Below are 56,855 nucleotides of genomic sequence, written 5' to 3' on the forward strand. Positions count from 1 at the left end.
TTTCAAAAGTTGCCTGTCCTATTGAAAGTTTTACATTGCCAACTTTTTTATCAGGTGTTAGAATACCAGCTTGTACAATAGATGAAAATATCAAAATATTTACAAAGCTAGAAATATATTTATTCAATATTACCAACCTCTATTGCGTTGGTTTGCTTGTTGTTGTAAATACGCTTGTTGACGTTTAATAGTATCTGTACAACCTTGCATCCAATAAGGCTTTAAAGCTGTACCTATCTTTTTTTCTACGGCTATGAATTGTGTTTTACACTCACTCTCGGGATTGTCTGAACGGGTAATTTGGTGTATCCAGTATTGAGCACTTTGAATGCCATAAGAATATGCCATCTCTTGAGAACTTGAAGCGAATATGTTTGTAGATAGTAATGTGAATATTGCTAGAAATAGTGTTTTTTTCATTTATGAATCCTAAAATCATTAATAGTCCTATAGAGCCTAGCTCTATAAACGATTGTGAAAGAATTCTACTAAAGCTAATCTTACATAAACATAAAAGAACTTTGTTCTATAGGGCTAGAAATGAAAAAATTAGATATGGATAAGATACATAAAAAGATTGGCGAAAATGTGGCTCATTATCGTAAAGAAGCAGGAATGAGTCAGTTAGATTTATCATTAAAACTTGGGCATAAAAGTGTATCTATAGTAGCAAGTGCAGAAAGATTTTATCAAGGGAAACACTTTAATATAAATCATCTTTTCCAAATTGCAGATATTCTAAATATAGAGGTAGAAAAGCTAATAAATCAAGTTTAACTTTTTATATCAATATTAATTGTTATAAGATTCAATTAAATCATCCAACCTTTGATAACTCAATCTATATCTATCCATTGCAAGTAAATAAATTATAATAACTGTTATGATTATACATGCTTGAATAAATGGGCTAAAAATCAATAGTAAGATACTACAAAAAAACAAAGCATATAGTGTTATTTTCCACAACTTATCTGAAATTTTATGTATAGTTTTTTGATTTTTTCGGAAATAAGATAGTTTTCCATCTTTATATATTGTAATCTCTGGAAATTTTTTCATATATTGAATAACACGAAAACATCGATTATCTTTAGATAATTTAATAATCTCATCTGCGTCTAATATTATTTTATAAACTTTATAAAACTCCTCTTGGATAACACAGATGTTAGGTGTTTCTTTGTTTATTTCACTACGCAAATTTTCTAATTGTGCAGTTTTTGTATCACTAAAGTAACGAAATACTCCAGTAAATATAAATTTCATTATTTCTAAAACAATTTCAAGTGATTTAGTGAAGTTATCTGACATATTCGGCTCTTCTAAAGTTAGTTTGCAAGGCTATGAACAATTTTAATTAGTTTTTACATAAAAAGTAATAAAATATCTAAATCTTAACTATGATACCTCAAGGAAAAATTATGATACTAAATTCCGAAGCCAAAAATATCGAAGCCCTAATTTACGGTGTTTTAAAGGATTTTTTCTCGAATCCAGTATCCGGAGCCACTTTTTAACCCCTAAAAGCTTTGCACTTTTGTCAACACTTTAAATTGAATTGGCAAGTAAATTTCATTCAAGTGGAAACTTAACTATACCACGACTTAATAATTCATCATGTAGCTTATTGTAAGCATAAATATAGTCATCATATTTCATGTTTTTACTATCTATAGACTGCATATCATTAGATAATTTTTCCTCATATTTAATTAGATTATAATCTGAAAACGACTCTAAGTCATTTAATTTGATTATATCTAATAACTGTGTGTTTAAATTTAACATAGGTTAATCCTTTTGAATCAACCAAGCTTGGCTCTATATTTCTAATTAGAAAAATATTATATTCCAATCATACATGAAAATCATTGATCTAGATCAAGTATACAAAAGGTTTTTCCTCGTTACTATCGTCCTCGATGGAGATACATATATCTATCTTGTATTTTTTCTCATAAAATAATTCTTCAGTTTATCTTCATCGTAATCATTTATACTTTTGGCAAATCTAAATCCAAAAGGATTCATATGCGTAAAATAGCACTTTTATTTTTCTCACTCTCAACATTACTTCTTGCATCAACACTTGAGCTCTCTACACCACTAAGCTCTTTACAAGGGTTTGAGTATGAAACACAACATGAAAAAGAGATCACTATACCAGATGATGTAAAAACTATCATTATCTCTTATGAAAAAGATAGCTCTGCAATGATAAATAAATTTTTAGATTCTAAGGAAAAAGATTTTTTAGAAAAAAACCATGCAGTTTTTATAGCAGATATTTCAAAAATGCCTAGTCTTATTACAAGCTTATTTGCTCTGCCAAAAATGCAAAAATACAAACATACTATCTATTTGCATTATTCAGATGAGTTTGCAAAGTTTATACCAGCTGTGGAAGAAAAAGTGACAATTCTCAAGATACAAAACTCTAAAGTTTCAAACATCTCTTATATCACTACAGTTAAAGAACTACAAGAGGCTCTTCAAGAATGAGCTTCTACTTTTAATAAAAAGTAACTACATTCAACTTATTTTCAGTGCTTTTTCCCTATATTACAGAGTAACTTTATTCAAAAAAGGGAAATAATGAAAAAAACTCTGTTATTATGTTTACTTGCCATAGGAAGCACTAATACCATGGCTGATGTATATATTGGTGTAGATTATGGGGCAACTTCTAATACAACAGAAATTATAGGTGGTACAAACGATGTTGATGAAACAAATAAATATAAAGATATCTCAGTAAAACTAGGGATCGGAGAAGATGGGGACTGGAAAGGACAGATTAGAGTTTCTAGTCTATCTTATGATAAAACAATTTTTGATAGTTCCCATAAAAAATTAATAGAAGTGAGCTTTGATGGTATCAAAGAGTTTGAAATTCAAAGCGTACAAAATTTATATCCATTTATAAAATTTGGTTTTGGTATTGGTTCTATGTCTATAGATGGATATTCAGAATCATCTATAACAAGTGCTTCTTTCAATCTAGGTGTTGGTATTTCATACAACGTTATAGATCATATAAATCTTATCGGTGGTGTAGACTATATCGGAAGATCATGGCAAGATGTACAAATCAGTACCTATACACTCTCTACATTTGATAGTGGTGCGAAACCTTACATCGGTGTAAATTACACATTTTAATTTATAAAATCAAAATATGAAAACTCTAAATACTTTTATATTTATATTCAGCACAATCTATCTTTTAGGGTGTAACGGAGGTGATACACAATCATCTCAATCCCAAGAAGAAACACTCAACCCACAAAATCTTCAAGAGGCAACTCTTCACTATGCTGTTGCAGAAGATTTTAAACAAGCATCAGATATCGATAACATCTGGCAAAATGATACTGTCATGACATATGAGTTTTTACCTTCTAGCGGGGTATTTGGGGATGGGGTTTTTAAAGCGACACCTACATCTCAAACTGACCAAGCAAATACAGGTTGGAATATCCCCAATATCTCACAAGCAGATAATTCACGTGATGTACTTTTTGTATCGGCTATGTACTACTTTTCTTCTAGTTGGATACCTGCCATTGGAGCTGGAGTAAAAAATATTGATTTTTCACTCTATGATACTAACCATGTCAACGATGCTCATAACCCTACAAGAATTGTATCTCTGATATCAGCAGGAGGGGATTGGCCCCGCTTTGACAATAAACAAGGGGTACGTGTTACACTTAATCGTGGTGGAGCTGGATGGAATTTTTGTGGTAGTTCAGCAGATACAAATGCAACAGACACTAAAACAGATGCAGGACTTTTCTTAGAAGATGTTGCTGATATGTGGTTTTGGATGGCTTATTATATTGATTTTGAAAATAATAGCGTTGCAGTCTATGTAAAAACTGCTTCAAATGGACCATATCCTGAAGTTACTAGAGTTTTGTATCGAAGGAACAATAGCGTACTTGTTGGTGCTGATCTACAAGATCATGCTTGGGTCAAAGGAGAAATCATCACAGGTCAAACCTCTGGTGCTACTGCTAGAGTTGAGGATTATGGTTATGATGGACTTATAGTCACCCCTATTTCAGGTGATTTTGTTGATCAGTATGATGTTGATTATAATGGAGCTCTACAAGAGCACATTGTAGGTTCACAAAGTGGTGCTTGGAATGGGCTTGTTAGCGCATCAAATTGGAATTGGGATCGCACAGAGGGTGGTTTAAATGAAGGGGCTGCACGCAATATATTAGGTTACTGGAAAGTTGATGCTTCGACTGCAAAAAATGCCCAAATGTATCATATGCTTGACCAAGTTCAAGTTGGAAATGGTTGGATTGATCCACCTGAGTGGTAATAGTTTTAATGCTCGTGCTGCATACTCAGTATCTCTTGTACACCTCCATCGTTTAGATGTTCTAGCTCTAAAACCTCACCAGACACTCTGAGTGGGATTCCTGCTAGTTCATGATTTGCATTTAAAATTGCGTATCCATCCTCTATACTCTCAACAACAAAAACGACCTCTTCATCATCACCTTCTAATTCCATCCCAACAACTAAGTCATCTGGCAAATCTTCAAGTGATTCTCTTACTTCTAGTGTAGCATCATACTTACCAAAAGCCTCTGATGCAGTGAGTAAAAGGTCAAAACTATCTCCAACTTTTTTTCCATCCAGTTCAGCTTCTAATTTCTTAAATATCTGTTCATACCCACCATGAAGGTACATCACCTCATCACTTTCATCTAAGATATTTCCACTTTGATCTTCCAGCTTTAAAGAGATAGATACGAGTGTATTTTTTGTAATATTTTGCATAGTTTCTTCTTTGGTTTAAATCTATAGCGTATAGTATCATCTATGTGCTGATAATTTCAAATGGAACACAGATTGTATAAGCATAAAAAATATAATCAAGGAAATAATTATGGAATTACATCATGTAATCGTAGAAAAACTTTGCAGTTGTGCAAAACAAGAAGGTATGGAGAAAATAGTTTCTTTTGAATCAAAAGAGGAAGCACAGAGTGCTGCTAATGAAAAACTAGCACATATGCAAAATAACTTTTGTGGCAAACATGAGTTTGACGTAACAGAAGTCAATGACCACTATGTCATCGGTATGCTTGGAGGGTGTGACTGCGGTTCACATGAAAAACATTAATCCTATAAATATGCCTAAAATCCTTTATGGAACAGCATGGAAAAAAGAAAAAACGACAGAGTTAGTAGCAAAAGCCCTGCGTACTGGTTTTAGAGGGATAGATACTGCTTGTCAACCTCGCCATTATAATGAAGCAGGTGTTGGAGAGGCATTAAAAATTTTAGCAGCTGAGGGCTTACAAAGAGAAGAGTTGTTTATACAAACAAAGTTTACTCCCATTGCTGGACAAGACCCAGAAAACATCCCTTACAATCCAAACGCTCCACTTGATGAACAGGTCTTTCAATCTTTTGAGCGTTCACAGTTAAACCTTCATACTAGTTATGTGAATTCGTATGTTTTACACTCTCCCCTTTTTCCTTTTTCACATCTTTTACAAGTGTGGCGTGCGATGGAGGCTATCGCTTTAACAGGAAATGCACAGAGGTTAGGGATAAGTAACTGCTACGATCTAAGTACTTTAAAACGCCTTTTTGAAGAAGCAGAAGTAAAGCCGAACGTTTTACAAAACCGCTTTTATAGTGATACTGGTTATGATGTAGAACTTCGCAAATTTTGTGATGAGAATAACATCCAGTACCAAAGTTTTTGGTCTCTCACTGCCAACCCTCACATCTTAAACTCAAAAGCAGTTATAGATGCAGCTTTTAGCCATAAAGTCGATACTCCACAAATATTTTACGCTTATCTTTTAGCAAAAAATATCGTCCCGCTCGATGGCACAACTTCACAAATACATATGCAAGATGATCTCAAAGTCCTGCAACTCTCCTTAAGCAAACAAGAAATTTTTTCCATCGATCAACTATTTCATACATCTATCTAAATCAGCCATCTTTTGAACTTTTTTAACACACGGGATAGTTTGATTGAGATAAACATCCATATCACTTAGTATGTTCTGTTTTGTTTGTTCATCCCACCCTTGTGAGAGATCATCCATCTCTTCATCATCATCTGAATCAGGCATTTTATCCATACAACGCTGTGCTGCTTGTGCATTTTGCGCCTTTGATAAACAGTTCCTCGCATCTCTTATAACACTCTCTTGTGAGAGCATTTGTTGTTTCAGTGTCCCTAGCATATCGCCATTTTGAAAACCTTGCAGTGCTTTTTGTGCATCTTGCATATCTTTTTTGCTTTGCGAATCCATTTTGGAACGTTGGTTTTTATTGATAACATTGCCCATCTCATCAGTTACAGGAAAATTAGGAAGTTCAAACTCGCTTGCAGATACACGAGTATTGAACTTAACAGATGTAGCGACTTCCGAATGCAAAACACCCATCATGTTTGACTCAGTTTTTAGAGGTACACCTTTATAAAAATAGAGTTTACTTCCCATCGCTTCCCAAATTTCACAGGTGTATCCAAGTACTTTGCCTGTTCCAATTTGTTCTCCACCCATCTGTTTTAACATGGCTTTTCCTTGAGCAACCATATCGCCACCCATCATACCAGCCATACTCTCCATACGATTGGTAGTTTTCTTATTATAATTCACACTATAAACAATACCATCTTTCATATAAACTGCAGTGTTTGTATTACTCGTTTGTGTAGTGCCGTTATGTGTGGTTTTTTGCGTGGTTTTTTCCTTTGTAACGCTTTGCATACCATAATTGTCAAAAGTTATACTCTTTTCTCCGCTAGTTTGTGTTTGTACTCCCATCATAGAGCTAGAACCTGTGATTTTATAAGTAACGTTTGCACTTTTTACATCATAGAGCTTTGTGCCTTGCGCATTTAAAGTAGTGTAACCTAAAACGCCGATTATCACCGATATCAATATTTTTTTCATCATAATTCCTTTTTTAGATTTTTATAAACTCTACACGACGATTGTTTGCTTTACCCTCTGGTGTAGCGTTATTATCTATCGGGCTTGTTTCACCTTTTCCTTTTGCCTCCAAGCGATCACTGCTAATGCCCATAGAGATAAGTCTTTGCATTACCGCTTCTGAGCGTTTTTGAGAAAGTGTCAGGTTATTTGCTTCATCTCCATCACTATCAGTATGCCCTTCGATACGGAATTTTACTTCAGGGTGCTTTTGCATGAGAGAAAAAATCTCATTAATCGGACCGCTACTCTCAGGTTTGAGTGTTGCTTTATTCACATCAAAACGGATACCGTTGACGATGATTTTTCCATCTTGAAGTACACGGTCATAGTACTTCACTCCACCCTTTGCTAAACGGATATTTTTAATGAATTTTTGATATTTATCATAACGCTCTGCACGGATAGTAATACCTGTTGGGTTTGCTGAATAATGGGGAATATTTATCAAACGAGTGTCGTTCATATAAGCTTTTAGTTTTCCTTTCGTAAAAGCAACAGAGATATGTCGCCAACCACCTACACTATCCCAATTGCTTTTTTTTCCTGGGTACTCGTTAGAAAAATCTCCAATACTAAGTGAGTTAACATATATCTCCAACTCTTTATTTTCCCCATATCTTTGATTTTTCCTATCATAGAAGCTTACCCAATAACGTCCAGAGTAACATTTTGGAGAAAAATAAGCATCAAATTCTAAGGTAAAAACATCTGGTAGGTAATCTTTTTTTGCATTTTTTATATACGGGACTATATCTGAATGTGTAAGGAACATAATAACATTTTCTCCATCTACAGTCGCAATTTCAACGTTTCCTTCTTTAAGATCCCAACGAGACGGAAACTCACCATTTTCCTCATCTGCACTTGGAGCATCTTCAAAGATTATGGTATCTCCAGGAACAAAGTCAAATTTTGACCATGATACTTTTGGGTTTGATGCGATAGATTTAGAATCATCTGATGTAGGCTTTGCACTTTTTTCTTGAGTAGTTTTTTGCGTATTTTTCCCCTCCATAGTATCATCAAAACCTTGTTCCACCTTATCAAGTGAATCTTCAACAGCTTTATTTGTACGTTTTTCTACTCTTTTATCAACACTTCGTTCAACCTTATCCATAACTGTATCAAAAAAACCTGCCGATACAGTTTGTGGGATAAAAATATATACACCAACTAAAGATGCAAACACAGTTCTATTTAATCTTTTATTACAACTCATAATTATCCCCTTTTAATTTAATGAAAATCTGTATACTGTTCCATGTATACCAATTGCAACACCTGAGTATTCATTTGAGAACTGAACTCTTACTATTTTTTCATCTGTTGTTATCTCTTCAGCTACACTCCATGTTAAACCACCATCTAAAGTTTTAAAAACTTTTGGACCTGTAGTTTCTGCCTCTATATAATTTACTGAAGCATATCCTTCTTTATCGTTTAAGAATGTAACTGTTTGAAAACCACTTGTAGCTACATCTATTCTTTGCCAATTTGCTCCACCATCTGTTGTTCTTAAGACAAATGCACTCTCTGGATCAAGTTTCACAGAAGAGTATGGGTTATCATAATCTGTGTTGTCAACATAATGTGTCCCTACTAATACAATCTCATCTTCACTTACAAAATAAGCATCCGATATAGCATCGTAAAAACCTATAGTGACACCATTATAAGTTCCTAACTCCCAACTATCTCCACCATCATGACTCAACATATAGTTAAATGTCATACTACTTGTAGTTTCATTTATAAATCTAATGCCATATACAATGGCATCCTCACTTACCTTACTAAAGTTTATTCGTGTTGCACTTGTAACTGCTGTTGAGCCTTGACCATCGGAGATATCTGCGACTTTCGCCATCTCAATAGTCGAAGTAAGTTTTCCAATATATGGGTTAGAATCAGCATCTGTACTAACTGTTCTAATCTCACCATTATTATTGAGTCCAAAATCCCATAGTATTGTACTATTGGCATCGAAACTATCAAAAAGCGTAGTTTTTCCATCCTGATCTATTTGATAAAGGTTTCTTGCACCAAATTCTACAGCAAGTAAACCAGCATCTGGAGCGATAAATCCTTTTCGATCCCATATACTTCCATGTAAAATTCCCTCTTGAAAATATGTGCTCCATGTCTGACCATTATCGGTACTTTCAGATATTATATACATTTGTGATGCTTCATCATATCCCCAAACATAACCATGATTATATAAGAAAACACCGTCCGTAACATTACTTATACCACTAACAGCTCCCTCTCTCCACTTTGCTTCTCGCAACTCAATATCTACACTATCTTCAGAGATCACTTCTTCATTACTATCATACGAAACACTTTTTACAGTATGTGCACCAACTGTAGATTTGTTTGTATCCCAATCTATTGTAAAAGGTTCTGTTATATCACTCCCAACACTAATATCATCTACAAAAAATTCTACCTTTGATGGTAAAACTCCACTATATACAGCACTCAAATTTTTTGTAGAGCCATATAAAATAAACTCTCCTACCATCGGTTCTGTCAAATAAATTTCATCTGGCAAAGCTTCATTATTGAGCGTGATTAAGTTGATTCTAAAGAGATCATCTTCTACAAGTTTATAGTTTTCATCAACCCATAAAATATCTACATATACCCCAAGTTCATACTCAACGCCTACATCTAAAGTAAGATTTACATTTGATGCAGATGCTGCAGACATATCCAATTCCCCAAATCCACTCAAATAAGCATATGGTCCAACAACACCATAAATCATAAGACTAAACTGTGGTCCTGCATTTGCTTTCATATCCGCACTAACACTCTCAAGATTTGGAAGTGCATAGTCTGTTTGTGGTTCAAATGTATGGATTGGTTTCCATCTAGGTGAACGATCATTTTTATACTCTACACCTATTTCACCATGAAAAGATTCTGAAGCTGAGAGCGCGAAGTTTGCTTCTATAGTTCCATCTGCTTTTAAGACAAGATCAATACGAGGGACAATAACTATTGCTGAGAGTGAAATAGGTGCAAGTTGGATTGAACCTATGGAGATGCTATCTTGAAAATCTATACCATTACTTGATTTTATAGAGAGTTTTGTACCTTGATCGATGACAAGACTTGTCTTAAAATATTCAGGAACTACAAGATATTCTGTCTCTAATTTAAAAATAATCCCAAAATCAAAAGTTGTTCTTCCTGAAACAGTTACATCTCCTCCATTATAATGAAATGTGTGATCAATACTTATATCAAATAAAGAACTTCCCTGTGAAGTTGCAACAGCAAGAACCTGCCCTTTATCATCGAGCTTCATATTTTCAAGCACAACTCCTTGAGCCAACTCAATACTACTAATTTGATCTGCTGAAATATTCTGACTCTCATAATCTATTTTTAGGTTATTTGTTGCTTCTAAAAGATTTGCTTGAACTGTAGATATTACTAATTCGCTTCCATTTACATCTATAGCTGTTATCTTTCTTAAAAAACCATACGGTGCTTTAGCAGAAGCCCCAGACATCAGTGTATCTCCAACTTTATAGTTTGCAAATCCACCACTATTTGGCATTCTAAAGACGAGTGTATTTTTATAATTACTTGCATTAATATCAGGAACTACACTCATCTCATCTACTGAAGAACTATTAACGACAACTGTTCCATCTTCTAAATCATAAGAAACTTCTGCTTTTACATCAGAACTTCCACCACCTGAACTTGAGGAACTACCCCCACCTCCACCACAACCACTAAATAACACAAATGTTATGGTTACAACTAAAGATAATATTCTACTCTTTAACATACAACTTCCTTTTTTTTAATTCAACCAAAAAAATTGTATTTTAAAAACGTTGTAAAAACATTGCAAAATATTTTTGTATTTGTAAGTCACATGTGTGAGGAAGAAGTTTTAAAAGTTTATTTTATACCCTATAGAGTGTATAGTTTGAATAAATTTATAGTTCAATTTGGAGCGTAAACGTGAGACCAATGCACGTCGTGTATTTTCATTAGATTCTTTTGTTGGCCATATTTCATTTTCAACATCGTATATAGATACAATTTGATTCTTACAGTTTAACAAAAGATGTAAAAGTTGACGTTCTTGTTTTGTCAAATGTACTACTTCTCCTATAAACAAGAGTTCATCAGCTTGACTATCGTATGAAAATTCTTGATCAAAAGTGATGTCTCCTTTTCTATAACTACCAAATTCTTTTTGAACCTGTTTTAATGCTATTTTAATAGCAACTTCTAACTCTTTTTCATGAAATGGTTTGATTAAATATGTCGAAGGATTTGTCTCGATAGCTCTTTGCAGAGTTATATCATCACTAAAAGCACTAATATAAATAATTGGAATATTTTTTATTTGATTAATTTGTTGTGCTACTGATATACCATCTATATCTCCCTTGATATAAACATCCATTAAAATGAGATCAACAACATTAGAGCGTATGATCTCCATAGCTTTTTTACCATTTGAAACTGTAGCAATTGGATTAAAACCTAATGTTTTAACAAAGTTTGATATCTCTAAAGCAACTATACTCTCATCTTCAACTATCAAAATATTTATCATATTTTAAACCTTATAGTATATGAAATTCCATGATCTTCCTGAAGTGTATACTCACCTTCTAATTGTTCTAAAATAATAGTATTTATAATCGCACTCCCTGATGATCTATTTTCATTGATATCTTTGATTTTACCATCACCATTATCTTTTATACTCAAAATATATCCCTGAGTATTTTTTTGCATACTTATCGTAAGAATAATCTCTTCTTTGTTAACATATTTTATAGCATTTATAACTATCTCATTAATAAGCAAACCTATATAGCTTGCTTCTTTAAGTGGTATATATATTTTGTTTACATCTATTTGTAATGTAAAATTATTTAAGTTAAAACTTAATTCAATTTTTTCACAAAGTTCAAGTATATACTGTTGCATATCAATTTTTTGTAGATTCTTTTGCACATACAACATCTCATGTGTTTTTGCTATAGCAATGATTCTGTTTTCTAAATTTTTAAAATGTTTTTTCAAGGACTCTTCTACACCTTGTGCTTGTATTCTTACTATGGAAAGCATAAGTTGTAAGTTGTTTTTTGTTCTATGATGTAACTCTTTGAGAAGAGTTTTTTGATTTTCTAAAGAGTTTGAGAGCTCTTTAGTACGTTTTTCAATCTCTGCTTCAATGATAACTTGCCTATTTTCTAAAGCTTTTACCAAAAGTTGATCCGCTTTCTCCTTCTCCTCTTGCAAAAGACTGTAACGGTCTGTAAAAGCCAATGAAAGTAAAAGAGCCTCAACTACAGTTGCATACAAAATAACATTTGGCATATCTAACATTATAGAGATTATCCCTAAACCATCAAGTATCATAAATGTAAAACCGACAACTAAGACACTCCACCCTGCTATAAATAAACGTGCTTGTTTATGCCCCTGACTATAAATATATATAGCAGCAAAAATATTAAAAAGAACAAAAAACAATCCTGTAACAATGCCAACCTCAGGATAATAAAAAGACGGAGTTCCAAATATTGGTATCTCTAAAATAGCAAATATAATGATTAAGTTATATACCTTATCAATTTTTTTATAATTTTTAGTCTCTAAAAACTCTTTTGCAAAAATAGCTGCAGTTATATACATAATGTTTACTTTAAATAAAACACTCAAATTGTCTATATATACAAACTCTTTTGGAAAATAAAGTGGTGTTATCCCAAGATAAGTAATTTGCTGGAAAATCAATGTACTCAAATATAAACTATAATATAAATATGCAATTTTTTTACTATAGAGATAGATTAAAAAATTGTAAAATAAAAGGGCTAGAATAACCCCTAAGGCCATCATAACAATGCCAAATTGCATGTTATCTGCATATTGAAAATCTTTTAAATCATTTAAAAAAAGTGCAAAACGTAGAGATGTTGTATGATTAGAAACTTTGAGATAGTATGTTTTTTTTGTTTTTGCTTGAAGTGTTATACCAAAAGCATGATTAAGTGTCACTTGTTTTGGAGTCATATGAAGCATTCCAGCTTTTATGATTTCTCCTGTTTCATCGTATAAAACTATTTCCTCAAGCAGAGGATTTCGAACTTCTAAAACCTTTGTAACAACAGTATCAGAATCATTAAAAAGAGAAATTTTTATCCAAATAATAGTATCTCTTTTAAAGCCAAGATTAATATCTCTAAGAGTATTTTTTTGAAATTGACTTGTCGTTTTAATAGATTCAAAATTTGTAGAATTTGAGCTCAATGAGATTTCAACTTGGTCTAAAATATTGCCGTTGTTGTGTAAAATATTTATAGGTTCTGCTTTTAAACAAACCCCTAAGAACAAAAACAATACTATAAATAATTTATCTATTTGAAAAAATCTCACCACACTCATCCATTTTATCTTTTTTATTATAGTAAAAAATCATTGTATTGCAACTAAAGGGCACCTCTAAAGAATAACTGATAGATAATTAAATTATTATTGTCTCTAAAGTATGTGCCTTTTGTGGTAAGAGTTCCCTTTTATCATCGTACGCATTTGCACTCTCAATACAAACAAACTCTTTATATGCATCTGATTGCATTGCACTCATACGAGCACATTTCTCAATCCACGGATTCCAAACCACTACACTTTTTGAGCCACTATTATTGATAAAGATTTTACGTTTTGCATCTTGTAAAATGATTTCACTTGCAACACCTTGATAAACTCTATCAACCTCTTGATTGAAAGTTATATCATCTTTTTGAAGCTCAGTTTTTAGTGTAAGTGCATCGAGATATTCTTTATCCTCTAAACCTCTAATAATTACATCATCTATCGACGAGACACTAAAATACGTATGAAATGCTTGAGAGAGCGTAAAAGGTTTTGTATCTAAATTTGTGGTTATCAACTCCAATTGCAAAGTTTTTCCAACTGTTATAACCAACTTCACATGAAATTTATAATCCCATAAAAAGTGTGATTCTTCGGAATCTTGTAAAGAAAAACTAATTTGTGTCGTATACTCATCGATCTCAATTAGGCTATCAAATTGCCACATCATAACTCTAGCAAAACCATGCTGTGGTAGGTCTGGATTGTTATCTCCAAAGGAAGGCCAACAAATTGGCACTCCACCGCGAATAGCTTTTCCTCTCTCAAATTCGCTCACTTCACTCAACCATAAAAGTGGTTCCTCTCCTACCCTTTGATAGTGAAATAGATGTGCACCTTGCAAGGCTATCTTAGCAGTTGCTGCTTTGTTTGTTATCTCAATGTAGTCTAAATCATTGATCGATTTTAACTGCAATATCTTCCCTTTTTGGGTATGCAAAATCTACAACTTTGCAACTATTCTCATCAATCTCTTCCTCTTCAGACTCTAAGATAACATATGCAGATGTTGGGATATTATCTATCTCTTGATCGCTTAGCATATTACAAAGATCAGTAAGCTCTGGATTGTGTGAGACTATCGCTATTACATCATGCTCCCCAAGTTGTTCATTGATAAGTTCTAAAATCTCCTCTTCAAAAGGATCATAAAGCTCATCATAATACTCCACTTCTACATCGAGAATCTCAGAAAAAATCTTTGCTGTTTTTTTTGCTCTTTTTGCGGGGCTTGAAAATATTTTCTCGATTGCAATATTGTGTGATTTTAAATGTTCAGCCATAATCGGTGCTTCACGTTTTCCACGTTTGTTTAAAGGTCTATCAAAATCATCTACATCTATATCTTTCCAACTTGATTTCGCATGTCTTATAAGTATAACTGTTTTCATCTATAACCCTTTTGACTTTCTGAGTCTCTCTTTATATGCACTTGGTGAGACATATTTACCACTTCGATCATTTGGTCCTGAATCTTTCTCATCTACTGCTTTTACTTTGGGTTGGTACTGTGTACGTTTTGTTTTTGTTACAGTTCCATCTAATTCAATTTTACTGATTAGTTCTGTTTTTAAACTATTTAATATTGTCATCACTAGTTCAACATTTTGTTCATCAACACTCAGTTTAATCTCTTTCATTTGTATCCCTCTTAGAGAATAATTTCATCTAATTTTATCATTTCCAACTTAATAGTTCGTCTCTCATGCGGTATAATACTTGCATCCTAAAAACAAAAAAAGAGTCTGCTAATGAATGATAACTTAGAGCTAAATATACCTCTCATAGATGAAAAACATGATGAGTTTTTAGAGATACTTGCCAAAATAAAATCTTCAAATAAACCTGAATTTTTACCTCTGTTTAAAGAGATGATAGAACACACACGTGAGCACTTTGCATTTGAAGAGGAGCTTATGGATAAGTATGATTTTTATGCCAAAGGTGAACATTTAGAGGAACATAAAAATCTACTACACGAGATGGAATATTTCTATGAAAAAGCACAAAAAATGCCAATATTTGGGCACTCCTACATTAATGACTATGCCTATGATAAATTTAAACGACATATCATCAATATCGACTCGCAATTTGCTATGTTTTTAAAAGATAAAGACCTTATCTAATTCTTATATTTATTTTAAATTTTCATATTATTTAACATATTTAATAAATCTTCATTAAATCTTCATTTTCCTATTTTATACTGCGTTAGATTCTATATCAATTAAGAAGGATACTTCATGAAAACAAGACTATCGATTAGCATGGCAGCGGTGGTTTTATTACTTTTTGGAGGATGTGGTAGCAGTTCATCTTCTGATACAAGTAGTGCAACTCAACAAACAGGTTATTTTGTAGATTCCAAAGTGCAGGGATTGGACTATAAAGGTTCAAATGGGTCTCATGGTACAACAGATAGTGATGGAGGATTTACATTCAAAAATGGAGAACGCATCACATTTTCTTTAGGAGATCATACTTTAGGAACTGTAACTTTAGACCAACAAGATAAAAATGCAGAGATTACTCCTATTGATTTGATACATGGGTATAAAACATCTCAATACTCCGCTACAATGTCTGATAGTGTGTCACAAGCAAATTTAGATACTACATTAAGAACATTACAAACTGCGGATGAAGATAGTGACACATCTAATGGTATACAAATTAGCGAAAATACAAAAGATTTTATAAGTAGAAACTTTTCATCTGAGGCTACAGACTCTGATGTAGAGAATTTGGCAAGTCACCTTGGAAAAGATTCTATTGATACAACAAGTGCAAGAGAACATTTTCAACGAACTTTAGATGATGTTAAATCTCATGATGAAGAACGTCACCATTCAGATGATGAGCATGATGAAGGAGATCACCATTCAGATGATGAACATGATGATTCTGATCATAACACAACAACTGATGAAGGTTCTGACAACAACACAACGACTGGCGGTAGTTCTGACAACAACACAACGACTGGTGGTGGTTCTGACAACAACACAACGACTGGTGGTGGTTCTGACAATAACACAACGACTGGTGGTGGTTCTGATAACAACTCAACAACTGGCGGTGGTTCAACAGGTGGTGGAACACAAGGTACTCCTCCAGACAATATAAAAGCAGGTAATGGTGTAAACTCTACAAGTGGATATACATTATTAGCATGGAATGATCTTGGTATGCATTGTATGGATGGGAATGATTACTCAGTCTTTTCTATTTTACCGCCATACAACACTTTAAATGCACAACTTATTCTTAAAAATGGAACATCGAACAAACATGTAACTTCAGGCGTAACAATTAAATACACATCAGAGGTTTCATTAGATGGAAAATACAATACAACTTCAATGTATACAAACTCTAATGAGTTAAAAACAAACTTTTGGGATTATGCGTCTGTGCTTTATCATGCAGTACTTGACCCAGATATTGGACTCACAGGCAATAGTGTTTCAAACTTTACTCCACATGAACTTACATATAATGCAGATCACAATTGGTGGGAAGCAGTTGGAATTCCTATGACTCCATATAATGATGATGGTTCAAAAAATTACTACCCTTTAGTGACTGTAAGTGCGTTTGATCAAAGTGGTGCGGTACTCGCTTCAACTACAGTGGTATTACCTGTAAGTGATGAGATGGACTGTAAAACTTGTCACAGTTCTACAAGTGGTTATAGCGACGCACAACCAAATGCTGGGTGGGAAAATGATATAGATGCTGAGAAAGATTTCAAATACAATATCTTAAGACTCCATGATGAATTGTATCCAACAGCAGTATCAGATCATCAAACTGAGCTTCAAGCTGCAGGATACACAACGTATGATGACAATGGTCTTTATACCAGTGCAAAAAATAACAATCCTGTTTTATGTGCTACATGTCACTCTACTAATGCACTTGGGACTTCAGGGGTAAGTAACACAAAACCTCTAACAGAAGCGATGCACTCAAAACATGCAAATGTTACTGACCCAACAAACTCTATGACACTAGGTAGCTCAGATAATAGAAGTGCATGTTACCGTTGTCATCCAGGTGCTACTACAAAATGTTTACGCGGAGCTATGGGTAAACAGTCAAACATTCAATGTCAAAGCTGTCATGGAAATATGAGTGCAGTTGGTACTCATGCTCGTAACGGTTGGTTAGAAGAGCCAAATTGTCAATCATGTCACCAAGATGGTAACCGTTATACTGAAGCTGTTACAAATGCAAATACTGGGACACTTAGAGCTGCAGTTGATACAAGATTTGCAACAAATGCAAATACACCTGCGAGTGGAGTGAGTCTGTATAGATTTAGTACAGGACATGGTGATATGCAATGTTCAGCTTGTCATGGTTCAACTCATGCTATTTATCCAAGTGAACACGCAGAAGATAATCTTCAAAGTATAGAGGTACAAGGGTTTGAAGGTACTATCGCTGAATGTACAGCATGTCATGATACTGCACCTTCAACTACAACAGGAGGACCTCACGGTATGCACACAGCTGGAAATGATTGGGTAAAAAACCATGATGATGTAGCTGAGAAAAATCATACGCAATGTGCAAGTTGTCACGGTGCTGATTATAGAGGAACTGAACTCTCTAAAATGTTCACAACGAGAGTTATGAGAAATAAAACTTTCGCTAAAGGACAAAAAGTTGGTTGTTACGACTGTCACAATGGTCCAAACGGCGACTAATCTTCTCTAACTAAAAGTGGGGATTTTTCTCCCACTTTACCCCCTCCAAAAAAATAAAATCTTCCCCAAATACATAATTGATAATAAATATCAATTTCATTTAAGCTTTCTTTTGATACTATTTTGATAGAAGTTATCAATAAAGGAGGTAAAATGTTTGTATTTAACAACAAAAAAAACATTCTTAAATTTCGCGGTAAACCATGCTAAGTACTTTTTAAAAAAAATAAATGAACTTAAAACGGGAGGTGTAAAAAAGATAGAAAAATTTATTTATACAAATACAAAAATTAATAATAAGATGGACATTCATGAAGATATTATGTCCAGATACCTATTTTAATGAAGGTTGTTTTACTCTAAAACATCAAATAGGTTTCAAAATATAAATGTGGCTATTTCTCCTTAATAAATAAAGCCAACTAAGACAATGTATTTTAGAGATGGGAGTTAACTTGATTTCTCCCATGCTCTTTTGAAAAATATAAATTATCATCAACACGTTTATACAAACTCTCTAAAGTATCATTTTCTTGAATTTCAACAACTCCTATACTTATAGTTACTACTTCGCTATCATTAACATATAAGTTTTCCTCGATAGTTTTACGTAGTTTTTCTGCAAATACTACAGCATCTTTTTTTCTAGTATTGCTTAAAAGTATCATAAACTCTTCGCCACCTATTCTAAAACAATAATCAGTTTTTCTCAAGTTTGATCGAACAATTTGAGCAAGTTTTATAAGAACTTCATCTCCTACAAGATGTCCATAAGTATCATTGATATGTTTAAATAAATCTATGTCAAAAAGCAACATCGAAAAAGTTGTGTTATAGCGTTTATAGTGTGCATATAACTCATCTAGTTTTTCATTATATGCCTTTCTATTTTGAAGCTGCGTGAGTTCATCTGTATAGGTTTGCTGTTTGAGTTGTTGATTTAAAGTTTGTACTTTATCAAGATTTAAAAGTGTTTTTCCAAAGAATTTAATCAGTAAATAAGTAAGCAATAATGGAAGGACAATAACAAATATAATAATCCAAATATATTGTTCTCTTGTTTTTTGTGCTTGATTTTCAAGATATTGTTTATTGAGTTGCAATAATATATGTAAACCACCTGCAATACTAACTTCCATTTTTTTCATTACAAAACTATTTGTATGCAAGAAATCTTTTTCTAAAAGTTGTCTATCATGTTTAGGATACTCTTGCATTATAGTGTACTTTTCTTCTTTAAATAAAGACCAATCTTTTTGATCATCGTGGTGGTAAATTATATAACCGTTATCATCGTATAAAACGATATCGTAAAGTGGTGCTGAAACAAGTTTTTTTAAAAACTCCTCCATAAAATAGTTAATAATGATAATCCCACCAAATTTCCCATCTTCTTTGATAGGTAAAATCGCTCTCATAGTTGGCTTATATGGAATCTCAACCTCTCCATGTTCAATATTAAGGTCAAGTGCAGAGAAATTTACTTTTTCTAACTCGTTTGCCATAGAGTGATAAAAATAGTATCTATGGGCTTTATTTTGTAGCTCTTTTTCTGGCACTACAGAAATTTTTCCACCGTATAGCTCTCTTTCAACTCTTATCTTCTCATTACCATCTTTGTCTATATAACGAAGTTGCATAAAGTCTACGCTAGATTGTGCACATGTTTTAAAAAGATCTTGTATATCTTTTGTATTGTTTCCTTTTGCAAGATATGTTTTAAAAAAATTTGAATCTCTAAGAGATAGAAGAATATTATTTGATTGTTCTAAAAAGACTTGGATTGTGTACTCACGTTCTTTTACCTTTTTGACAGCACTGTCTAAAGCTACTTTTTGAGCATTATCATGAAAATATATTTTTTCCAATAATATAATGGAAGTTGACATTACCAAGGAAGATATAATGAAAATAAAATATAGATATTTAATATTTTTATTGAGCATACAAACAACCCCTATGTCGTTATGTTAATATATCAAATCTATAAATAAGCTGAATTTATAAGTTTTATAAATGAGTTAAAAAAGGGAGTAAACTAAACCCAGAAAATGGGTCTAGTTGAAATTATGCAGCTAATGCAGCTTTTGAAGCTTCTACTACTTTTGAGAAAGCAGCAGCATCATTCATAGCCATATCAGCAAGAATTTTACGATCAAGCTCGATGCCAGCTTTGTGAAGTCCATTCATGAAAGTAGAATAGTTCATGTCATTTAAACGACATGCAGCATTGATACGGATGATCCATAATTTACGGAACTCACGTTTTTTCTGTTTTCTATCACGGAAAGCGTATACTAATGAACGCTCTAATTGTTCTTTAGCTTTTCTGTAGTGTTTACGACGTCCACTATAGAAACCTTTTGCTAATTTTAATATTTTTTTGTGTCTTCTTCTACGAACAACACCAGTTTTTACTCTTGGCATTTTATTTCCTTATTTTCTTTACCCAGCTACTTTAGTAGTCAAGGTGCCACTGCTTTGGTGGACTTGCCCAACATGAGTTGGAGAGTTTGTTAAATCAACTAAGTTTAATTAGTTAATCATAGCCTTAATGTTTTTCGCATCAACTTTAGCAACCACTTTTGGAGTGTTTTGCTCACGACGAGTTTGTGCATCTTGTTTTGTTAAGATGTGGCTTCTAAACGCAGTACCACGTTTGATTTGACCGTTTTTCTTAACTTTAAAGCGCTTTACAGCACCTTTTACCGATTTCATTTTTGGCATCGACGGCTCCTTTTGTAAAATTTCCACATAATTTGGAAACGCGATTATACCATAATTTTTTTAAGTTTTGCTATACTTTGTATATGAATTCGATTACACATGTAAAAAATGCTCTAAAAGAGCTAGATAACGAGGTTGAAAAGATCTTAACTGACTGGTCGATCCCGCTGAATGAAAAAGATAATTTAATGCTCCCTCTTTTGCAACAAAAAAAGGTACTAACACAAACTTTAGAAGACTTAGAATATTTGCGTGACAATCCACCATCGCCAAATCAACCGTGTGGAATTTCAAAATATAGGGAAGATATCTAAAAAGAAGGTGCCCCCCTCCAGATGTCTGCGGCACAAAAACCAATAAGGTGTGCTGCTATGTTCCCATCCTGACACATTGTCTCATAAGTTCCTTGCACAGGTCTAAAGAAGAGCGATGAAATTATAGCAAAGATATCTTAAATAAAATTTTGTAGGAGTAAATTTGATATACATCGTTGTCGCACTCAAAAGTGAAGCACAAGCACTCGTTGATAAATACAAACTCACTAAATCAACACTAAAAAACTATATACTTTTTTCAAATAAATCGATGAAACTCATTGTAAGTGGTATAGGAGTTGAACACTCTAGACTAGCAACACAGACGCTCATTAACCACTTTGATATTACAGATGATGATTTCTATTTAAATATCGGTGTGTGTGGGGCAAATACCAATTATGCCATTGGAAAGCTTTTGAAAATTGGTGAGATTATTTATGAAGATATCTCCTATAAATTTAGTGAAGGTATAACCCTACACTGTAAAGATGAAGAGATAAAACAAGAAAATTTTGAGGCCGTAGATATGGAAAGTTATGGGTTTTATGATGCAGTTATCCATAATCCTGCTATTAAAAACTTTGCCATATACAAAGTTGTAAGTGACCATTATGAGCCTCAAAACCTAACCAAAGATATGGTAAAATCATTGATATTTAAAAACTTAGATACTTTGGAGCTTTTTTGAAACTATTACTAACTTTTTTTCTTCTATTTTACTCACTCCAAGCAGATGTAACAGATACAGAACTTAAAAAAATGATCGCAAAAATGTTGATTGTAGGGTTTGAGGATGAGGATTTTGATTCAACCTATCAACTTGGTGGTGTTATACTTTTCGATAAAAACCATAAACATCCAGATAAGCCAAAAAACATAATCAATCCAGAACAATTAAAAGTACTAACGCTAACACTAACACAGTCAAAAAATGCCCCCTATTTTATAGCAATCGATCAAGAGGGTGGTAAAGTAGCACGTCTCAAATCTGAAAAAGGATTTTACCAAGTACCTTCAGCAAAGCGTATTGCAACACTTTATGATCAAACAGTGAGAACTATGTATCAACAACAATCCCTTATGTTGGCACAAAACGGATTTAATCTGAACTTCGCACCCGTTGTTGATCTCACTATTAATCCACAAAACAAAGTGATAGTTGGACTTGAACGCTCTTATGGTGAAAAACCTGCTAAGGTTATAAAATACGCTTCTATCATGATCGAAGAGCAAAGTAAAGCAGGTGTTATCTCTGTACTTAAACACTTTCCTGGACACGGATCATCACTTGGTGATTCCCATAAAGGTTTTGTAGACGTAACAAAAACGTGGAACAAAATTGAGCTTGAACCATATAAACAACTCATCGCACAAAACAAAGCAGATATGATAATGACTGCCCATGTTTTTAATGCAAATTTGGATGAGAAATACCCTGCCACTCTCTCTTATAATGTAAATACAAAACTACTTCGCGAAAAGCTCGGCTTTCGTGGTGTGATTGTCAGTGATGATATGCAGATGAAAGCGATAAGTGAGCATTACTCACTGCAAGAAGCAACAACACTTGCTATAAATAGTGGTGTCGATATGTTAGTTTTTGGAAACCAACTTGGATCAAACACTCCAAAAGAATTGGTTGAAACTATCTATAAACAAGTAAAAAATGGAAAAATTCCTCTTACTAGAATAGCCGATGCAAATGAAAAAATAGAGTCTTTACATACTAAGTCGCAAATAGTTCAAAAACCTATAATCTTTTCAAAGCATCGCAAAGAGATGACAAAAGGTTACATAAAACAACACTACGCTTTGGATGTAAAAGATATAAACATAACTCCAAAGATGATTGTGCTACACTGGACAGCGGTTATGAGTTTTGAAGATTCTTATAAAAGACTCTATCAAGAGGAGTTATTTACCGATCGCAAAGATATTGCTGCTGCTTCGCTTTTAAATGTATCTGCTCACTTTTTAGTTGATCGTGATGGCACAATCTACCAGCTTATGCCCGATAACTATATGGCACGTCATGTTATTGGACTAAACTACTCTGCTATAGGAGTTGAAAATGTCGGCGGTGAAGCAAATGAGACAGAGGACCTAACCCCTGAACAAGTAAAAGCGAACATCGCCTTAGTGCGTTACTTAAAAATGAAATATCCATCAATTGAGTACCTTATCGGACATCATGAATATATGGAGTTTGAGAACACTCCATTTTGGCTTGAACGTGATAAAGGTTACCGTACTATAAAAGCTGATCCAGGAGATAAGTTTATGAAAAATGTCCGCTCTAAAATAGAAAATTTAGGGCTGAAATCTCATTATGAATAGTGCTTTTTCACTGCTTGACTGGGGTATATTTTTCCTCTATTTAATTGTCTTGGCACTTAGCTCATACATCTTTTCACGCACTAAGATATCCTCTACAAAAGATTATTTTACCTCTTCAAACTCGATCCCTGCTCTCGCAGCTGCAATATCAATAGTTGCAACTACACAATCTGCTGCTACTTTTTTAGGAGTACCTGAATTTGCTTACAAAGATAACTTTACACTCATTGGATTTTACTTTTCATCTTTGTTAGCAGTCTTTTTTGTTGCTTACTTTTTTGTACCTAAATTTTATGAGATCAAAGCATTAACTGTTTATGAACTTTTAGAAAACCGTTACGGCAAGAGTGCAAAACAACAAGCTGGAGTGATGTTTTTAGTAGGTCGTGTACTTGCTAGTGGAGCTAGGCTTTATATCGCATCTTTAGCTGTAAGTATGATACTTTTTTTGGATATCTCTCTTTTGCATATGGTTATCTCGATTTTACTACTTCTTTTTGGAGCTTTAATCTATACCTATTTTGGCGGAGTAAAGTCTGTTATTTATAGCGACATCATTCAAACAATTGTGTATGTGAGTGCTGGAGGTGTTGTATTTTACTATCTTTATACCTCTTTAGAACTACAAAATATATACCAAACACTAGATTCACTTGGAAAACTACAAATGATAGATACTGCAACCGATGGAAAATTCAGTATTTTTGGTTTGCTTGGTGGCTGGTTATTATTAAACATTGCAGCATTTGGACTCGACCAAGATATGAGCCAAAGAGTACTTTCTTGTAAAACCAAACAAGATGCAAAAAAATCTTTGGTTTTATCGATAATTATTACTATTCCTATAGTGTTTTTATTTTTATGGATTGGTGCTTTACTCTTTTTACATTACCAAAATAATACGATTATTCAAAGTTTTAATGAAGAAAAAATAACGATATTTATGTACTATATTTTAAATGAGATGCCAAATGGACTTCGAGGTTTTGTCACAGTTGGTGCAATTGCAGCAGCTCTTTCTTCAACTAACTCAGTTTTAGGAGCTATGAGTTCAGTTCTTATTGAAGATATTTACAAACCTTATAAGTTAAAAAAAGAGCCAAATTTAGATGAAGAACATTTTTTAAAAGCTTCACGCCTAAGTGTTTTGTTGTTTGCTTTAAGCCTTTTTATTATGGCGATGGTAAGCTATTTTTGGCAAAGATATTTGGAAGTTTCACTGATCTCATTTGCACTTGGAGTTATGGCTTATGCATATACAGGACTCCTTGGTGTTTACTTTGCTGCAATTTTTACTACGCGGGGCAATAACATACTTGTTCCTTATGCTCTTTTTGGTGGTTTTATAACTGTTTTAATACTGCAAACATCACTGTTTGGTTTTACGCTCGGCTATGATTGGCAAATTGTTGTAGGTTTTGTGGTAGCATATTGTATTATGATGTTAAGTAAGACCTCTTCTATAACTTCTAAATAAACTTTGGAGAGCTAAAATGACTAAATATATAGGTGTGATGAGCGGAACAAGCCTCGATGGAATTGATGTTGCCTTATGTGAGGTCGATGAAAATAATTGCACACTTTTATGTGCTCATGAATATCCTTTCTCTCAAGATTTGAAAGATGAAATTCTTACCGTTATTAATGGACAGACTACACTCCAAACTATTGGAGAGATAGATGTAAAACTTGCCAATATATATACAGATGCTATCAATTCATTTATTGAACAGTACCAGATCAACAAAGACGAGGTTGTAGCTATTGGTCTACATGGTCAAACACTTTGGCACTCCCCTGAATCGCAATATCCATTTTCTTTGCAATTAGGCTCTGCTAGTATCGTTGCTACACATACAAATATTGATGTAGTTAACGACTTTCGATCAAAAGATATAGCAAATGGGGGACAAGGTGCTCCTTTTGCTCCAGCATTTCATAAATTTATATTTGGAAAAATGGACAAAAATATTGCAGTTGTAAATATTGGCGGGATGGCAAATATCACTCTTTTAGGTAAAAACTATCTTGGTTGGGACTCGGGTTGTGGTAATGTTTTACTTGATTATATGTCAAATAAAATTCAAAACAAAAATTATGACTCAAATGGAGAGTTTGCACAAAGTGGGCAAGTGATTCAAGTACTTTTAGATGATATGCTTAGCGATCCCTATTTTGAAAAAAAACCACCAAAAAGCACTGGACGAGAGTATTTTAATCCAACATGGTTAGCACACTACTTGAACAATCATATAGGTATACGTGATGCAGATATACAGGCAACACTCACCGAACTCACAGCACGAACAATAGTAAAAGATTTAAATGATGTTGAAGAGATTATCCTTTGTGGTGGCGGTGCTAAAAATGTGTATTTAGTTAAGCGTATCAAAGAACTCAGCCAAAAAGAGGTTAAAACGAGTAGTGAACATGGAGTTGATAGCAACTTCTTAGAAGCGATGATCTTCGCATGGTTAGCGTATAAAAGAGTCCATAAACTGCCTGTAGAGTTAAAAGAGATAACTGGAACAGTCAAAAATTCCATACTTGGAACGATAACATGCAGCAATTAAAAGAGTATTTACAAAAAACTCCTTATAAAGATTATGCTCTTGAAATCGCTTCAGCAGATGCAAGTTTTCGAAGTTATTACCGTTTAAAAAATGAAGATCGGACTTATATCTTCATGGATGCTTCTTTGGAGAAAGAATCATTGAACCCTTTTATAAATATCACCGAAAAACTTCTCAAAACAGATGTAAGAGCACCACAAATATATTACAAAGATTTGGAAAATGGCTATTTAATATTAGAAGACTTTGGAAATACAAATTTATTGGATATTTTAGATGAAAATAATTTTGATACGCTTTATAAACAAGCGATAAGTGAAATTTTAAAGATGCAAAATACAGATACTACCAATCTACCACTCTATGATAAAGCTTTTTTACATTTTGAGATGGATTTGATGCGTGAGTGGTATTTGCAAAAAAAACTTTCTCTAACACTTTCAAATTCTCAAGAAAAGATGTTAGCTGATACACTTGATCAAATATCTGAAGTCGTGCTCTCTCAACCACAAAATGTTTTTGTACATCGTGATTTTCACTCTAGAAATATCATGATACAAGATGATGGTGAACTTGGTGTTATAGATTATCAAGATGGGATGAATGGTGCACTTACCTACGATCTTGTTTCATTACTCAAAGATTGTTATATCTCTTTTGATCGAGAAAAAATAGAAGAGTTAGTTCTCTACTTTCGAAATCAACTTAAACTTAATGTGGACGATGCAACCTTTTTAAAATGGTTTGATTTTATGGGATTGCAACGCCATATAAAAGTACTAGGTATTTTTTCACGTCTGCATCTTCGTGATGGTAAAGATGGGTATCTCAAAGATATACCACTCACTCTCTCTTATGTTGTAGATACTGCCTCACGTTATGATGAAACAAAAGAGTTAGCTGCGTTTTTAAAGAGTGTACAATGAAAGCGATGATACTAGCTGCTGGTCGTGGAGAGCGTATGCGTCCGCTTACCGATACAATTCCAAAACCGCTTTTAAAAGTTGGGGGTAAAGAGTTAATTGTCTGGCATATTGAAAAACTAGCTCGTAATGGTTTTAAAGAAATCGTTATCAACATAGCCCATTTAGGTGAAAAAATTCCTGAAGCCCTTTGGAATGGAAGTCGTTGGGGTGTAACGATTACTTACTCGGATGAGCGAGATACTGGTGCACTAGAGACTGCTGGTGGGATCAAAAAGGCACTAGAATATTTAGGAGATGAGCCTTTTTTAGTTATAAATGGAGATGTTTATTGTGATTATGAGTTTGACCCTAACTTTGATCTACAAAACAAACTTGCTCACCTTATATTAGTACCAAATCCACCACATAACAATCAAGGCGATATTGGCTTAGAAAACTCTTTGGTTTTAAACCACTCTCAAGAGATGTGGACATTTTCAGGTATAGCTTACTATAATCCAAAAATATTCGACGATGTTACCCTAGAAAAATTGCCATTAGCTCCTCTTCTTCGTAAATTTATCGAAGAAAAAAAGATAAGTGGCGAAGTTTTTCGAGGATTTTTTAAAGATATTGGGACACCACAAAGATTGGATGAGATAAATGAGATACTTCATACTATTTAGTATATTTGCAACTACCATTTTTGCTAAACATTATACAAACTGTACATTTCAAAATCCTCACTATAGTGACGTCTGTAAAAAAGTTGTAAAAAAGGGAGTAAGTTACGATTATGCAAATAAGTTTTTACTCTCCTATTTTAAAACACAAAAATATGATGAAATCAGTTGGAAATATCTCAAACCAAAATATATCAAATACCATAAGCAAAGAGAAAAGAAAGCGAACAATGTGCTTGTCAATCGCATACCTCAAATGGTAGAAAATCTACAAAAACATAAAGAAGCATATCACTATGCTGAGGCAAAATATGGTGTAAATAAAGAGATCATTGCTGCCATTTTATTAAAAGAGACAAACTTAGGTAAAATTCAACCTCAACACGATGCTTTTATAGTTTTTAACACTATAGTTACTCGCCTTCCTCAACCCCAAGATAAACGCGAAAAGTGGCTTTTAAATATGGGTAAAACAAATATGGCGACAATTATAGAGTATTGTTATAAAGAAAAACTCTCACCCCAGCAATGTAACCTGCCTAGCTCTTATGCAGGTGCAGTTGGTATCCCGCAATTTATGCCAAACAGTTTTACTTATGCGCAGTCTTATAAAAATGGTATCCCTGATTTAACAAATATGGATGATGCTATTGTTTCAGTAGCAAATTTTTTACATAAAAAAGCTGGATTTGATACTTTAATTGATTGGAACAAACTTCAAAGCGTAGAAAAAGTAGAACAAGCTTGGTACCAATATGAATTTGATAATAACAACACTTCATTTGTATACGAAAAAAGTTTAAAAACAGGAAAAGAGTATACTTGTTTTACAAAAAACAAACCAGAGCTTGATTATCTTAAAGAGTATATGAAAAAAGTTATGCGCTATAACAACTCATCTAACTACGCAATCGGTGTTATCCGACTTGCACACGATGCAGCCTTACTTCTCACTAAGCAAGACTAACTCTAACGTTCCACTGATATAGTTAGCAAAAAAAGTAAGAACTTCTAAATCGTCTGCATCAAAATCAAAACGACTTTTATTAAGCAGTTGCATAATCCCCATAATCTCTCTTTTTGAATTAAAAATAGGAATTGTAATCATATTTTTTGTTTTATATCCGCTTTTTTTATCTATACTTGGTAAAAATCTTGCATCTTCATATGGATTGTTGACTACTTGTGCCTCTTTTTGTGCATATGTATCTCCAACAATTCCAGAATCCAAAGAGATTACAATACGCCCTGCAATTCCGTCACTTAGCTTTGTCCATAAAATATTTTCATTTTCATCTACTATAAAGATAGAACAGCGATCAGCATTAACTATCTCTTTTGCCTCTTTGGCAATCACTTCTAAACTCTCTTCTATATCTTTGGCTTTAACTAACTCTTTTCCAAATTCAGCTATTTTGTTAAATTTATTCATAAGCTTCCTCATCTCTATACGTTTTTAATAATTCAATGAAACCACTTACATAGTGGGCAAAAAAGATCATAAAACGGACATCTTCATCATCAAAATCGTCTGCTTTATTGAGAAGCTCTAAAACACCTATAATATCTCTATGTGAGTTAAAAATAGGTGCAGTTACAATGTTATGTGTTTTATACCCTGTTTGTTCATCAATTGCCGTTAAAAATTCGGGATGGGAATATGCATCATTTGTTACAACAGGTTTTTTCACTTTGATTGTATACCCTACGATTCCTTTATTTGCAGGCATTGCAATTCTCTCAACACCATCTGCTAAAGTTGTCCACAACTCATTTTTTGTAGCACTATAAATAAATATAGAACATCTATCAGCATCAACTACCTCTTTAACATACTTTGCAATATGAGGCAATCCACTCTCTAAAGATTTTTTATCAAGTAACTCTTTTGCAAATTCAGCTAGTTTATGTGTTTTATTTTTATACTTCATCGCAAAGACCCCTTTTAATATTATAATAAACTAATTTCGCAACTATTATAGTGTAAAATTACAATAAAAAAAAGGATAACTAATGAAAGATATAACTATATGGCATAATCCTAGATGTTCAAAATCTCGTCAAGCCCTTGCACTATTAGATGAAAATGGGTGTGAGAAAGAGATTATAAAGTATTTAGAATTTCCACCTAGCAAGTCAGAGATCAAAAAAGTTTTAGATATGTTAGGTATCTCTGCTAGAGAATTGATGCGTACAAAAGAAGATATATATAAAGAGTTAGATTTAAAAAATGAAAATAACGAAGAAAAACTGATCGAAGCAATGACAAATAATCCTAAACTGATTGAACGCCCAGTTATAATAAAAGGTAATAAAGCAATTATCGCTAGACCACCTGAAATGGCACTAGAGCTACTTTCTTAGGCAATTTACCAATAATTTGTTAAACTTTCTTAGATTTAAAAATTTCTAGGAGAGTTTATATGCAACATATATACAATTTAGCAATCATTGGAGCAGGTCCAGCAGGGATTGCAACTGCAGTAGAGAGCTACATGCAAGGTATCCACGATATCATCCTACTTGAAAAAGATGTCAATCACAACTCTACCATTAGAAAATACTATAAAGATAACAAACGTGTTGATGTTGCATGGAAAGGGCAAGAGATTGAACTAGATGGTAACATCTATTTTATTGATGGTACAAAAGAATCAACAATTGACTTTTTTGATGAGCTTATAAGTCGCCATTCAGTTGAACTCCAAACGCAAGTAGAGGTGCAGTCTATTGAAAAAAAAGATGGACACTTTGAAGTGTTTATGGCAGGTAAAAGTATAAACGCTAAATATGTAGTAGTTACTATTGGGCGTATGGGTAAACCAAACAAACCATCATATAAAATTCCACCAAGTATTAGAAAAAAAGTCAACTATACAACTGATGAGTGCGGTGAGGGTGAGAAAATCTTAGTTGTTGGTGGAGGGGATAGTGCTGTTGAGTATGCAGTTGATCTATGCCCTAAAAACGATGTAAGCATCTGTTATAGACGTGAAACATTCAGACGTGCAAATCCAACAAATCAACGAGATATCTCAAATGCGATTATACATAAAGAGGTAAATCCACTTCTTGGAATCGATATAGATAGTCTTGAAGATGAAGATGGGAAAGTAAAAGTACTTTTCAACAATGATACAATAGAAGTGTATGATAGAGTTATCTATGCTATTGGTGGAACAACTCCAAGTGCTTTTCTGGCTAGTTCTGGCATAAAAGAGGAAGATGGAAAACCTATTCATAACGACTACTATGAAACAAATATCGAAGGTCTTTTTGTCGCAGGTGATATCACACAAGAGAGTGGTGGAAGTATCGCTTTAGGGCTTAACCATGGATATGCGATTGCATGTCATATTCAAGATAGAGTAAACTAAAACTTTACTCTGTCTTTAATTGCTCTATACTCACTCCATTATCTCTTAAAAATTTAGAGACCACTTCTGAGTGTGTATGCTCATAAGGGGTTAGATAAACTATTCTTTTAATCCCAGCTGCGATAAGATTTTTACTACATTCACTACAAGGTTCTAACGTTACATAGATAGTTGCATTCTCAATAGAAATCCCTTTTCTTGCAGCCCAGATAATTGCGTTCATCTCAGCATGAATCTCATACGTTTGACTCCAATTATGATGATCGGAGGTATATTCATTACTCCAATGGTCACAGCAGTTTGTATATCCAGCAGGTGTGCCATTATAGCCAGTACTTAAGATTCTTCCATCTTTTACAATCACAGCCCCTACTTGTTTTGACACACATTTTGAAGCCGTTGCTATCTCTTTAGCAATGTTTATAAAATTTTTATCACTTACCATGTAACCTCTTTACTCAGGCATCCTAATGATGTTTATCTCTGCATTGTCACGAAGTCTTGCAAAATAATCACTTAGCACTACCTCTCTTTTATCAGCCATAATCGCATTCACGATTTGGTTTCTTACACTCTCAATTCCACCCTCTTTTGCTGATTCGATCGATTTAAGATAAAAACTCATATAACCCCCTTTTCCATTTGGAATAACAGGTGTGAAGCCATGTAATTCAGTTTTACTCAAAAGAGTTGCAAGTTCTGGTGAAATTCGCTCATATGGGAGTACTTGTTCATTTGTTGCAATCTCAGGTGAATAAAACATAGGGTTATCTACTTTTTCTTGTAAAAGCTCTTTACTTTTTGCATCGTAAATCACAACTGTAAAAGAAGCTGGATGTTTATAATCATCTTGGTGAAGTTTAAAATACTCATGTATCTCTTCATCACTTGGTTCATCCATTGAAGCATATGCTATCGCACTATAAAGTTTTTGCGATAATAGTTTTTGTTTTATCTTCTCTTTTAATTGTGTTGAGCTTAGTCCATTTGCTTCACGAATAGCATCATAAAAATCACTAATAGTCATGTTGTTACGTGATGCCATCTGGGTAATATCATCATACACTTCAGAAGAACTCACAGTGATTCCTCTCTCTTCTATCTCTGCATCTTCAAGTTTTTGGCGGATTAAAATATCTGTTGCACTTTTTACATCAATATGGGATGCTTTCATCTCATTTTTTATATCTTCTAAAGTGATCGCTTCATTTTTTACCACTATTGCTACACCATCATAAACTTTTGCTTCTAAAAATCCTGCAAATAATAAAACCAGTAAAAATTTTCTCATAATTATCCGTCAAATTTAAAATGAATGATTATTTTACCCATTTTTAACCAACAGTACCCTAAAATTACACCACTAAAAATAAAAGGCTTACACATGGTTGTTACTCGTTTTGCTCCAAGTCCTACAGGATACCTACACATCGGTGGTTTAAGAACTGCTCTTTTTTCGTATCTTTGGGCGAAAAAAAATGGTGGAAAATTTGTTTTACGCATCGAAGATACAGATAAAGCTAGAAACTCTGAAGAAGCTACACAAGCTATACTCAAAGCATTTGATTGGCTTGGTTTAGAGGCTGATGGAGAGATAACATACCAAAGTAAGCGTGATGACATTTATGCAAAATATATCAAACAACTCCTTGACGAAGGTAAAGCATACAAGTGTTATATGACAAAAGAGGAGCTTGAAACGCTTCGCGAAACACAAATGGCTAACAAAGAGCGTACAAAATATGATGGAAGATACCGTGATTTTGAAGGTACACCACCAGAGGGCGTTGATCCAGTTATCCGTATCAAAGCACCCCTTAGTGGCGAGATTATAGTCAAAGATGGTGTCAAAGGTGATGTTGTATTTAAAGCAGAGGATATCTTAGATGATTTTATCATCGCTAGAGCTGATGGAAGCCCAACGTATAACTTTGTTGTAGCTATCGATGATGCTTTAATGGGGATCAACCAAGTTATACGCGGGGATGACCACCTAAGTAATACTCCAAAACAGATCGTAGTATATGAAGCACTCGGGTTTGATATTCCAGCATTTTATCATGTACCAATGATCCACAATTCACAAGGGAAAAAACTCTCAAAACGTGATGGTGCTACGGATGTTATGGCATACAAAGAGATGGGATACTTACCACATTCACTTCTGAACTTTTTAGTACGTCTTGGCTGGAGTCATGGAGATCAAGAGATTTTCTCAATAGAGGAGATGATAGAGCTGTTTGATCCAAAAGATATCAATAAATCAGCTTCGATCTATAATACTGAAAAACTTGACTGGTTAAATGCACACTACATAAAAAACACAAACAATGAAACTCTTGTAGAGCTTTTAAATGAGTTTGATCTAGTACTTACTTCTCACGATAAAAAAGAGATTTTACTTGATGCTTTAAAAGAGAGAGCAAAAACACTTCAAGAGTTAAGTACTCAAGCAAAAGAGATCATCACAACACCAACAAGTTATGATGAAAAAGCGATGAAAAAAGCTGTGAAAGAAGATACTCTAACTATTGTTGAAAATTTCAAAGCAAAACTCGAAGCTGCACAAGATATTCATCTACCAACAGAGTATCATCACCTCATCGAAGCGGTAGTAAATGAGATGGAGATCGGATTTGGAAAAATCGGTCAACCACTTCGTATTGCAATGCTTGGTAAAATGGGCGGACCAGGACTTGATGTGATTATGTCAGTAATTGGAAAAGAGGAAACACTTAAAAGAATAGAGAGTTTTATAGCTTCTATTTAACGTTTGAGCTAACTTGCCACCGATCAAGGGAGGGAACTAAGCTGCAGGTCTAGCGGTCAAGTCGAGCGATTTGTTATACGTTTAATACACATCATTTGAATAGGTAACTGTTTGCTGGAAGTCCCAGCCCTCGATAATTGTGCCCAGTTTGATATTGGATTCTACTGCCTCACCTGTATAGCCTACTTTTTGGGGATTCTCTTCCCAAACGTGCCATTGGACTTTACCAAAAACCTTTGTAACAACTGAGTCATGGACAACGATGACAGTCTTAATTTCTTGCTGTTTTCGTTTATCAATTCTCCAGTAACCTGTTTGCCTAGCCAGCAGTTCTTCAGGAGGAATTTCTCCCTTAATTTTCAAGAACAAGGTATTTTTCTGAGTGAATTTAGCCTCAGATAGACTTAGTCGAAAGGGCTCTTCCCAATCTTTCCAACCTCTATCTTTCTTCGCTTTTTCTCTCAGAATCTTAATTGTGTTCTTTAGTTCTTGTATTTGACCGAGCACATTTCCTTGCTGAATCTGAACTCGACAGAACATACATTCGAGCTTTTCTTCGACTATATTTTGTCGTTCATTATCGGCGACGGTGTTGTTTTCGTGTGCTGGTTCGTCAATCTCAATAGCTAAATTTATCTGCGGGTAGAATAAATCTAGTAATGCATATCCACCATCAGTCCTATTTACATAAAATTGTGTGCATGGCATTAAATCATCAAGCTCTGGATCATGTATTAATGAACCAACAATAAAACTTTCGTGTTTTTTATATGCAGTTCGATGAATTTGATCCACTAGATAGTCATATTTCCAGCTCATTTGTCCTCCCGTACGTATAACAGTTTATTCAACAAACATTATATATAAAACAACTCTAAATATCCAAATTAAATGACACAAAAAATGTTGGTTTAAATTACATTTTAAATGTATATTTTGTCATTTAATTTTTAAGAAGCTATTATGAAACAAGGAATGCTTTAAAGTATTAATTCCAAACAGCTATAAATCTGTTCGATTGGAGAATGCATTGCGATTTATAAAAGCAAAAACTCTTATAGTATCTACTTCAATTTTATAAATAATCACAAAACCTTTATGTACTAGATCACGAATATCTTCATCATCAAAATACATCGATTTTCTATGCTTGTATGGAAAATTTTGTATTTCTCTACAGGCATTAATAATCTCTTTATGGAATTTTCTAGCTGCTGAGGGTTTATCATCAGCAATGATTTCCACAAATCCTTCAAGTCTATTGACGAATGCTGGTAAAAATTCAAGATTCATTACGACTTATAATCTCATCAAGCTTTTTATCCAGTTCTTCGATTGACATTGCTTTGGAATCTGTGTCTGTTAAAGATGCATAAGCTTTTGCTAGATATGTTTCTTCATCCAAACGATTCCAATAATATTTGGATTGTAAGCGTTCATACTCATCAACACTCACTATTACCGCTTCTGGCTTATTGTTTTTCATAACAGCAACTTTATCAAGCTGATGTGAAGTTAGTTTCTCAAGAGTCATTTTGAACCCTTTGAGTAGATCAGTGACTGAGATCATCTCATCTCGTTTGTAGGCTTGCATAATAATCCTTTAAATAATTATTCATATAATTAACTGAATTATAGCATAAGTTAGATTTCTAAATAAACTCCTACTTCCCATCTTTAGAAAGTTCAAACTTCCCAACTGCACAAGAGACAAAACTTTTTGCTTTTGTGGTGTTTGTATCAAAAAGGTTGAGTTTTTCATCACTCATTGGATAGCCTAGTTTTTTAAGTACAAGGCGCAGATCATCCACTTGTTTATCTTCGATCTCTAAAGTGATCTCCCTTGGCATAACATCAAGATTTACCTCAACTTCGCCAAAAACATCTTTTAGTTTCGTCATCACAGTGTTTGCACAACCACCACACTTTACATTTTCAACTTGAAATGTTTGTTTCATTTTTTAACTCCTTTTTTATAATATCAGCAACCCTGAATGAATTAGCATAGATAGTCCAAGTATAAGGGACACTTCCACCCGTTGGCATAAAACTCGCATCTGTTACATACAAGTTTTCTAGCTCATGCGCTTTACAGTTTTTATCTAAAACCGACTTGTTTGGGTCATCTCCAAACCTACATCCACCAGCGACTAAATTTGGCGGAGGGGAGCTAGAGATCGAGTAGTCTATCTCCACTGCACCCATTTTTTCAAGCACTTTTACAGCTTTTTTTGCCAAAAACTCTCCCACTTGCAGATCATGTTTATGCCCGTACAAATTGATCACTCCAACTGGTACACCATATTTATCTTTTTCTTCTTTATCAACACTTACAAAACATTTATCTGTTGGTAACCAATCATTAAAAACTTCAAAACTAAGAACTCGTGAGGTTGTAAGTCGTTTATGGATTTTTTCCATCAACTCCTCTCCCCACATCAAATCTCCATTTTGATTATAAAGCTCTTTATTCACACGAGAGATGATATTTTGATGCTCAAATAAAAAGTCAATTGTACCACCTTTATAGCGCTTTTTTTCATCTTGAAATTCATACCACTCTTGGAGACTTCTATTGAAAAATACACCAACTTCCATAAGTTCTTGACGTTGTTCATGTGAAAGTTTCTCGAAAATAAACCTACCACTGCCACTCCCACCTGCTGAAAAAATCAGGTTTTTCCCAACTTGATTGTTTGTATTTGCCAAGCCATTTGGAAAATACTGATCTTTCGAGTTTAAAAGCAGTCTTGAGGTCTCAATTGCTTGTGCTGCCAATACAAAAATCTTCGCTTTGACTACATGGGGGATATTATGCTTTGTCTTATAATACAACTTTGTCACTTTCCTACCATCACTCTCTAAACGATATACAAAAGCATCGGTTATAATTTTTGCTTCACATTTTTGCAGTAGTGCAGCTCGAGCACTCCCTTTCGCACCACTTGCACATCCATAGCTGCCACAAAAGTTTGAGTAATAACATCCATTGCGATCAAGTGCATTTTGTGAGAGTATAGCTCTTGGAGTTGGGATTGGGGTAAAATATAGCTCTTTACATGCCTTATCAAACCATTTTGTTACGCCATTCGTTTTTAACTCTGGATATGGAAAACTCTCACTTGATCGTCTCTCTTGAAATTTATGATTTACTACTTTTCCACTTACCCCTACAACTTTTTCAACTTTGTCATAATAGGGTTCTAAATCATCATACGAGATAGGCCAATCTACAATATTTGCTCCTTCAATCGCACCATAAGTTGAAAGTAGTGTAAAATCTTGTGGTTTCATTCTATGAAAATAACCACTCATCAAATTTGATGAGCCTCCTACTAAACTTCCATTCCAAAAGCTCCAACTATACTCAGCCCCATCATAGCGTTTATACTTTCCATCTTCATACTCATTTATGATGTGTTTTTGTTCCCAGAGTGGTGGTGTAAACATATCTCGTCTACATACTGCTAGTTCATCTTTATTGAAATCTTCCTCTTTGTAATACTCCCCTTTTTCAAGCACTACTACTTTATACCCAGCACGGGAGAGTTCATAAGCAACAGGAGCACCACCTGCTCCACTTCCAACTATACAGATATCGTACATTAGATATACACCTTTTTTGGGTGCGGTAAACCGCCTTGAAATTTCAGCCACTTCCAACCCGCTTCCTTATTATTGCCACCATAGATTGGATCACCCAGCATCGCTTCAAACGTATAACTCATAATGTCATACAAAAAACTCTCACCCCAAGAAGTTTTTGCAACAATCTCTAAAAGTTTTTCTCTTTGATGTTTTGTAAGTTTTACATACTCACGTTTATAAAGTTTATACGCCTCTTCATTGAGCCACTTTACACCATTTTTTAAAAACTTTTTATCCCCATCAGAGATTTTAGAATGCTTAAAAACTAAATGCATATATGAGATTGTGTTTATCCCTAAAATCTTTGCTTGTGGTACAAGATCATTTTGTAAAACCTTAATCGTAGCATATGGTGTAGTGATCCCAAAAAGATTACACCCATCAAACAAAAAAATCGAGGAGCTTAAAAAGCCGTATTGCAAAAATTTTCTTCTTGAATTATTCATAATTATTATTATATACAAACTTTGTGTAGCCTGAGTGCAAAAGAAATCTTTAACATTAAAAAGATTAGAATGGTTTCATGAAAAAGTTTTTATTTATATTTATCTTCATATTTTTTACTCTCACAAATTTACATTCTCAAGAGCTTTCACTTGAAGAAAAAGAATGGATTCAACAACATTCAACCATCACTTATAGTGAAGTGAACTGGAAACCTTTATCTATTATAGAAAATGGAAAAATGGATGGAATCATGGGAGATTATCTTTCCCTTATCTCTCAAAGAACTGGTTTGAAATTTCAATATATCCCATCACAATCTTGGAACGACGTTTTAGAAAAGTTTAATAATCATAAAATTGATCTAGTCCCAGGTATCGGCTCTTCTCCCCAAGAGAGAAAACTAGGGCTTATTAGTTCAGTTTATGATACATATCCAATGTTAATCATCACGGATAAAAGTTATAGATTTGTTGATGATCTCAGTGAGTTTAACACCAAAACCATTGCTGTTCCCAAATACTATACAAGCTACAATTTTCTTGTTGCAAACTATCCAAACATAAAGCTTATTACAACAAAAACGATTCCTGAAGCACTCACTTTAGTTGAAAAAGGCAAAGCAGATGCTTTTGTAGGACATACTGCCACTGCTTTATACTACATGGCACAAATAAAAGCACAAAACTTGCAGGTTTCTGGAAATGCAAAGTTTGATTTTGAACATAGATACTTAGTGCATAAAGACAGCCCTATTTTACTCTCAATCATCAATAAAACCTTAAACAGTATAACTGAAAAAGACAAAAGTGTTATTAGAGCAAAATGGTTACAAACTACTATGAAAGAAGAACCTGACTATACAATTTTTTTAGTAGTAACTTTTGTATTAATTGCTATCATTATCTTACTTTTTCATAGACATTATATTTTGAGTAAATACCAAAAAGAAGCTATCGAATTAAATGAAAGAGTACAACTTGCTCTTGAGGGGAGTAAAAGTGGTATTTGGGACTGGGACCTTGTAACAAATGAAGTTTATTTTTCTCCAACATGGAAAAAAATCCTAGGTTATAGAGATGAAGAGATAATCAACAGTTTTCAAGAATGGGAAAGCAGAGTTGAACCTGAGGATCTTCAAAAGGCTATGCGCACTATCAATAAAGCTGTAAAAGGTAAGATAAACAACTTTAGAATACTTTTTAGAATGAAACATAAAAATGGTCAATGGGTCTGGGTTAGTAGTGTTGCAAAGGTTTATTTTGACGATTCAAACAAACCAGTCAAAATCTCCGGAACACATACAGATGTGACAGCACAAAAAGAGGCAGAGGATGAACTACTTGAACAAAAGGTAAAACTTGATCATATGGCTCATCATGATTCTTTAACAGGTTTGGCCAATAGAAGCTTATTTATAGATAGGCTTTTAGAAGAGATTAAAAATGCAAAAAGAAATAGGACAAAACTTGCACTTTTATTTATTGATCTTGATCATTTTAAAGAGATCAATGACTCACTCGGACACGCAGTAGGGGATGAACTTTTAAAAATTGTAACGAGACTATTGCAAGACACTCTTCGAAACAACGATTCACTTGCAAGACTTGGTGGAGATGAGTTTACAGTACTTATGAAAGATTTAAGTTCTATTACCGATGCCTCTGTCCTTGCAACAAAAATTATAGATGCACTTTCACAACCCATTTCCCTTCAAGGAAACAAACTCTATATCTCTTGTAGTATTGGGATTAGTATATATCCAGATGATGGACTCTCAACAGATAACTTACTTAAGTATGCAGATGCAGCGATGTATAAAGCAAAAAATGAGGGGCGTAATAACTTTCAATTTTATGCAGCAGAGATGACGGAGTTAGCGTTTGAGCGTGTCATAATGGAGTCTGCTTTACGTGAAGCACTTAAAAAACAAGAGTTTGTTGTTTATTACCAACCTCAAGTAGATGTTTTAACAGAGTCTATTATAGGTTTAGAAGCTCTTGTGAGATGGAAACATCAAACTATGGGGATTATTCCACCATCTAAGTTTATACCTTTAGCTGAATCTACAGGACTTATAATTGAACTCGATCAGTTTGTTATGCAAAGTGCTATGACACAAGTCGCACAATGGAAAAAACAAGGATATAAAGTAGGAAGACTCTCAGTCAATGTTTCTGTCAAACAACTTCAAAATACAAACTGTCTTGAAAAACTACAACAACTTATTGAAGAAACTGGATGTAGTTATGATCAGATAGAACTAGAGGTAACAGAGAGCCAAGTGATGACAAATCCTGAAAATGCCATTGAAGTGTTACAAGAGATTAGTGATTTGGGAATTCGTATCTCAATCGATGACTTTGGAACTGGGTACTCATCACTCGCATATCTCAAACGTTTACCAATAAATAAACTGAAAATTGATCGATCCTTTGTAAAAGATTTACCATATAATGAAGAGGACAAAGCGATTACAAAGACTATCATTGCCCTTGCTCAAAACCTCAATCTTGACATTATTGCAGAGGGGATAGAAACAAAAGAGCAAAAAGATTTTGTCTTTAATCATGGTTGCAATAAAATACAAGGTTTTTACTATTATAAACCACTTCCTGCTGAGGAACTAGAAAAAGTTTTAGAAAAAGCTTGATTTTTTCTTTGGTGTATATGGTTTTCTCTCATCAATAAAATTTGGATCACCCTTTTCAAGCATATTTTTTGAAGGTTTCTCAATATGTTTTTTAGGTTTATCTTTAATTGTAGTTTCACTTTTTATAGTTGAAGTTCCGTGAGGTATACACATAACATCTCCTTTATCTTTTATCTCTAAAAATAAGGCTATCTAGTGAAAACCTGCCAGCACCATGAGATAGAAAAATCAATAAAAACAACATGTAATACAGAGGTATCTCAAAACCATTCTCTCCAGCATTAAATCCATTAGGCAAATGCACAGTAACTATTGCAACTATCATAACAACAATGAGAGGAATTGAGATCACTCTAGTAAAAAGTCCAAATGTTAGTAAAACTACACCTGTTATCTCTGTACTTGCTGCAAGATAAGCATTGAGCGTTGGCAAGGGTATCCCAATAGTGCCAAACCACTGTGCTACTGCAGAGATATCACTCCACTTCATCATAGCAGGTTCATAAAAGCCATATGCTAATACTAACCTAGCTGACAATAAAGATAACGATTTAAAATATTCTGTTACTCTTGTAAACTCAAGATATACATCTTTAACACACATAACTCACTCCTTAGAGTGTAGGAATTATGATCCACATTTTCCTTCACCACATTTCATAGTTTTTTTAACCTCTTTTTTTTCATCACCACATTTTTTTACTGGCTTTTTATCTTTACCACATTTCGAATCGCCACATTTTTTAGCTGGTTTTTCTGAACCACATTTTTTCTGTGAGCCACATTTCTCACTAGCACTCAAACTCGTAGCACCAAACGCAACAAATAACATTGCCGAAGCAATCAAACTCATCAAACCTAATTTTTTCATTTTTCATCCTTTTATATTTGATTTAAAACATTGTATAATTTTTATGTGTAGTATTTGTGTAAAAATGTAAATTTTTTACAAAACTATTAATAAAACGTTAATATTTAATTTATATCTCGTTAAAAAGAGAATCTTACAATTTTACATATCAAATATAAAAGGAGTTCATTATGAACGCAAAAAAAATAGTATTAGGTTTAAGTTCAATTATGTTTTTATCTTCAATCGCTTTAGCACAACCAGCACAAAATTGCGAACCAAGTAATTGTGGAATGCAAAAACAGGAGATGCAAGGTTGTGGTTGTAAAATGAAAGGTAACAAAGATGGTATGAAAGCCCATAAAAAACATCATAAAGGAAGTCCTTTTATTGGTGCAGTAATGCGTCTTGATTTAAGTGATGCACAAAGAACACAAATAAAAGAGATTATGAAAAATAGTATGAAAAATAGAGTAAAAATTAGTGATGCTTTTAGTGAAACAGGTTTTGATAAAGCACTTTTCATCAAACTCTCAGAGCAAAGAAAAGCAAATAAAATTCAAAATGAGGCTAATATGATTGAAGCTGTATATAAAGTTTTAACACCTGAACAAAAAAAAGAGTTAAAACAAAATAAGGGCAAACATATGAAAAAAGATAAAATGCAAAGAACGCAAAAATGAAAAAACTTATAAACCTTCAATTCGCAACATCTGCAACAGCATTACTCTTCCTAATTATTGGGGTGAGTGGGGTTATGATGTATTTTCATTTTTATGATAAGTATGTCAAAGAGATGCACGAAGTTTTAGGTTTAGTTTTTGTAGGTGCTGTACTTTTACATGTAACTGCACATAAAAACAATTTAAAAGGGTATGTCAAAAAACCTCTTTTTCAATTTTTGAGTGTAGTACTTCTAATAACTACAGTACTATTTGTTGCTGATGTAGGCAGTGAAAATAAGGTGAGCCCTAAAAAGATTATCATTGATTCACTTTTACAAACACCTTTACAAAATTCTATAATTGTTTTAAAAGCTGATAAAACAGAAGTAGAAAAAAGATTATTAGATGAGGGTATTAAAGTTGACTTTAGCAAAAGTATCCAAGATTTAGCTAAAGAGAACAAAACATCCCCTTTTAAAATAGTGGAAATAATTTCAAAAAAGTAGAAGACGAAAATGATTAAGATTGCAATGGTTGAAGATGATGCTGAACTTGCTGAGGTACTTACACAGTACCTTGCAAAGTTCAATATCGAGGTGCATAATTTTGAAGACCCTTTTTTAGCACTGAGTGATATCGCTTTAAACAACTATGATCTTGTCATTTTAGACTTAACACTTCCAGGCATGGATGGACTAGAAGTGTGTAAAACTCTCCTTGCAAAACACTCTATTCCTATCATCATATCAAGTGCTAGAAGTGATATAACCGACAAAGTTATAGCTCTTGAACTTGGGGCTGATGATTACCTGCCAAAACCATATGATCCACGTGAACTTGAAGTACGGATAAAAACTATTTTACGCCGATGTTCTAAAGAAACTCAACTTGTTCAAGAGGAAAAAAAGCACGAAATTTTTGAACTAGATGAAGAGAAAAAAGAGATCAAAAAAAATGGCGAATACCTCAAACTCACACCTGCAGAGTATGAGATAATGGCACTTATGTGTAAACGTAAAGGTTTTATTGTCACACGTTATGACATTTTACAAGAGAGTTCATTTATGTCTAGTGATGAAGACAGCGGTTCACTTGCTGTCATCATCAATAGAATTAGATCAAAAATAGAAGATGATCAAAAAAATCCAAAACATCTCCTCACAATTCGTGGCTCTGGTTATAAGTTGGTAGAATGAAAAAAAACTCCATCCTTTTTACAATTAATCTCACTTTTTTTATCTCATTTATCTTTTTAAGTGTTGGTTTTGCAGTTTTATATGATATGTATGAAAAACGGGAACACTTTTTTATACATAAACGAAATGAAGATGTTTCTCATATGTTTTTAAGAGAGCATATCCATCAAAAAGATCTTTCAAAATTACGCCAAGAGTTACAACAGTTTAATTTTTCACTTATTGACAACAAAACTGAGATAAATAAAATTATGCACGATAAAAATCGTAAGATTCGTCATGCTGAACCAAACCGTCGGGTTAAGATACATGAAATAGAACTCAATAACAACCTTTATGTATATATAGCTACAAAACATTTTGAAGTGATTTTGAAAAATAATGAACCTCTTTCAAATCACCTCTTTATTGCCTCACTACTCTATCTTATAATTGTTGGTGGTTTTGCATTTTTATATTTTTCAATTATCAATAAACTCAAACCACTCAAACAACTTACAAAAGTAGTAGAAAATCTTGGAAATGAGGAGTTTGATGTGACACTTTCATCTAACAATACTGATGAGATTTCACAACTCATAAACGAGTTTAGCAACTCTGCAAAAAAATTAAAATCACTCAAAGAATCAAGAAATATCTTTATACGTAACATTATGCACGAGTTAAAAACACCTATTACAAAAGGGAAATTTTTACTCCATTTAGCACAAAACGAAGAGAATCAGGAGAAAATGGAGAAAGTTTTTTATCGTCTTGAAGCACTTATAAAAGAGTTTGCAACCATTGAAGAACTCATCTCAACAAAAAAACAACTCATAAAAAAAGAATACTTTTTAGAAGATATCGTTGATAATGCTATCGATCTTTTAATGTGTACTGAAGATGAAATACAAAAAGAATTTCAAAATTTGAGAATAGCAGTTGATTTTGATCTTTTTTCTATCGCTGTAAAAAATCTACTTGATAATGGTATAAAATATTCCACTAACAAACAAGTAAATATACAAACTACTCACAATTCTATAGTGTTTGTCAATATAGGAGAAAAATTAACATATCCATTGGAGAGTTACTATGAGCCTTTTTTCCGTGGAGATGATGTAAAATCAAATCAAAGTTTCGGATTAGGTCTTTATATAGTGAAAAACATTTTAGATGCACATAACATGCAACTAACATATAACTATATAGATGGTGTAAATCAGTTTCATATAAAGTATACTTAAATATCGATAGAGTACAATCAGAAAAAGCTTACAAGGACTTCGATGTATAAAAAAGTGCTTATTTTACATGGATGGGGTGGAAGTGACTATCCCCATTGGCAAAGTTGGTTGGCAGGTGAGTTGGCAAAAGAGTATGGATGTGTCAACTTTTTAAAGTTTAGCAACTTTGATACTCCAAAGTTTTCTGTCTGGAAACAAGAACTTTTGACGACTCTCAAAGATTTTCAACCAGATGTTGTTGTATGTCACTCTTTGGCAAATATTTTATGGTTCCATCTAGCAAACACGAATCTTTTACAAAAAGTAAAGTACCTTTATCTTGTAGCACCACCTAGTTTAACATGTACAATAGAGGAAGTGAGTGAGTTTTTTCCCGTAGATACTCCAAAAAACATCTATGCACACAATACTACATTGATTTATTCAACTAACGATCCGTATATGGAAGAAGCAGAAGCAAAAAAATTAGAAAATTCCCTAAATGTAAGAACAAAAGTACTTCAAGCTGCTGGACACATCAACAGTAGTAGTAACTTTGGAAACTGGGAATGGATTTTACAAGATATTCAAAAAATTATGGAGTAAACCTATCCCCTATGCGTATACATCCAACGTATTACTACTACTTACAGTTGGTGTTACCTCACTTGTTTGTGTAACTTGAAAAGTCTGAGCCTTATTAGCCGTTTCATTAGTAGAGTTTAAAAGTTGTGCACTTGCCTGTGAAGAGTCTTGCGTTGACGGATCAACTCTACCAAATTGTACAGGACTAGAATAAGGAGACTGAAACAAATATTGTGTAACTTGCATAATATCCTCCTTAGTAACTTCTATATTTAGGGCATCTCTAAAAACTCTAACAATTCTCAGAGGGAAGAAAAAAAGATGAAGTTGTGTAAAATCTTTTTTGAAGCGTAGCCATAGCTACGGTGATAAAAAGTTTTATGCAAATTCGCTTTTTTTATCCCTTCCACGGACATAACAAAGAGCTCCACACTCAGCGTTATCTTTTCTTACCTTAGCTTCGGGCTAGGCTTTCAAAAAGCTGCCTTGATTGTACAACTCTTTGCCATGCTGAGAACTATTAGAATTTTTAGAGATGCCCTTTACTATTATAGCACTAAAAAAAACAATTTTTCAAGTTTTACCTATCTACAAACTTTATTTCGACCACTCTCTTTAGCAATATAAAGCTCTTGATCTACTTCTATAAGGTACTGATTGATCATATTTTTTTTGAAATATTTTTGAGGATTTATCTCTGCCATACCAATACTTACACTTGAGTGTATCTCTTTATCTTCAAACTTTATAACTTTTTGAGCAAAAGCTTCTCTGATTTTATTGAGTACATCATACCCTTTTTCCTCTTGAATTGCTGGAAGTATGATGATAAACTCCTCCCCACCATAACGAATAATCAAATCAGAGTTACGTATATTTTCTTTCACTGTTTTTACAAACATTTGAAGCACTTTATCTCCTGCAATATGTCCATAAGTATCATTAATCTCTTTAAAATGATCCAAATCACACATTGCTAACACAAAACTATTATTTGTTGCAAGAGCTAGTTCGTACTGACTTTCAAATACACTCTCTAAAGCATTTCTATTGAGTGCATCAGTTAGGGAATCTTTTGCAACTTTTTGATTCATACTGATCTGATCGAGAAGTGCTAGTTCAGTCCCTATACTTAAAGAGATAAGTTCACATTTTTCAAGGTAACTGATAAGCACATGATATTCATTAAGATGCAAAACCTTAAAGATTTTACTTGCAAAAAGGTGAAGATTTTGATGTAACTGATCTATAGCTTTGTACTTAGAGTTATTTTTTATAATATTTTTTGCCTCTGAATGTAACCATTCTCCAAATTTACACCTTGTATCATCTAACTCTGGAAACTCTATAATACTACTATCTTTAATATGCTCAGCTAAAGCACTTAACCATATAAGATGTGCTTCATAATGTTTGATAAGATTTTTCTCAACAAGATCAGAGAGTGAGTTTCTTCTTCGATTATTTACAGATACTAACTTTTCAATATATTGCATCAAATAAATATGTGCAATAGTATTGTTAATTTCATGAAAAAGTTTAATAAAATCTACCACTTCTCCATTTTGAGCGCCATTTGTCAACTCTGAGATGATGATATTTTCTAATCCATACACCTCATTTGACATAACAATATAAGGGACTTCAACAGAGATTTTATATTCAGCAATCTCTTCAAAAACATTTTGCATATCTTTTGAACTAAATGGATGTAAAAACATCTCAAACACTTTTTTATAGTATGTACTTACTATTTGTTTACGCTCTTCCTCAACACTTACACAACCTGTATACATCTCAAGAAAATCTTTTAACAGAGTATCTGCATCTTTTATAGTTTTGGAAAAATCATATTTCATTATTTGAGTGTCCACACGGTAAATTTTTTTGTTTTAATTGTAACATTACTTAGTAGTGCATAGGCTTTATCGATTAAATTGGCTTTTATTGCAACATAGGATTGCTTGTCGTATATATCTATTTTTCCTATATCATTTCCATTAAGAGTTTTGTTTGATGTGAGTGCACCTAAAATATCACCTGCACGAAGCTTATCTTTTTTGCCACCCTCTATCACTAATGTTTTATATTCAGAGTTCATTACAAAATCATCACTGGTTTTCAGTTCTGTGTCGTTTAACAATTGTATCGATTGGTACTCATCTATTTCTTGTAGTTTATTATATAAACTTACCGCCAGTCCTTTTGCCCCTGCTCTGGCTGTTCTTCCTATTCTGTGTGTATATATCTCTTGTGAATTTGCTAAATCATAGTTGATTACCATTGAGAGTTCTTTTATATCTAACCCTCTTGAAGCCACATCTGTAGCTACAAGTATACGACAAGAACCATTTGAAAATTGCACTAATGTATCTAAGCGATCATACTGTTCAAGATCACCATGCAAAGAGAGAGCATCTACCTTATTATCTTGCAAAAACTCCGCAATTTCATCTGATTCAAGCTTAGTATTTACAAATACAATGGCATTCTTTGGTTGAAAATGTGCCAAAAGTTTTAAAAGTGTTTGTTGTTTGTTATCGCTAGAGATAAACCACTCTTCAATATCATTTTTTTGCTCTTGTTCTTCTACACTTACCTCTATAGGATTTGACTGGAACCCTTGACTAACTGCTAAAATCTCATCGTTATATGTAGCGGAAAATAGAAGTGTTTGTGGTTGATGTTTTAGATGAGATTTTATCGATTCTATCTCCTCGATAAACCCCATATCTAACATCCGATCAGCTTCGTCTAAAACAAAAGTATCTAACGCATCAAGGCTCAAACTTTCATGATTGAGATGTTTTAAAACTCTTCCTGGTGTTCCAATAACGATATGTGCATGGTGTGCTAAACTACCAAGTTGTTTTCCAAAAGACTCACCGCCAATGAGTGTAAGTATCTTAATGTTATGTTGAAATTTAGCTAAGTTTCTAAGCTCATTTGCAACTTGTAAAACAAGCTCTCTTGTTGGGCAAAGTATTAAGGATTGTACACGAAATTTTTTCACATCCAAATGGAGTAAAACACCTATACCAAATGCCGCAGTTTTGCCACTTCCTGTTTTGGCTTTTGCTAGGATATCTTTTTTGTCTAGGATATGCCCTAAACTTTCTTGTTGTATGGGAGTCATATATTTATACCCCAATTTATTGAGGTTATCAACCATACTTTTTGGTAAATTTAATGCACCAAATTGCTTAGACTCTCCCAAATTTACCCTCAAAATCTATACTTTGTGCTATTGCTTTTTTTATACTCTCTTGCTCAAGAGAATACTTTTCTTCAAATGCCATAATTTTTCCAATATCAAATGCTTCAACATTTTTTACAACTTCAAAAATATTCCCTAACAAACCTTTACCCTCCAAAATGGCGTCTTTTACCTCATCTGATACAAAAAGACCATCCAGTAACTCTCTTAAACTTATCCCAAAAACTACATCCATTAAAGATAAAACACCTACAAAATAAGCCTCACCCAACATATTTGATCCACTATCTGGCTTGACAACTTTTAAGATATTTTCCATCATCACTGCACGTGTTTGTACCATCTCCATTAATGGAGAATGTCCACTATCATTTGAAACTGACTTTGAATAGATCATCAACATCAACCATTGTGCCAACTTCATCCGCCCTAAAAGAGTAATCACATGGTGAATAGAGGCGATTTTTTTTCTAAAGAAAAATGCCCCAGAGTTTATAAACTGCAATAATTGTATGGATATTTCTGGATTTTTTTCAAATTCTGATGTAAGTTCATCGATATTTGTCTCTTGCATTAACAAGTTATAGAGGTGTAGAACATTAACTCTATACGCTTCAAATTTTTTATTTTCTAAAATTTTAGGTTCTGCAAAAAAATACCCTTGAAAATAATCACATCCTAACTCTTGAGCCAATTCAAATTTCTCATGCGTGTCAATTTTTGAACCAACTATTTTGATGCGTGACTCTTTTAAAGTCTCGAGCATCGTTTCAACTTCATCCTCAAACTTTTGTGAAAAATCGAGTTTAAAGTAGGAGAAATAATCAAGAACATTACTATATTTCGTAAATGTATGCAAATTTAAAGCAGCATCAGATATACCGAGTAAATACCCTTGACGATGCAGTTGTTCTAACCTCTGAACTATTTTCTCATCCACCTCAATATCATCAAACAATGAAAATATAAAAAACTCATTTGGAATTGAAAAGATCAAATCACTCAGTAAAAATTTTTCATCTACTTTAATAAATGCTCGTTTACCTAAAAGAACCTCTTTGGTACCAAACCTATTTAAAACACTACTTATAACTGCTGAACTCGCATATCTATCATTCTCTACTTTATTTCCCTTTTGAGAATCACGATATAAGACTTCATAAGCAAATAATGACAGATCATCTCGTAAAATAACTTGCCTAGCTAAATATATATGTTCCATAAGTCTCAACCACTCTTTTACTTAAAAAAATAAGTATATCACAAATATCTTTTGTAATTTTTGTTACTTTAGCTAAAATAAATTTTTTAGGTGGTAACAAGATGCATATACTTTTAATGGAAGATGATCCTGTTTTAGCAGATATATTAGTTGATTATTTAGCAGAAACTTATCAAGTTTCACACGCTTATAACTCTGAAAATGTTCATAAATTTCTTGAAAATACTCAATTTGATCTTTTTATATTTGATATAAATGTGACAGGTCAAAACGGAATTGAACTTTTAAAAGAGTTACGAGAGTTTAGTAACAATACACCAACTATTTTTATAACTGCCTACAAAGACACAAACCATCTCAAAAAAGCTTTTGATGCTGGTGCACATGACTATATAAAAAAACCTTTTGAACTTGATGAACTCAGTATTAGAATCTCAAATCTCAAACGTATTTTCAACATAGATGCAAACAAACCTCTTGAAATAACACCAGAAGTTCTTTTTGACCAAAAGACAAGAACAATCATAAAAAATGGAAATATTATCTCCATAGGGCACAAAAATACTCAAATTCTCAACTACTTTTTAAAAAACAAAGCACGTGTAATTTCCAATGATGAACTCTTTCAAAACATTTGGGATTATGATTCATTACCAAGTGAAGCAACGCTTCGATCACACATAAGAGATTTGAGAAATATCATAGGCAAAGAGAAGATTAAAACTATCCGTGCCGAGGGGTACATGTATGAATAAAATTACCAAAAAGTCATACTTCTCTTTTCTTGCTTTATATCTAGTAAGTTCATTTATATTTTTATCACTTGCAGCATATTGGTTTTTTAACTCGCAAGTCTCTATGGAGCTAAATAACAACTACTATAAAATGAACCATATTGCAGATAGTGTCAGTTCTGATATTATCCATGCAGCGATGGATAAGACCCCTTTTAAACTCCAACATTTCGATAAAGCATCAGTTGCACTTTTAGATAAAAACAAAAAAGTAATTTATGGAAAACTGATTCAAAAAGTGAATTATTCAAAAGATTACTATATGCAAGACGACATATTTACACTTTTTTCTTCTCGTCCTGCTGGTCATTTGGGGCTTAGTTATATAGTTGTACAAAGTGATGAGTGTATCCATAATGTTGAAAAGATCAAAAACAAAATTGCTTATGCCGTTATCATTACTGCATTTTTGATTATCATTATTGCTGTAGTACTCTCCTATATCTTTTTAAAACCTATAAAGGATAAAATGCAAGAGGTTGAAGAGTTTGTAAAAGACACTACACATGAACTAAACACCCCAATTACAGCACTTATGATGTCACTCTCACGCCTCAAGCAAAAACAAACTTATGATCTTAACATCTTAAACAACCTCTCTATCAGCACAAAACAACTCCACGATATCTATGAAACACTCACATACATCAGTTTTGATACAAAAGAATCTTGTGAGGAGCTTGATTTTGCCAAAGTTGTCCAAGAACATATAAATTATGTTAAAGAGCTCACTACTAAAAAGCATCTTAGTATTGAAACAGATTTACAACCTTGTTCAATCACAATCGCACATACAAAAGCAAAAATGCTTATAAGTAACCTACTTGGCAACGCGATCAAATATTCCAACCAAAACGCAACTATAGAGATCACAACCTCGTCTAATAGTTTTACGATCAAAGATTATGGCATAGGGATAGCAAAAGAGCAGATCGATACCATTTTTCAAAGGTTTGTACGCGCTTCTAAATATGGTGGAGGTTTTGGTATAGGCTTAAATATAGTAAAACAGATCGTAGATGAATATAACTATACTATAGAGGTTGATTCACAAGTTGGCGTTGGCACTACAATTACGATCAGCTTTTGAGCCCATAAACCTTAGCTCTTGTGAGTATAAACTCTGCATACTCTGCCATTGTGTGTGTTTCAGCCATTTTATCGTTTTGATTAAAAACAGCGTTTTTACTCTCTAGCAACTCTTGTGCTTCATGATACTCTTGTGCATTAACCTTATAAAGCTCATCAACTAACTCGATCTGATCGGGATGGATGATAGTTTTGCTAAAAAGTCCCTCTTTTAGATCACGTAGCACATCAGCTCTAAAGCCCTCAACATCTTTAAAACAAGGGTATACTCCTCCACTAATCGCAAAACCTGCACTTTTAAAAACTGCTATAAAATTTCCAAGTACTACATTTCCAACAGCTAGATCAAAAACTGAGTCTTCACATCCTCTTTTTAAGCTAAGTTGTCTAAGCATATCTTCCAGCCCAAAACGAACTAACAAAATTTTTTCTTTATGTGTTAGTAAAAACTTTTGTATCTCTTTGAGTTTTTCATAATCAAACAACTCACTTCCTTCAATACTAGGCATTATATAAAAATTTTTATCTTTTAAAACATCCAAATAACTTTGCATATTTGTTAGTGAAAATTTGGGTAAAATAAACCCATCGATCTTATCAATAAACTCTATTGTTAAAATCTCTTTTAAATGATTTACATCTTTAGGGCGTATAAAAATAAAAGGGGAAGTTTCATCACACAGTTTTATTGCCTTTTCAATTTTTCTAAAACTGTTTTGCAACTCATCTGCATCCAATCCATCTTCAAAATCTATAACAAGTGATCGAAGATGCTGGTACTTTTCTTTTTTGATTATCGATTGTATATTTTTATGGGAAGCTGGGACAAAAAGTGTCCCACCAAATTGTGTGTAGTGTATAGCCCTTTTCATAAAGCTATTTTACTATAGTTTTACCTTAGATCGGTAAAACGCGAATTTTATCTGAAAGTTTCTCTTTTAGAGTGCTCTCGATCGCATAGAGTGTACCTGTTGCACTTGAAGCACAACCGCTACAAGCACCAAGATAACGGATATAGATATCGATAAATGGATCGTTTGCTTTGATATCAATAATCTCCATATTTCCACCATCCATAATTAAAAATTGACGGATATTTTCATCAATGATTGCATCTACTGCTTTGATCTGTTGTACTAAAGTCATTTGAGTAAAATCTGCATTTCCAGACATAGAAGCATCAGCTGCAGCTCTCATTTTTTCCTCATCCATCTCTTTACGAGTATCAGCTAAAATATCTACTAAATAGTACTCTTTTTCTTCATGACCACCTGGTTTTATACAAGATTTACAAAATCCACCAGCTTTAGTGTAGTCTGTGATCTCTTCGATAGATTTTAGATCATTTAGTTTGATAACCTCTTTTAAAGTTGAGAGCGATACACGTGCACATTCACAGATGATGATCTCCTCTTCAAAACTCTCAGCATCCACACCCATATAAAGCCCTGCTGCTTTTTTGATAACATCATAAGCCATAACCGAGCAGTGCATCTTTTGTGGTGGAACTGCTGGAACATCTGGAGTATCACGAAGTGCCATCTCAACATCGATATTTGTGATCTTTACAGCCTCAGCTACAGTTTTTCCTTTACACAGCTCAACCATCATATCTGAACTTGCAATCGCTGTCCCACATCCAAAAGATTTGAACTTTGCTTCTACAATTACATCCGTAGCAGGATCAACTTCCCAGTAAAGACGAACTGCATCTCCACAACTCTCCGCACCAAAATCAGCCACTATAAGTTTATGTCCATTTGCATCTGCTTGTTCTTGTGTAATTTCCCCTTGGTTTTGAGGATTATTCATTAAAGTTGTTACTTTATCTGAATACTCATCCCAAAGAGATCCACCAATTAAATCATTTTTTGCCATAACATTTTTTCCTTCATTTTATTTCATAAAATCAACGTTGTTGAAAGTAATTCCGCCAACTACGTTAACACTGGGTTTCCTTCGGCAGGAAGCCCACGGCACTAGTGCCTTTTTTTAGTGCTTAATGGTGAAGTTCACACTCTTGTGTTTCGCCACCAAGTGTCGGTTGTACTTTTGCGTACGAACTTGAAATAGCTCTTAGTCTCTCAACTGCTTGAGTGAAATGTACGATCACATAATCGATCTCAGCATCAGTTGTAAATCTTGAAAGCGATAGACGAATACCCGTATGTGCTAGTTCGTGGTCAGCCCCGATTGCTAACATAACTGTATTTGCCTCTAAATCTTCAGATGCACATGCACTTCCTGTTGAAGCACCTATCTCAAACTTGTTTAGATCCCAAAGCATCCCTTCGCCCTCAACTCCGCGAATTGAGATAAGGATTGTATTTGGTGTACGATTTTCTCTATTTCCAACTACAAAAGTATCTGGAATCACCTCTAAAAGAGCATCTTCAAGTCTGTCTCTTTTTGCTTTGATGGCAGCGATTTTTTCTTCCATATTTTCAGTTGCAAGTTCTATCGCAGCGCCAATTCCGACAATTCCAGCGACATTAAGTGTCCCAGAGCGGCGACCACCCATATGCTCACCGCCATGTAAAAGTGGAGTGAGTGCTTGTGAGTTTTTAATATATAAACCACCTACACCTTTTGGACCATGAAATTTGTGTGCAGAAAATGACATAAAGTCAACATGAACACTTTGTACATCAACTGGAATCTTACCAACTGCTTGAACACCATCCGTATGAAAAAGCACCCCTTTTTCTTTACAAATTTCGCCAATCTCTTCGATCGGAAAGATCATTCCTGTTTCATTGTTTGCCCACATAACAGAAACTAATGCTGTCTTATCTGTTATAAATGACTTAACTGTATGTGCTTCAACTACACCTTGATCGTTTACTGGCAAGTACGTAATTTTTACACCTTGGTCCTCTAAAAACTTACATGTTGAGAGGATCGATGGGTGTTCCACTTCAGTTGTCACAATGTGGTTTTTATCGCCATTTAAAATCTTATCTACCCAAACTGATTTTAAAACCCAGTTGTTAGACTCTGTTGCACATGAAGTGAAGATGATGTCATCGTCATCACTTGCATTTATCCCTGCATATACTTGGTTTACCGCTTTTTGCAGAGCTGGATGTGACGCAGTACCAAATTTATGGATCGAATTTGGATTGCCAAACACATCACTAAAGTATGGCAACATCACCTCAACAACTTTAGGGTCACACATTGTAGTAGCATTGTTGTCTAAATATACTTTCATAATATTCCTCATTAATATTAAGAATGAAAATCATTCTTTTTAAACAAGACAATTTTTGTCCTCTTTTACTTTTGACATCATAATAGCTTTATGGTTATGAATTGCTTAAGGAAAACTTACACTCAAGTTGACTTAAGAATTAAAAAAGTCAATGACTCTCTTCATAACAACCAATGTTTGGTGGATTTCCTACAGAAATATTCTCAAAGTCATCACTAATCCAATCTAAATGCACTCCAGCATCAATACCAACTGAACTAGCTTGTAAATGAAAATCACTACCTTGGGCAACAAAAGTTGGTGCACTCTCAATATTTCCACTAATTGTTGTCATCGTAGGTGCTATACCGTCAAAAACTTGAGCATTTATACCATTATCATAAAATATATTGTTACGAATAGCTAATGAATCTATGGTTTGGTTCCCATCTAAATTAGAATAAACTGGTTGATAATTAAACCCTAAAAATATATTGTTACTTACATCAACATTTGTTGCATTGCCTATATCTGGTAGATGAAACCCTCTAGCAGCATCACCACCACCTGCATAAACCACATTGTGAACAAAATATATATCATCTATAGTTGGTAATTGATCTGTTACTTGAGCCACAGACCATGCTGTAAGGTTGTTCCAGTTTCCTGTAGTGCTTGTACCTATACCATTAAAGATATTGTTGTAAATATAAATATCTTCAACTGTATGATTTCCATGTGGATAAAATTGTAAAGGTGTGCCTACAAAACGAAATAGATTGCGATACGCATAACCTCCACCTGTTTGTTCCCCTTCTATAAATATACCCCCATTACTTGCTCCAGTATTGTAAGTTTGAAATGAGCTATAACCTATGGTATTGTCATGTACACTCCATGCATAATCAACATCACTACCACCAGAAGCACCAGCTATATCTATCGAACCATATATAATGTTTTCATAAATCTCAAAACCACCAAGTGAATTCCAAAACTCAATAGCAAAATTCCAGTCACTACTTCTATTTGAAGTTGGTGCTTTTACCAAAGTGTTGTTATAAATTTTTAGATTTTTGTTGTAGCCATTACTAAAGTATTTAATCAGATAACCATTTTCCCCTTCAGTTCGACTATTTTGGGTAATGGTGTTATTAAACACTCTCATACCATCTTGAGAACCAATTGCTACTGCACCAGAAGCATAACCATCACTCAAATGCCAACCACTACAGTTTGTCACGGTATTGTTATAAAACTGATTTCCAGTTGTCCATTGCTCTGGCTCAGAGTTATCCCCCATCGCAACTTTTCCGTTAAAAATAGCTGCTGAATGGAAAAAGTTTGTAAAAGTAACATTATGGATATAAACATTATTTCTAGCAGCGACATAAACACCAGTCCAAGCTGTAGCATCATCTCCATCTATTTTTAGATTATAAATATGCTGAGAACCATCTGTACCAACAGAGGATGATGTTAACCAGATAGATGGACCCCAAGCATCAGTTAAATGGGAGACAATAAGTGAATCATCTCCCTCACCCTCAATACTCACACCCTCAGCAAGGTGGCATTGTGTTGTCATTATATATGTACCTACATTTACGTGTATAGCATCTCCAGAGGTATCTACCATATCACAAGCATAGCTCAAACTTTTCCAAGGATTCTCCTGCGTTCCACCCTCAGCTGTATCAACACCATTTGGGTCTATATAATACCTTGTTCCTGATATCTCTAGTTGAGCAAATGAATCGGGAGGTGTTTGGGTTTGCGAATTTGAATCTGAACCTGAACCATTACAAGATGATAAAAAAACAAGGACAACCAACAAACTAATCGTTCTTACCACTACTGTCTCCTATTAAGGGCATCTTTAAATACCATTATAACTAAAGAGCGTTAAATCCAATTCACCATATGACTTAAGAATTAAAACGGTATAATTTCTACATGTGTAATTTTAATAACCTCAATGAAGATACAAAACTAGTTCTTAGCCTATTTATGCAAAAAGCGTCTGAAAATATCGGTGGAACAAACTATCTTCTCTCACTCATAGAAGCTATCAAAGCAAAAGCACTGCCACTTAGTAGCACAAAGATGCAAGTAGCTTCAAATAACTCTATCATTAAATGGAATAAAGTAATTTTCAAAGACAAACTTGAACTACTTGAGATCATTCTCGTATCTCATAGAGAAGCTCAAAATAGAGAGTTTAACCTTTTAGACGAACCAAATCATAAGAAAAAAAAGAAAATTA

At 33.7% G+C, this 56,855-nt stretch carries 65 protein-coding genes and 1 other RNA gene (2 of these 66 cut by a window edge); 28 read left to right on the forward strand and 38 right to left on the reverse strand.

Annotated features, from left to right (window positions below; translation table 11 throughout):
• Window positions 1–127, reverse strand: partial view of an outer membrane beta-barrel protein gene (locus ACQY56_RS00805; RefSeq protein ID WP_428737447.1) — the start only. It extends 425 nt beyond the left edge of the window; 127 of the gene's 552 nt are visible here — the first part of the coding sequence; it begins with the start codon at window positions 125–127; its stop codon lies off the left edge, out of view.
• Window positions 128–129: 2 nt separating this feature from the next.
• On the reverse strand, window positions 130–420 hold the full coding sequence (locus ACQY56_RS00810) for a hypothetical protein (protein WP_428737448.1): 291 nt from the start codon (window positions 418–420) through the stop codon (window positions 130–132).
• Between the two features lie 120 nt (window positions 421–540).
• Here ACQY56_RS00810 and ACQY56_RS00815 point away from each other — a divergent pair, with 120 nt between their 5' ends.
• Window positions 541–777 (forward strand): helix-turn-helix domain-containing protein, encoded by a 237-nt coding sequence (locus tag ACQY56_RS00815; RefSeq protein ID WP_428737449.1) that lies wholly within the window; start codon window positions 541–543, stop codon window positions 775–777.
• Between the two features lie 15 nt (window positions 778–792).
• Here the strand turns inward: ACQY56_RS00815 and ACQY56_RS00820 are convergent, their stop codons facing one another.
• Complete coding sequence (locus ACQY56_RS00820) at window positions 793–1,314, reverse strand: hypothetical protein (protein WP_428737450.1); 522 nt, start codon at window positions 1,312–1,314, stop codon at window positions 793–795.
• Between the two features lie 261 nt (window positions 1,315–1,575).
• Complete coding sequence (locus ACQY56_RS00825; protein WP_428737451.1) at window positions 1,576–1,791, reverse strand: hypothetical protein; 216 nt, start codon at window positions 1,789–1,791, stop codon at window positions 1,576–1,578.
• 243 nt (window positions 1,792–2,034) lie between these two features.
• Between ACQY56_RS00825 and ACQY56_RS00830 the strand changes: the two genes are divergently transcribed.
• From ACQY56_RS00830 to ACQY56_RS00840, 3 genes are all read left to right on the forward strand, one after another.
• Window positions 2,035–2,505 carry a hypothetical protein gene (locus tag ACQY56_RS00830; protein WP_428737452.1) on the forward strand — a complete coding sequence of 157 codons (471 nt, stop codon included), beginning with the start codon at window positions 2,035–2,037 and terminating at the stop codon, window positions 2,503–2,505.
• Between the two features lie 93 nt (window positions 2,506–2,598).
• Entirely contained in the window at window positions 2,599–3,165 is a 567-nt protein-coding gene (locus ACQY56_RS00835) for an outer membrane beta-barrel protein (RefSeq protein WP_428737453.1), read from the forward strand.
• Window positions 3,166–3,181: 16 nt separating this feature from the next.
• Window positions 3,182–4,339 (forward strand): hypothetical protein, encoded by a 1,158-nt coding sequence (locus tag ACQY56_RS00840; protein ID WP_428737454.1) that lies wholly within the window; start codon window positions 3,182–3,184, stop codon window positions 4,337–4,339.
• A 5-nt stretch (window positions 4,340–4,344) separates the two neighbouring features.
• Here ACQY56_RS00840 and ACQY56_RS00845 read toward each other — a convergent pair whose 3' ends face one another.
• Complete coding sequence (locus tag ACQY56_RS00845; protein ID WP_428737455.1) at window positions 4,345–4,803, reverse strand: FKBP-type peptidyl-prolyl cis-trans isomerase; 459 nt, start codon at window positions 4,801–4,803, stop codon at window positions 4,345–4,347.
• Window positions 4,804–4,912: 109 nt separating this feature from the next.
• Here ACQY56_RS00845 and ACQY56_RS00850 point away from each other — a divergent pair, with 109 nt between their 5' ends.
• Window positions 4,913–5,149 carry a hypothetical protein gene (locus ACQY56_RS00850; protein WP_428737456.1) on the forward strand — a complete coding sequence of 79 codons (237 nt, stop codon included), beginning with the start codon at window positions 4,913–4,915 and terminating at the stop codon, window positions 5,147–5,149.
• The gene (locus tag ACQY56_RS00855) at window positions 5,136–5,975 is read left to right on the forward strand and encodes an aldo/keto reductase family protein (protein WP_428737457.1); all 840 of its coding nucleotides are present in this window, start codon (window positions 5,136–5,138) and stop codon (window positions 5,973–5,975) included. The genes ACQY56_RS00850 and ACQY56_RS00855 overlap by 14 nt, the downstream gene beginning before the upstream one ends.
• Here ACQY56_RS00855 and ACQY56_RS00860 read toward each other — a convergent pair.
• From ACQY56_RS00860 to ACQY56_RS00895, 8 genes are all read right to left on the reverse strand, one after another.
• Window positions 5,955–6,950 (reverse strand): hypothetical protein, encoded by a 996-nt coding sequence (locus ACQY56_RS00860; RefSeq protein ID WP_428737458.1) that lies wholly within the window; start codon window positions 6,948–6,950, stop codon window positions 5,955–5,957. The genes ACQY56_RS00855 and ACQY56_RS00860 overlap by 21 nt on opposite strands.
• A 13-nt stretch (window positions 6,951–6,963) precedes the next feature.
• Window positions 6,964–8,211 (reverse strand): OmpA family protein, encoded by a 1,248-nt coding sequence (locus ACQY56_RS00865; RefSeq protein WP_428737459.1) that lies wholly within the window; start codon window positions 8,209–8,211, stop codon window positions 6,964–6,966.
• Window positions 8,212–8,223: 12 nt separating this feature from the next.
• Window positions 8,224–10,803: an Ig-like domain-containing protein gene (locus ACQY56_RS00870; protein ID WP_428737460.1), complete on the reverse strand. Its 2,580-nt coding sequence runs from the start codon at window positions 10,801–10,803 to the stop codon at window positions 8,224–8,226.
• A gap of 108 nt (window positions 10,804–10,911) precedes the next feature.
• Window positions 10,912–11,586, reverse strand: coding sequence for a response regulator (locus tag ACQY56_RS00875; RefSeq protein ID WP_428737461.1), 675 nt, complete (start codon window positions 11,584–11,586; stop codon window positions 10,912–10,914).
• Complete coding sequence (locus ACQY56_RS00880) at window positions 11,583–13,379, reverse strand: 7TM diverse intracellular signaling domain-containing protein (protein WP_428737462.1); 1,797 nt, start codon at window positions 13,377–13,379, stop codon at window positions 11,583–11,585. The genes ACQY56_RS00875 and ACQY56_RS00880 overlap by 4 nt, the downstream gene beginning before the upstream one ends.
• A gap of 130 nt (window positions 13,380–13,509) precedes the next feature.
• Window positions 13,510–14,337: a D-hexose-6-phosphate mutarotase gene (locus tag ACQY56_RS00885; RefSeq protein WP_428737463.1), complete on the reverse strand. Its 828-nt coding sequence runs from the start codon at window positions 14,335–14,337 to the stop codon at window positions 13,510–13,512.
• Entirely contained in the window at window positions 14,315–14,812 is a 498-nt protein-coding gene (locus tag ACQY56_RS00890; RefSeq protein ID WP_428737464.1) for a SixA phosphatase family protein, read from the reverse strand. The genes ACQY56_RS00885 and ACQY56_RS00890 overlap by 23 nt, the downstream gene beginning before the upstream one ends.
• Window positions 14,813–15,061 (reverse strand): hypothetical protein, encoded by a 249-nt coding sequence (locus tag ACQY56_RS00895; protein WP_428737465.1) that lies wholly within the window; start codon window positions 15,059–15,061, stop codon window positions 14,813–14,815.
• A gap of 111 nt (window positions 15,062–15,172) precedes the next feature.
• Here ACQY56_RS00895 and ACQY56_RS00900 point away from each other — a divergent pair, with 111 nt between their 5' ends.
• Together ACQY56_RS00900 and ACQY56_RS00905 are read left to right on the forward strand one after the other, a co-directional pair.
• Window positions 15,173–15,550 (forward strand): bacteriohemerythrin, encoded by a 378-nt coding sequence (locus ACQY56_RS00900; RefSeq protein WP_428737466.1) that lies wholly within the window; start codon window positions 15,173–15,175, stop codon window positions 15,548–15,550.
• Window positions 15,551–15,667: 117 nt separating this feature from the next.
• Entirely contained in the window at window positions 15,668–18,139 is a 2,472-nt protein-coding gene (locus ACQY56_RS00905) for a multiheme c-type cytochrome (protein WP_428743698.1), read from the forward strand.
• Window positions 18,140–18,576: 437 nt separating this feature from the next.
• Here the strand turns inward: ACQY56_RS00905 and ACQY56_RS00910 are convergent, their stop codons facing one another.
• The 3 genes from ACQY56_RS00910 to rpmI all read right to left on the reverse strand — a co-directional run bounded on the left by ACQY56_RS00910 (window position 18,577) and on the right by rpmI (window position 20,866).
• On the reverse strand, window positions 18,577–20,007 hold the full coding sequence (locus ACQY56_RS00910; RefSeq protein WP_428737468.1) for a GGDEF domain-containing protein: 1,431 nt from the start codon (window positions 20,005–20,007) through the stop codon (window positions 18,577–18,579).
• 199 nt (window positions 20,008–20,206) lie between these two features.
• On the reverse strand, window positions 20,207–20,566 hold the full coding sequence (gene rplT / locus ACQY56_RS00915; RefSeq protein WP_428737469.1) for a 50S ribosomal protein L20: 360 nt from the start codon (window positions 20,564–20,566) through the stop codon (window positions 20,207–20,209).
• A 108-nt stretch (window positions 20,567–20,674) separates the two neighbouring features.
• Complete coding sequence (gene rpmI / locus ACQY56_RS00920; protein WP_428737470.1) at window positions 20,675–20,866, reverse strand: 50S ribosomal protein L35; 192 nt, start codon at window positions 20,864–20,866, stop codon at window positions 20,675–20,677.
• An 83-nt stretch (window positions 20,867–20,949) separates the two neighbouring features.
• On the opposite strand from rpmI, the gene ACQY56_RS00925 reads away from it, so the two are divergent.
• Window positions 20,950–21,180 carry a hypothetical protein gene (locus tag ACQY56_RS00925; protein ID WP_428737471.1) on the forward strand — a complete coding sequence of 77 codons (231 nt, stop codon included), beginning with the start codon at window positions 20,950–20,952 and terminating at the stop codon, window positions 21,178–21,180.
• A gap of 11 nt (window positions 21,181–21,191) precedes the next feature.
• Here the strand turns inward: ACQY56_RS00925 and ffs are convergent.
• Window positions 21,192–21,289, reverse strand: an RNA gene (gene ffs, locus ACQY56_RS00930) — signal recognition particle sRNA small type.
• 54 nt (window positions 21,290–21,343) lie between these two features.
• Here ffs and ACQY56_RS00935 point away from each other — a divergent pair.
• The 7 genes from ACQY56_RS00935 to ACQY56_RS00965 are packed head-to-tail and all read left to right on the forward strand — an operon-like array spanning window position 21,344 to window position 28,648.
• Window positions 21,344–21,871 carry a hypothetical protein gene (locus ACQY56_RS00935; RefSeq protein ID WP_428737472.1) on the forward strand — a complete coding sequence of 176 codons (528 nt, stop codon included), beginning with the start codon at window positions 21,344–21,346 and terminating at the stop codon, window positions 21,869–21,871.
• Window positions 21,868–23,520: a glycoside hydrolase family 3 N-terminal domain-containing protein gene (locus tag ACQY56_RS00940; RefSeq protein ID WP_428737473.1), complete on the forward strand. Its 1,653-nt coding sequence runs from the start codon at window positions 21,868–21,870 to the stop codon at window positions 23,518–23,520. Before ACQY56_RS00935 ends, ACQY56_RS00940 begins: the two co-directional genes overlap by 4 nt.
• Window positions 23,513–24,997 carry a sodium:solute symporter gene (locus ACQY56_RS00945; protein ID WP_428737474.1) on the forward strand — a complete coding sequence of 495 codons (1,485 nt, stop codon included), beginning with the start codon at window positions 23,513–23,515 and terminating at the stop codon, window positions 24,995–24,997. The genes ACQY56_RS00940 and ACQY56_RS00945 overlap by 8 nt, the downstream gene beginning before the upstream one ends.
• Before the next feature lie 16 nt (window positions 24,998–25,013).
• On the forward strand, window positions 25,014–26,093 hold the full coding sequence (locus tag ACQY56_RS00950) for an anhydro-N-acetylmuramic acid kinase (protein WP_428737475.1): 1,080 nt from the start codon (window positions 25,014–25,016) through the stop codon (window positions 26,091–26,093).
• A complete protein-coding gene (locus tag ACQY56_RS00955) occupies window positions 26,081–27,019 on the forward strand; it encodes an aminoglycoside phosphotransferase family protein (protein ID WP_428737476.1) in 939 nt (312 codons plus the stop codon). Before ACQY56_RS00950 ends, ACQY56_RS00955 begins: the two co-directional genes overlap by 13 nt.
• Entirely contained in the window at window positions 27,016–27,684 is a 669-nt protein-coding gene (gene murU / locus ACQY56_RS00960; protein ID WP_428737477.1) for an N-acetylmuramate alpha-1-phosphate uridylyltransferase MurU, read from the forward strand. Before ACQY56_RS00955 ends, murU begins: the two co-directional genes overlap by 4 nt.
• The gene (locus ACQY56_RS00965) at window positions 27,662–28,648 is read left to right on the forward strand and encodes a lytic murein transglycosylase (RefSeq protein WP_428737478.1); all 987 of its coding nucleotides are present in this window, start codon (window positions 27,662–27,664) and stop codon (window positions 28,646–28,648) included. The genes murU and ACQY56_RS00965 overlap by 23 nt, the downstream gene beginning before the upstream one ends.
• Here the strand turns inward: ACQY56_RS00965 and ACQY56_RS00970 are convergent.
• The gene (locus tag ACQY56_RS00970) at window positions 28,625–29,113 is read right to left on the reverse strand and encodes a GAF domain-containing protein (RefSeq protein ID WP_428737479.1); all 489 of its coding nucleotides are present in this window, start codon (window positions 29,111–29,113) and stop codon (window positions 28,625–28,627) included. The two genes, ACQY56_RS00965 and ACQY56_RS00970, sit on opposite strands and share 24 nt — an antisense overlap.
• Window positions 29,106–29,612: a GAF domain-containing protein gene (locus tag ACQY56_RS00975; protein ID WP_428737480.1), complete on the reverse strand. Its 507-nt coding sequence runs from the start codon at window positions 29,610–29,612 to the stop codon at window positions 29,106–29,108. The genes ACQY56_RS00970 and ACQY56_RS00975 overlap by 8 nt, the downstream gene beginning before the upstream one ends.
• Before the next feature lie 82 nt (window positions 29,613–29,694).
• On the opposite strand from ACQY56_RS00975, the gene arsC reads away from it, so the two are divergent.
• Window positions 29,695–30,045, forward strand: coding sequence for an arsenate reductase (glutaredoxin) (gene arsC / locus ACQY56_RS00980; RefSeq protein ID WP_428737481.1), 351 nt, complete (start codon window positions 29,695–29,697; stop codon window positions 30,043–30,045).
• A 59-nt stretch (window positions 30,046–30,104) separates the two neighbouring features.
• A complete protein-coding gene (locus ACQY56_RS00985; protein WP_428737482.1) occupies window positions 30,105–31,058 on the forward strand; it encodes an NAD(P)-binding domain-containing protein in 954 nt (317 codons plus the stop codon).
• Window positions 31,059–31,062: 4 nt separating this feature from the next.
• Here the strand turns inward: ACQY56_RS00985 and ACQY56_RS00990 are convergent, their stop codons facing one another.
• Window positions 31,063–31,503, reverse strand: coding sequence for a deoxycytidylate deaminase (locus tag ACQY56_RS00990; protein ID WP_428737483.1), 441 nt, complete (start codon window positions 31,501–31,503; stop codon window positions 31,063–31,065).
• 9 nt (window positions 31,504–31,512) lie between these two features.
• The gene (locus ACQY56_RS00995; RefSeq protein WP_428737484.1) at window positions 31,513–32,349 is read right to left on the reverse strand and encodes a peptidylprolyl isomerase; all 837 of its coding nucleotides are present in this window, start codon (window positions 32,347–32,349) and stop codon (window positions 31,513–31,515) included.
• A 93-nt stretch (window positions 32,350–32,442) separates the two neighbouring features.
• On the opposite strand from ACQY56_RS00995, the gene gltX reads away from it, so the two are divergent.
• On the forward strand, window positions 32,443–33,828 hold the full coding sequence (gene gltX / locus ACQY56_RS01000; protein ID WP_428737601.1) for a glutamate--tRNA ligase: 1,386 nt from the start codon (window positions 32,443–32,445) through the stop codon (window positions 33,826–33,828).
• Window positions 33,829–33,909: 81 nt separating this feature from the next.
• Here gltX and ACQY56_RS01005 read toward each other — a convergent pair whose 3' ends face one another.
• The 6 genes from ACQY56_RS01005 to ACQY56_RS01030 all read right to left on the reverse strand — a co-directional run bounded on the left by ACQY56_RS01005 (window position 33,910) and on the right by ACQY56_RS01030 (window position 37,922).
• Window positions 33,910–34,647 carry an AbaSI family restriction endonuclease gene (locus ACQY56_RS01005; protein ID WP_428737485.1) on the reverse strand — a complete coding sequence of 246 codons (738 nt, stop codon included), beginning with the start codon at window positions 34,645–34,647 and terminating at the stop codon, window positions 33,910–33,912.
• Between the two features lie 183 nt (window positions 34,648–34,830).
• A complete protein-coding gene (locus ACQY56_RS01010) occupies window positions 34,831–35,121 on the reverse strand; it encodes a type II toxin-antitoxin system RelE/ParE family toxin (protein WP_428737486.1) in 291 nt (96 codons plus the stop codon).
• The gene (locus ACQY56_RS01015) at window positions 35,111–35,422 is read right to left on the reverse strand and encodes a type II toxin-antitoxin system prevent-host-death family antitoxin (RefSeq protein ID WP_428737487.1); all 312 of its coding nucleotides are present in this window, start codon (window positions 35,420–35,422) and stop codon (window positions 35,111–35,113) included. Before ACQY56_RS01015 ends, ACQY56_RS01010 begins: the two co-directional genes overlap by 11 nt.
• Window positions 35,423–35,492: 70 nt before the next feature.
• Entirely contained in the window at window positions 35,493–35,786 is a 294-nt protein-coding gene (locus ACQY56_RS01020; RefSeq protein ID WP_428737488.1) for a heavy-metal-associated domain-containing protein, read from the reverse strand.
• Window positions 35,764–37,434, reverse strand: a complete 1,671-nt coding sequence (locus ACQY56_RS01025; protein ID WP_428737489.1) for a GMC family oxidoreductase — start codon at window positions 37,432–37,434, stop codon at window positions 35,764–35,766. The genes ACQY56_RS01020 and ACQY56_RS01025 overlap by 23 nt, the downstream gene beginning before the upstream one ends.
• Complete coding sequence (locus tag ACQY56_RS01030) at window positions 37,434–37,922, reverse strand: gluconate 2-dehydrogenase subunit 3 family protein (protein WP_428737490.1); 489 nt, start codon at window positions 37,920–37,922, stop codon at window positions 37,434–37,436. Before ACQY56_RS01030 ends, ACQY56_RS01025 begins: the two co-directional genes overlap by 1 nt.
• A gap of 77 nt (window positions 37,923–37,999) precedes the next feature.
• On the opposite strand from ACQY56_RS01030, the gene ACQY56_RS01035 reads away from it, so the two are divergent.
• Window positions 38,000–40,573, forward strand: a complete 2,574-nt coding sequence (locus tag ACQY56_RS01035; RefSeq protein WP_428737491.1) for an EAL domain-containing protein — start codon at window positions 38,000–38,002, stop codon at window positions 40,571–40,573.
• Here the strand turns inward: ACQY56_RS01035 and ACQY56_RS01040 are convergent.
• From ACQY56_RS01040 to ACQY56_RS01050, 3 genes are read right to left on the reverse strand one after another with little or no spacing between them, the layout of a single operon-like run.
• Entirely contained in the window at window positions 40,559–40,726 is a 168-nt protein-coding gene (locus ACQY56_RS01040; protein ID WP_428737492.1) for a hypothetical protein, read from the reverse strand. The genes ACQY56_RS01035 and ACQY56_RS01040 overlap by 15 nt on opposite strands.
• A 10-nt stretch (window positions 40,727–40,736) precedes the next feature.
• On the reverse strand, window positions 40,737–41,177 hold the full coding sequence (locus ACQY56_RS01045; RefSeq protein WP_428737493.1) for a DoxX family protein: 441 nt from the start codon (window positions 41,175–41,177) through the stop codon (window positions 40,737–40,739).
• A gap of 24 nt (window positions 41,178–41,201) precedes the next feature.
• Entirely contained in the window at window positions 41,202–41,444 is a 243-nt protein-coding gene (locus tag ACQY56_RS01050; protein WP_428737494.1) for a hypothetical protein, read from the reverse strand.
• 170 nt (window positions 41,445–41,614) lie between these two features.
• Between ACQY56_RS01050 and ACQY56_RS01055 the strand changes: the two genes are divergently transcribed.
• Genes ACQY56_RS01055 through ACQY56_RS01075 form a run of 5 tightly spaced genes read left to right on the forward strand, consistent with a single transcriptional unit; the run spans window position 41,615 to window position 45,095 of the window.
• Entirely contained in the window at window positions 41,615–42,106 is a 492-nt protein-coding gene (locus tag ACQY56_RS01055) for a Spy/CpxP family protein refolding chaperone (protein WP_428737495.1), read from the forward strand.
• On the forward strand, window positions 42,103–42,594 hold the full coding sequence (locus tag ACQY56_RS01060) for a DUF4405 domain-containing protein (RefSeq protein WP_428737496.1): 492 nt from the start codon (window positions 42,103–42,105) through the stop codon (window positions 42,592–42,594). The genes ACQY56_RS01055 and ACQY56_RS01060 overlap by 4 nt, the downstream gene beginning before the upstream one ends.
• 9 nt (window positions 42,595–42,603) lie before the next feature.
• Window positions 42,604–43,284, forward strand: coding sequence for a response regulator transcription factor (locus tag ACQY56_RS01065; RefSeq protein WP_428737497.1), 681 nt, complete (start codon window positions 42,604–42,606; stop codon window positions 43,282–43,284).
• Window positions 43,281–44,510, forward strand: a complete 1,230-nt coding sequence (locus tag ACQY56_RS01070) for an ArsS family sensor histidine kinase (RefSeq protein ID WP_428737498.1) — start codon at window positions 43,281–43,283, stop codon at window positions 44,508–44,510. The genes ACQY56_RS01065 and ACQY56_RS01070 overlap by 4 nt, the downstream gene beginning before the upstream one ends.
• 42 nt (window positions 44,511–44,552) lie before the next feature.
• On the forward strand, window positions 44,553–45,095 hold the full coding sequence (locus tag ACQY56_RS01075) for an RBBP9/YdeN family alpha/beta hydrolase (protein WP_428737499.1): 543 nt from the start codon (window positions 44,553–44,555) through the stop codon (window positions 45,093–45,095).
• 9 nt (window positions 45,096–45,104) lie between these two features.
• On the opposite strand, the gene ACQY56_RS01080 is transcribed toward ACQY56_RS01075, so the two are convergent.
• The 4 genes from ACQY56_RS01080 to ACQY56_RS01095 all read right to left on the reverse strand — a co-directional run bounded on the left by ACQY56_RS01080 (window position 45,105) and on the right by ACQY56_RS01095 (window position 49,513).
• Entirely contained in the window at window positions 45,105–45,320 is a 216-nt protein-coding gene (locus ACQY56_RS01080; protein ID WP_428737500.1) for a hypothetical protein, read from the reverse strand.
• A 338-nt stretch (window positions 45,321–45,658) separates the two neighbouring features.
• Entirely contained in the window at window positions 45,659–46,948 is a 1,290-nt protein-coding gene (locus tag ACQY56_RS01085; protein WP_428743699.1) for a GGDEF domain-containing protein, read from the reverse strand.
• A complete protein-coding gene (gene dbpA / locus ACQY56_RS01090; protein WP_428737502.1) occupies window positions 46,933–48,291 on the reverse strand; it encodes an ATP-dependent RNA helicase DbpA in 1,359 nt (452 codons plus the stop codon). Before dbpA ends, ACQY56_RS01085 begins: the two co-directional genes overlap by 16 nt.
• Window positions 48,278–49,513 (reverse strand): EAL and HDOD domain-containing protein, encoded by a 1,236-nt coding sequence (locus ACQY56_RS01095; RefSeq protein WP_428737503.1) that lies wholly within the window; start codon window positions 49,511–49,513, stop codon window positions 48,278–48,280. The genes dbpA and ACQY56_RS01095 overlap by 14 nt, the downstream gene beginning before the upstream one ends.
• A 101-nt stretch (window positions 49,514–49,614) precedes the next feature.
• On the opposite strand from ACQY56_RS01095, the gene ACQY56_RS01100 reads away from it, so the two are divergent.
• The gene (locus ACQY56_RS01100; RefSeq protein ID WP_428737504.1) at window positions 49,615–50,268 is read left to right on the forward strand and encodes a response regulator transcription factor; all 654 of its coding nucleotides are present in this window, start codon (window positions 49,615–49,617) and stop codon (window positions 50,266–50,268) included.
• On the forward strand, window positions 50,261–51,397 hold the full coding sequence (locus ACQY56_RS01105; protein WP_428737505.1) for a sensor histidine kinase: 1,137 nt from the start codon (window positions 50,261–50,263) through the stop codon (window positions 51,395–51,397). The genes ACQY56_RS01100 and ACQY56_RS01105 overlap by 8 nt, the downstream gene beginning before the upstream one ends.
• On the opposite strand, the gene ACQY56_RS01110 is transcribed toward ACQY56_RS01105, so the two are convergent.
• The 4 genes from ACQY56_RS01110 to ACQY56_RS01125 all read right to left on the reverse strand — a co-directional run bounded on the left by ACQY56_RS01110 (window position 51,387) and on the right by ACQY56_RS01125 (window position 56,444).
• Window positions 51,387–52,268 (reverse strand): HpcH/HpaI aldolase/citrate lyase family protein, encoded by an 882-nt coding sequence (locus ACQY56_RS01110; protein ID WP_428737506.1) that lies wholly within the window; start codon window positions 52,266–52,268, stop codon window positions 51,387–51,389. The genes ACQY56_RS01105 and ACQY56_RS01110 overlap by 11 nt on opposite strands.
• A gap of 25 nt (window positions 52,269–52,293) precedes the next feature.
• Window positions 52,294–53,274, reverse strand: a complete 981-nt coding sequence (locus ACQY56_RS01115; protein WP_428737507.1) for an iron-sulfur cluster assembly scaffold protein — start codon at window positions 53,272–53,274, stop codon at window positions 52,294–52,296.
• 121 nt (window positions 53,275–53,395) lie between these two features.
• Window positions 53,396–54,610 carry a NifS family cysteine desulfurase gene (locus tag ACQY56_RS01120; protein WP_428737508.1) on the reverse strand — a complete coding sequence of 405 codons (1,215 nt, stop codon included), beginning with the start codon at window positions 54,608–54,610 and terminating at the stop codon, window positions 53,396–53,398.
• A 148-nt stretch (window positions 54,611–54,758) separates the two neighbouring features.
• Entirely contained in the window at window positions 54,759–56,444 is a 1,686-nt protein-coding gene (locus ACQY56_RS01125; RefSeq protein ID WP_428737509.1) for a hypothetical protein, read from the reverse strand.
• Window positions 56,445–56,545: 101 nt separating this feature from the next.
• On the opposite strand from ACQY56_RS01125, the gene ACQY56_RS01130 reads away from it, so the two are divergent.
• Window positions 56,546–56,855, forward strand: partial view of a hypothetical protein gene (locus tag ACQY56_RS01130; protein WP_428737510.1) — the 5' portion only. The gene runs 194 nt beyond the window's last position; the window shows 310 of its 504 coding nt (coding positions 1–310); it begins with the start codon at window positions 56,546–56,548; its stop codon lies off the right edge, out of view.

The organism is Sulfurimonas sp., from assembly GCF_050296975.1.
GTDB lineage: Bacteria > Campylobacterota > Campylobacteria > Campylobacterales > Sulfurimonadaceae > Sulfurimonas.

What these genes read in the sequence shown, in the direction of transcription:
- ACQY56_RS00810 (WP_428737448.1), bottom strand. Translation starts at nt 420, where the DNA reads ATGAAAAAAACACTATTTCTAGCAATATTCACATTACTATCTACAAAC.
- ACQY56_RS00815 (WP_428737449.1), top strand. Translation starts at nt 541, where the DNA reads ATGAAAAAATTAGATATGGATAAGATACATAAAAAGATTGGCGAAAAT.
- ACQY56_RS00820 (WP_428737450.1), bottom strand. Translation starts at nt 1,314, where the DNA reads ATGTCAGATAACTTCACTAAATCACTTGAAATTGTTTTAGAAATAATG.
- ACQY56_RS00825 (WP_428737451.1), bottom strand. Translation starts at nt 1,791, where the DNA reads ATGTTAAATTTAAACACACAGTTATTAGATATAATCAAATTAAATGAC.
- ACQY56_RS00830 (WP_428737452.1), top strand. Translation starts at nt 2,035, where the DNA reads ATGCGTAAAATAGCACTTTTATTTTTCTCACTCTCAACATTACTTCTT.
- ACQY56_RS00835 (WP_428737453.1), top strand. Translation starts at nt 2,599, where the DNA reads ATGAAAAAAACTCTGTTATTATGTTTACTTGCCATAGGAAGCACTAAT.
- ACQY56_RS00840 (WP_428737454.1), top strand. Translation starts at nt 3,182, where the DNA reads ATGAAAACTCTAAATACTTTTATATTTATATTCAGCACAATCTATCTT.
- ACQY56_RS00845 (WP_428737455.1), bottom strand. Translation starts at nt 4,803, where the DNA reads ATGCAAAATATTACAAAAAATACACTCGTATCTATCTCTTTAAAGCTG.
- ACQY56_RS00850 (WP_428737456.1), top strand. Translation starts at nt 4,913, where the DNA reads ATGGAATTACATCATGTAATCGTAGAAAAACTTTGCAGTTGTGCAAAA.
- ACQY56_RS00855 (WP_428737457.1), top strand. Translation starts at nt 5,136, where the DNA reads ATGAAAAACATTAATCCTATAAATATGCCTAAAATCCTTTATGGAACA.
- ACQY56_RS00860 (WP_428737458.1), bottom strand. Translation starts at nt 6,950, where the DNA reads ATGAAAAAAATATTGATATCGGTGATAATCGGCGTTTTAGGTTACACT.
- ACQY56_RS00865 (WP_428737459.1), bottom strand. Translation starts at nt 8,211, where the DNA reads ATGAGTTGTAATAAAAGATTAAATAGAACTGTGTTTGCATCTTTAGTT.
- ACQY56_RS00870 (WP_428737460.1), bottom strand. Translation starts at nt 10,803, where the DNA reads ATGTTAAAGAGTAGAATATTATCTTTAGTTGTAACCATAACATTTGTG.
- ACQY56_RS00875 (WP_428737461.1), bottom strand. Translation starts at nt 11,586, where the DNA reads ATGATAAATATTTTGATAGTTGAAGATGAGAGTATAGTTGCTTTAGAG.
- ACQY56_RS00890 (WP_428737464.1), bottom strand. Translation starts at nt 14,812, where the DNA reads ATGAAAACAGTTATACTTATAAGACATGCGAAATCAAGTTGGAAAGAT.
- ACQY56_RS00895 (WP_428737465.1), bottom strand. Translation starts at nt 15,061, where the DNA reads ATGAAAGAGATTAAACTGAGTGTTGATGAACAAAATGTTGAACTAGTG.
- ACQY56_RS00900 (WP_428737466.1), top strand. Translation starts at nt 15,173, where the DNA reads ATGAATGATAACTTAGAGCTAAATATACCTCTCATAGATGAAAAACAT.
- ACQY56_RS00905 (WP_428743698.1), top strand. Translation starts at nt 15,668, where the DNA reads ATGAAAACAAGACTATCGATTAGCATGGCAGCGGTGGTTTTATTACTT.
- rplT (WP_428737469.1), bottom strand. Translation starts at nt 20,566, where the DNA reads ATGCCAAGAGTAAAAACTGGTGTTGTTCGTAGAAGAAGACACAAAAAA.
- rpmI (WP_428737470.1), bottom strand. Translation starts at nt 20,866, where the DNA reads ATGCCAAAAATGAAATCGGTAAAAGGTGCTGTAAAGCGCTTTAAAGTT.
- ACQY56_RS00925 (WP_428737471.1), top strand. Translation starts at nt 20,950, where the DNA reads ATGAATTCGATTACACATGTAAAAAATGCTCTAAAAGAGCTAGATAAC.
- ACQY56_RS00945 (WP_428737474.1), top strand. Translation starts at nt 23,513, where the DNA reads ATGAATAGTGCTTTTTCACTGCTTGACTGGGGTATATTTTTCCTCTAT.
- ACQY56_RS00950 (WP_428737475.1), top strand. Translation starts at nt 25,014, where the DNA reads ATGACTAAATATATAGGTGTGATGAGCGGAACAAGCCTCGATGGAATT.
- ACQY56_RS00955 (WP_428737476.1), top strand. Translation starts at nt 26,081, where the DNA reads ATGCAGCAATTAAAAGAGTATTTACAAAAAACTCCTTATAAAGATTAT.
- murU (WP_428737477.1), top strand. Translation starts at nt 27,016, where the DNA reads ATGAAAGCGATGATACTAGCTGCTGGTCGTGGAGAGCGTATGCGTCCG.
- ACQY56_RS00965 (WP_428737478.1), top strand. Translation starts at nt 27,662, where the DNA reads ATGAGATACTTCATACTATTTAGTATATTTGCAACTACCATTTTTGCT.
- ACQY56_RS00970 (WP_428737479.1), bottom strand. Translation starts at nt 29,113, where the DNA reads ATGAATAAATTTAACAAAATAGCTGAATTTGGAAAAGAGTTAGTTAAA.
- ACQY56_RS00975 (WP_428737480.1), bottom strand. Translation starts at nt 29,612, where the DNA reads ATGAAGTATAAAAATAAAACACATAAACTAGCTGAATTTGCAAAAGAG.
- arsC (WP_428737481.1), top strand. Translation starts at nt 29,695, where the DNA reads ATGAAAGATATAACTATATGGCATAATCCTAGATGTTCAAAATCTCGT.
- ACQY56_RS00985 (WP_428737482.1), top strand. Translation starts at nt 30,105, where the DNA reads ATGCAACATATATACAATTTAGCAATCATTGGAGCAGGTCCAGCAGGG.
- ACQY56_RS00990 (WP_428737483.1), bottom strand. Translation starts at nt 31,503, where the DNA reads ATGGTAAGTGATAAAAATTTTATAAACATTGCTAAAGAGATAGCAACG.
- ACQY56_RS00995 (WP_428737484.1), bottom strand. Translation starts at nt 32,349, where the DNA reads ATGAGAAAATTTTTACTGGTTTTATTATTTGCAGGATTTTTAGAAGCA.
- gltX (WP_428737601.1), top strand. Translation starts at nt 32,443, where the DNA reads ATGGTTGTTACTCGTTTTGCTCCAAGTCCTACAGGATACCTACACATC.
- ACQY56_RS01005 (WP_428737485.1), bottom strand. Translation starts at nt 34,647, where the DNA reads ATGAGCTGGAAATATGACTATCTAGTGGATCAAATTCATCGAACTGCA.
- ACQY56_RS01010 (WP_428737486.1), bottom strand. Translation starts at nt 35,121, where the DNA reads ATGAATCTTGAATTTTTACCAGCATTCGTCAATAGACTTGAAGGATTT.
- ACQY56_RS01015 (WP_428737487.1), bottom strand. Translation starts at nt 35,422, where the DNA reads ATGCAAGCCTACAAACGAGATGAGATGATCTCAGTCACTGATCTACTC.
- ACQY56_RS01020 (WP_428737488.1), bottom strand. Translation starts at nt 35,786, where the DNA reads ATGAAACAAACATTTCAAGTTGAAAATGTAAAGTGTGGTGGTTGTGCA.
- ACQY56_RS01025 (WP_428737489.1), bottom strand. Translation starts at nt 37,434, where the DNA reads ATGTACGATATCTGTATAGTTGGAAGTGGAGCAGGTGGTGCTCCTGTT.
- ACQY56_RS01030 (WP_428737490.1), bottom strand. Translation starts at nt 37,922, where the DNA reads ATGAATAATTCAAGAAGAAAATTTTTGCAATACGGCTTTTTAAGCTCC.
- ACQY56_RS01035 (WP_428737491.1), top strand. Translation starts at nt 38,000, where the DNA reads ATGAAAAAGTTTTTATTTATATTTATCTTCATATTTTTTACTCTCACA.
- ACQY56_RS01040 (WP_428737492.1), bottom strand. Translation starts at nt 40,726, where the DNA reads ATGTGTATACCTCACGGAACTTCAACTATAAAAAGTGAAACTACAATT.
- ACQY56_RS01045 (WP_428737493.1), bottom strand. Translation starts at nt 41,177, where the DNA reads ATGTGTGTTAAAGATGTATATCTTGAGTTTACAAGAGTAACAGAATAT.
- ACQY56_RS01050 (WP_428737494.1), bottom strand. Translation starts at nt 41,444, where the DNA reads ATGAAAAAATTAGGTTTGATGAGTTTGATTGCTTCGGCAATGTTATTT.
- ACQY56_RS01055 (WP_428737495.1), top strand. Translation starts at nt 41,615, where the DNA reads ATGAACGCAAAAAAAATAGTATTAGGTTTAAGTTCAATTATGTTTTTA.
- ACQY56_RS01060 (WP_428737496.1), top strand. Translation starts at nt 42,103, where the DNA reads ATGAAAAAACTTATAAACCTTCAATTCGCAACATCTGCAACAGCATTA.
- ACQY56_RS01065 (WP_428737497.1), top strand. Translation starts at nt 42,604, where the DNA reads ATGATTAAGATTGCAATGGTTGAAGATGATGCTGAACTTGCTGAGGTA.
- ACQY56_RS01070 (WP_428737498.1), top strand. Translation starts at nt 43,281, where the DNA reads ATGAAAAAAAACTCCATCCTTTTTACAATTAATCTCACTTTTTTTATC.
- ACQY56_RS01075 (WP_428737499.1), top strand. Translation starts at nt 44,553, where the DNA reads ATGTATAAAAAAGTGCTTATTTTACATGGATGGGGTGGAAGTGACTAT.
- ACQY56_RS01080 (WP_428737500.1), bottom strand. Translation starts at nt 45,320, where the DNA reads ATGCAAGTTACACAATATTTGTTTCAGTCTCCTTATTCTAGTCCTGTA.
- ACQY56_RS01095 (WP_428737503.1), bottom strand. Translation starts at nt 49,513, where the DNA reads ATGGAACATATATATTTAGCTAGGCAAGTTATTTTACGAGATGATCTG.
- ACQY56_RS01100 (WP_428737504.1), top strand. Translation starts at nt 49,615, where the DNA reads ATGCATATACTTTTAATGGAAGATGATCCTGTTTTAGCAGATATATTA.
- ACQY56_RS01105 (WP_428737505.1), top strand. Translation starts at nt 50,261, where the DNA reads ATGAATAAAATTACCAAAAAGTCATACTTCTCTTTTCTTGCTTTATAT.
- ACQY56_RS01110 (WP_428737506.1), bottom strand. Translation starts at nt 52,268, where the DNA reads ATGAAAAGGGCTATACACTACACACAATTTGGTGGGACACTTTTTGTC.
- ACQY56_RS01115 (WP_428737507.1), bottom strand. Translation starts at nt 53,274, where the DNA reads ATGGCAAAAAATGATTTAATTGGTGGATCTCTTTGGGATGAGTATTCA.
- ACQY56_RS01120 (WP_428737508.1), bottom strand. Translation starts at nt 54,610, where the DNA reads ATGAAAGTATATTTAGACAACAATGCTACTACAATGTGTGACCCTAAA.